53 protein-coding genes (1 of these 53 cut by a window edge) are annotated in these 55,801 nt (G+C 68.0%); 41 read left to right on the top strand and 12 right to left on the bottom strand.

The window, feature by feature from the left end; all coding sequences use genetic code 11:
* Both BUB20358_RS13245 and BUB20358_RS13240 read left to right on the top strand, forming a co-directional pair.
* Positions 1–868: the final stretch of a sensor histidine kinase gene (locus BUB20358_RS13245; protein ID WP_006763302.1), read on the top strand. 1,136 nt of this gene lie to the left of the window's left edge; only the last 868 of its 2,004 coding nucleotides appear in the window; the start codon falls outside the window, past its left edge; the stop codon is at positions 866–868.
* 97 nt (positions 869–965) lie between these two features.
* Positions 966–2,321 carry a sigma-54-dependent transcriptional regulator gene (locus BUB20358_RS13240; protein WP_035971655.1) on the top strand — a complete coding sequence of 452 codons (1,356 nt, stop codon included), beginning with the start codon at positions 966–968 and terminating at the stop codon, positions 2,319–2,321.
* A gap of 121 nt (positions 2,322–2,442) precedes the next feature.
* Here BUB20358_RS13240 and BUB20358_RS13235 read toward each other — a convergent pair whose 3' ends face one another.
* Positions 2,443–2,979 carry a TlpA disulfide reductase family protein gene (locus BUB20358_RS13235; RefSeq protein WP_006763304.1) on the bottom strand — a complete coding sequence of 179 codons (537 nt, stop codon included), beginning with the start codon at positions 2,977–2,979 and terminating at the stop codon, positions 2,443–2,445.
* 165 nt (positions 2,980–3,144) lie between these two features.
* Between BUB20358_RS13235 and BUB20358_RS13230 the strand changes: the two genes are divergently transcribed.
* Positions 3,145–3,717: a hypothetical protein gene (locus tag BUB20358_RS13230; RefSeq protein ID WP_035971656.1), complete on the top strand. Its 573-nt coding sequence runs from the start codon at positions 3,145–3,147 to the stop codon at positions 3,715–3,717.
* A 330-nt stretch (positions 3,718–4,047) separates the two neighbouring features.
* On the opposite strand, the gene BUB20358_RS13225 is transcribed toward BUB20358_RS13230, so the two are convergent.
* Together BUB20358_RS13225 and BUB20358_RS13220 are read right to left on the bottom strand one after the other, a co-directional pair.
* Complete coding sequence (locus BUB20358_RS13225) at positions 4,048–5,664, bottom strand: YifB family Mg chelatase-like AAA ATPase (protein WP_035971657.1); 1,617 nt, start codon at positions 5,662–5,664, stop codon at positions 4,048–4,050.
* Between the two features lie 246 nt (positions 5,665–5,910).
* A complete protein-coding gene (locus BUB20358_RS13220) occupies positions 5,911–6,162 on the bottom strand; it encodes an accessory factor UbiK family protein (protein ID WP_035971658.1) in 252 nt (83 codons plus the stop codon).
* 351 nt (positions 6,163–6,513) lie between these two features.
* On the opposite strand from BUB20358_RS13220, the gene BUB20358_RS13215 reads away from it, so the two are divergent.
* The 7 genes from BUB20358_RS13215 to ptsP (BUB20358_RS13185) all read left to right on the top strand — a co-directional run bounded on the left by BUB20358_RS13215 (position 6,514) and on the right by ptsP (BUB20358_RS13185) (position 13,913).
* Entirely contained in the window at positions 6,514–6,852 is a 339-nt protein-coding gene (locus tag BUB20358_RS13215; RefSeq protein ID WP_006398175.1) for a P-II family nitrogen regulator, read from the top strand.
* A gap of 32 nt (positions 6,853–6,884) precedes the next feature.
* Entirely contained in the window at positions 6,885–8,390 is a 1,506-nt protein-coding gene (locus BUB20358_RS13210; protein WP_035971659.1) for an ammonium transporter, read from the top strand.
* A gap of 239 nt (positions 8,391–8,629) precedes the next feature.
* Positions 8,630–9,919, top strand: a complete 1,290-nt coding sequence (gene gshA, locus BUB20358_RS13205; RefSeq protein WP_006763308.1) for a glutamate--cysteine ligase — start codon at positions 8,630–8,632, stop codon at positions 9,917–9,919.
* 27 nt (positions 9,920–9,946) lie between these two features.
* Positions 9,947–10,903: a glutathione synthase gene (gene gshB, locus BUB20358_RS13200; RefSeq protein ID WP_006763309.1), complete on the top strand. Its 957-nt coding sequence runs from the start codon at positions 9,947–9,949 to the stop codon at positions 10,901–10,903.
* 222 nt (positions 10,904–11,125) lie between these two features.
* Positions 11,126–11,596, top strand: a complete 471-nt coding sequence (locus BUB20358_RS13195) for a PTS sugar transporter subunit IIA (RefSeq protein WP_006763310.1) — start codon at positions 11,126–11,128, stop codon at positions 11,594–11,596.
* A gap of 73 nt (positions 11,597–11,669) precedes the next feature.
* Positions 11,670–11,939, top strand: a complete 270-nt coding sequence (locus BUB20358_RS13190) for an HPr family phosphocarrier protein (protein ID WP_006763311.1) — start codon at positions 11,670–11,672, stop codon at positions 11,937–11,939.
* A 201-nt stretch (positions 11,940–12,140) separates the two neighbouring features.
* Positions 12,141–13,913, top strand: coding sequence for a phosphoenolpyruvate--protein phosphotransferase (ptsP, locus tag BUB20358_RS13185; protein WP_035973262.1), 1,773 nt, complete (start codon positions 12,141–12,143; stop codon positions 13,911–13,913).
* 97 nt (positions 13,914–14,010) lie between these two features.
* Here ptsP (BUB20358_RS13185) and BUB20358_RS13180 read toward each other — a convergent pair whose 3' ends face one another.
* The 3 genes from BUB20358_RS13180 to gpmA form a co-directional block, all read right to left on the bottom strand.
* Positions 14,011–14,763 (bottom strand): HesA/MoeB/ThiF family protein, encoded by a 753-nt coding sequence (locus tag BUB20358_RS13180; RefSeq protein WP_006763313.1) that lies wholly within the window; start codon positions 14,761–14,763, stop codon positions 14,011–14,013.
* A gap of 120 nt (positions 14,764–14,883) precedes the next feature.
* A complete protein-coding gene (locus BUB20358_RS13175; RefSeq protein WP_006763314.1) occupies positions 14,884–16,434 on the bottom strand; it encodes a S41 family peptidase in 1,551 nt (516 codons plus the stop codon).
* A gap of 223 nt (positions 16,435–16,657) precedes the next feature.
* A complete protein-coding gene (gpmA, locus tag BUB20358_RS13170) occupies positions 16,658–17,404 on the bottom strand; it encodes a 2,3-diphosphoglycerate-dependent phosphoglycerate mutase (protein WP_035971662.1) in 747 nt (248 codons plus the stop codon).
* A gap of 135 nt (positions 17,405–17,539) precedes the next feature.
* Here gpmA and BUB20358_RS13165 point away from each other — a divergent pair, with 135 nt between their 5' ends.
* From BUB20358_RS13165 to BUB20358_RS13145, 5 genes are all read left to right on the top strand, one after another.
* Positions 17,540–17,962 carry a rhodanese-like domain-containing protein gene (locus BUB20358_RS13165; protein ID WP_006763316.1) on the top strand — a complete coding sequence of 141 codons (423 nt, stop codon included), beginning with the start codon at positions 17,540–17,542 and terminating at the stop codon, positions 17,960–17,962.
* Positions 17,959–18,219, top strand: a complete 261-nt coding sequence (grxC, locus tag BUB20358_RS13160) for a glutaredoxin 3 (protein ID WP_006763317.1) — start codon at positions 17,959–17,961, stop codon at positions 18,217–18,219. The genes BUB20358_RS13165 and grxC overlap by 4 nt, the downstream gene beginning before the upstream one ends.
* Positions 18,220–18,322: 103 nt before the next feature.
* A complete protein-coding gene (gene secB / locus BUB20358_RS13155) occupies positions 18,323–18,805 on the top strand; it encodes a protein-export chaperone SecB (RefSeq protein WP_006763318.1) in 483 nt (160 codons plus the stop codon).
* Between the two features lie 26 nt (positions 18,806–18,831).
* Positions 18,832–19,830, top strand: coding sequence for an NAD(P)H-dependent glycerol-3-phosphate dehydrogenase (locus BUB20358_RS13150; RefSeq protein ID WP_035971663.1), 999 nt, complete (start codon positions 18,832–18,834; stop codon positions 19,828–19,830).
* 97 nt (positions 19,831–19,927) lie between these two features.
* On the top strand, positions 19,928–20,452 hold the full coding sequence (locus BUB20358_RS13145) for an O-acetyl-ADP-ribose deacetylase (protein WP_006763320.1): 525 nt from the start codon (positions 19,928–19,930) through the stop codon (positions 20,450–20,452).
* Positions 20,453–20,490: 38 nt separating this feature from the next.
* On the opposite strand, the gene trmL is transcribed toward BUB20358_RS13145, so the two are convergent.
* Positions 20,491–20,961, bottom strand: coding sequence for a tRNA (uridine(34)/cytosine(34)/5-carboxymethylaminomethyluridine(34)-2'-O)-methyltransferase TrmL (trmL, locus tag BUB20358_RS13140; RefSeq protein ID WP_006763321.1), 471 nt, complete (start codon positions 20,959–20,961; stop codon positions 20,491–20,493).
* 100 nt (positions 20,962–21,061) lie between these two features.
* Positions 21,062–21,841 carry a ComF family protein gene (locus BUB20358_RS13135; protein WP_035971665.1) on the bottom strand — a complete coding sequence of 260 codons (780 nt, stop codon included), beginning with the start codon at positions 21,839–21,841 and terminating at the stop codon, positions 21,062–21,064.
* An 83-nt stretch (positions 21,842–21,924) separates the two neighbouring features.
* On the opposite strand from BUB20358_RS13135, the gene BUB20358_RS13130 reads away from it, so the two are divergent.
* The 8 genes from BUB20358_RS13130 to BUB20358_RS13095 all read left to right on the top strand — a co-directional run bounded on the left by BUB20358_RS13130 (position 21,925) and on the right by BUB20358_RS13095 (position 28,979).
* Positions 21,925–22,890 (top strand): methyltransferase domain-containing protein, encoded by a 966-nt coding sequence (locus BUB20358_RS13130; RefSeq protein ID WP_035971667.1) that lies wholly within the window; start codon positions 21,925–21,927, stop codon positions 22,888–22,890.
* Positions 22,891–23,085: 195 nt separating this feature from the next.
* Complete coding sequence (locus tag BUB20358_RS13125; RefSeq protein ID WP_045552408.1) at positions 23,086–23,610, top strand: DUF2244 domain-containing protein; 525 nt, start codon at positions 23,086–23,088, stop codon at positions 23,608–23,610.
* Positions 23,611–23,666: 56 nt separating this feature from the next.
* A complete protein-coding gene (gene coxB / locus BUB20358_RS13120) occupies positions 23,667–25,268 on the top strand; it encodes a cytochrome c oxidase subunit II (RefSeq protein ID WP_006763325.1) in 1,602 nt (533 codons plus the stop codon).
* Positions 25,269–25,311: 43 nt separating this feature from the next.
* A complete protein-coding gene (gene ctaD, locus BUB20358_RS13115; RefSeq protein ID WP_006763326.1) occupies positions 25,312–26,919 on the top strand; it encodes a cytochrome c oxidase subunit I in 1,608 nt (535 codons plus the stop codon).
* A gap of 70 nt (positions 26,920–26,989) precedes the next feature.
* On the top strand, positions 26,990–27,130 hold the full coding sequence (locus BUB20358_RS13110; RefSeq protein ID WP_035971672.1) for a cytochrome oxidase small assembly protein: 141 nt from the start codon (positions 26,990–26,992) through the stop codon (positions 27,128–27,130).
* Positions 27,131–27,165: 35 nt separating this feature from the next.
* A complete protein-coding gene (locus BUB20358_RS13105; RefSeq protein ID WP_006763327.1) occupies positions 27,166–27,774 on the top strand; it encodes a cytochrome c oxidase assembly protein in 609 nt (202 codons plus the stop codon).
* Between the two features lie 14 nt (positions 27,775–27,788).
* Positions 27,789–27,986 (top strand): DUF2970 domain-containing protein, encoded by a 198-nt coding sequence (locus tag BUB20358_RS13100; RefSeq protein WP_006763328.1) that lies wholly within the window; start codon positions 27,789–27,791, stop codon positions 27,984–27,986.
* Positions 27,987–28,121: 135 nt separating this feature from the next.
* On the top strand, positions 28,122–28,979 hold the full coding sequence (locus BUB20358_RS13095) for a cytochrome c oxidase subunit 3 (RefSeq protein ID WP_006763329.1): 858 nt from the start codon (positions 28,122–28,124) through the stop codon (positions 28,977–28,979).
* Between the two features lie 170 nt (positions 28,980–29,149).
* Here the strand turns inward: BUB20358_RS13095 and BUB20358_RS13090 are convergent, their stop codons facing one another.
* A complete protein-coding gene (locus BUB20358_RS13090; protein WP_006763330.1) occupies positions 29,150–29,359 on the bottom strand; it encodes a twin transmembrane helix small protein in 210 nt (69 codons plus the stop codon).
* Positions 29,360–29,443: 84 nt separating this feature from the next.
* Here BUB20358_RS13090 and BUB20358_RS13085 point away from each other — a divergent pair, with 84 nt between their 5' ends.
* The 5 genes from BUB20358_RS13085 to BUB20358_RS13065 are packed head-to-tail and all read left to right on the top strand — an operon-like array spanning position 29,444 to position 33,526.
* Positions 29,444–30,154: an SURF1 family protein gene (locus BUB20358_RS13085; RefSeq protein WP_006763331.1), complete on the top strand. Its 711-nt coding sequence runs from the start codon at positions 29,444–29,446 to the stop codon at positions 30,152–30,154.
* 60 nt (positions 30,155–30,214) lie between these two features.
* Positions 30,215–30,841 (top strand): SCO family protein, encoded by a 627-nt coding sequence (locus BUB20358_RS13080; protein ID WP_006763332.1) that lies wholly within the window; start codon positions 30,215–30,217, stop codon positions 30,839–30,841.
* A gap of 25 nt (positions 30,842–30,866) precedes the next feature.
* Positions 30,867–31,979, top strand: a complete 1,113-nt coding sequence (locus BUB20358_RS13075) for a COX15/CtaA family protein (RefSeq protein WP_006763333.1) — start codon at positions 30,867–30,869, stop codon at positions 31,977–31,979.
* Between the two features lie 8 nt (positions 31,980–31,987).
* Complete coding sequence (gene cyoE / locus BUB20358_RS13070) at positions 31,988–32,890, top strand: heme o synthase (protein ID WP_006763334.1); 903 nt, start codon at positions 31,988–31,990, stop codon at positions 32,888–32,890.
* Between the two features lie 18 nt (positions 32,891–32,908).
* On the top strand, positions 32,909–33,526 hold the full coding sequence (locus BUB20358_RS13065; protein WP_006763335.1) for an SCO family protein: 618 nt from the start codon (positions 32,909–32,911) through the stop codon (positions 33,524–33,526).
* Positions 33,527–33,674: 148 nt separating this feature from the next.
* On the opposite strand, the gene BUB20358_RS13060 is transcribed toward BUB20358_RS13065, so the two are convergent.
* Positions 33,675–33,965: a YciI family protein gene (locus tag BUB20358_RS13060; RefSeq protein WP_006763336.1), complete on the bottom strand. Its 291-nt coding sequence runs from the start codon at positions 33,963–33,965 to the stop codon at positions 33,675–33,677.
* A gap of 208 nt (positions 33,966–34,173) precedes the next feature.
* On the opposite strand from BUB20358_RS13060, the gene BUB20358_RS13055 reads away from it, so the two are divergent.
* The gene (locus BUB20358_RS13055) at positions 34,174–35,811 is read left to right on the top strand and encodes a methyl-accepting chemotaxis protein (RefSeq protein ID WP_035971674.1); all 1,638 of its coding nucleotides are present in this window, start codon (positions 34,174–34,176) and stop codon (positions 35,809–35,811) included.
* Positions 35,812–36,004: 193 nt separating this feature from the next.
* Entirely contained in the window at positions 36,005–36,820 is an 816-nt protein-coding gene (locus tag BUB20358_RS13050) for a MetQ/NlpA family ABC transporter substrate-binding protein (RefSeq protein ID WP_035971675.1), read from the top strand.
* A gap of 233 nt (positions 36,821–37,053) precedes the next feature.
* Here the strand turns inward: BUB20358_RS13050 and BUB20358_RS13045 are convergent, their stop codons facing one another.
* A complete protein-coding gene (locus BUB20358_RS13045; RefSeq protein ID WP_035973263.1) occupies positions 37,054–37,368 on the bottom strand; it encodes a VF_A0006 family four-cysteine protein in 315 nt (104 codons plus the stop codon).
* A 334-nt stretch (positions 37,369–37,702) separates the two neighbouring features.
* Between BUB20358_RS13045 and BUB20358_RS13040 the strand changes: the two genes are divergently transcribed.
* The 11 genes from BUB20358_RS13040 (at position 37,703) to nagE (ending at position 53,849) form a co-directional block, all read left to right on the top strand.
* Positions 37,703–38,668 carry an ABC transporter substrate-binding protein gene (locus BUB20358_RS13040; RefSeq protein WP_035971678.1) on the top strand — a complete coding sequence of 322 codons (966 nt, stop codon included), beginning with the start codon at positions 37,703–37,705 and terminating at the stop codon, positions 38,666–38,668.
* Positions 38,669–38,811: 143 nt separating this feature from the next.
* Positions 38,812–39,708 (top strand): ABC transporter permease, encoded by an 897-nt coding sequence (locus tag BUB20358_RS13035; RefSeq protein WP_006763341.1) that lies wholly within the window; start codon positions 38,812–38,814, stop codon positions 39,706–39,708.
* Position 39,709: 1 nt separating this feature from the next.
* Entirely contained in the window at positions 39,710–40,504 is a 795-nt protein-coding gene (locus BUB20358_RS13030; protein ID WP_035971680.1) for an ABC transporter ATP-binding protein, read from the top strand.
* Between the two features lie 301 nt (positions 40,505–40,805).
* On the top strand, positions 40,806–41,513 hold the full coding sequence (gene imuA / locus BUB20358_RS13025; RefSeq protein WP_035973265.1) for a translesion DNA synthesis-associated protein ImuA: 708 nt from the start codon (positions 40,806–40,808) through the stop codon (positions 41,511–41,513).
* Complete coding sequence (locus BUB20358_RS13020) at positions 41,446–42,927, top strand: Y-family DNA polymerase (RefSeq protein ID WP_035971682.1); 1,482 nt, start codon at positions 41,446–41,448, stop codon at positions 42,925–42,927. Before imuA ends, BUB20358_RS13020 begins: the two co-directional genes overlap by 68 nt.
* A gap of 6 nt (positions 42,928–42,933) precedes the next feature.
* Positions 42,934–46,149 (top strand): error-prone DNA polymerase, encoded by a 3,216-nt coding sequence (locus BUB20358_RS13015; protein ID WP_035971683.1) that lies wholly within the window; start codon positions 42,934–42,936, stop codon positions 46,147–46,149.
* A gap of 300 nt (positions 46,150–46,449) precedes the next feature.
* Entirely contained in the window at positions 46,450–47,184 is a 735-nt protein-coding gene (locus BUB20358_RS13010) for a GntR family transcriptional regulator (protein ID WP_006763344.1), read from the top strand.
* 95 nt (positions 47,185–47,279) lie between these two features.
* The gene (gene nagA / locus BUB20358_RS13005) at positions 47,280–48,383 is read left to right on the top strand and encodes an N-acetylglucosamine-6-phosphate deacetylase (RefSeq protein WP_035971685.1); all 1,104 of its coding nucleotides are present in this window, start codon (positions 47,280–47,282) and stop codon (positions 48,381–48,383) included.
* Complete coding sequence (locus BUB20358_RS13000; protein ID WP_035971687.1) at positions 48,376–49,392, top strand: SIS domain-containing protein; 1,017 nt, start codon at positions 48,376–48,378, stop codon at positions 49,390–49,392. Before nagA ends, BUB20358_RS13000 begins: the two co-directional genes overlap by 8 nt.
* A 15-nt stretch (positions 49,393–49,407) precedes the next feature.
* Complete coding sequence (gene ptsP / locus BUB20358_RS12995; protein ID WP_035971689.1) at positions 49,408–52,002, top strand: phosphoenolpyruvate--protein phosphotransferase; 2,595 nt, start codon at positions 49,408–49,410, stop codon at positions 52,000–52,002.
* Positions 52,003–52,079: 77 nt separating this feature from the next.
* Positions 52,080–53,849, top strand: coding sequence for an N-acetylglucosamine-specific PTS transporter subunit IIBC (gene nagE, locus BUB20358_RS12990; protein ID WP_035971690.1), 1,770 nt, complete (start codon positions 52,080–52,082; stop codon positions 53,847–53,849).
* A 260-nt stretch (positions 53,850–54,109) separates the two neighbouring features.
* Here nagE and BUB20358_RS12985 read toward each other — a convergent pair.
* Positions 54,110–55,801, bottom strand: a 1,692-nt coding sequence (locus BUB20358_RS12985; RefSeq protein ID WP_174905076.1) for a family 20 glycosylhydrolase, incomplete at its 5' end; no start/stop codon positions are given.

Genomic DNA, 55,801 nt, shown 5'->3' with positions numbered 1-55,801 from the left:
GGCCGACCTGTCCGAAGCGAACGAGCAGTTGCAGAAGGAAGTCGGCGACCGGATCCGCGCGGAGCAGGAGCTGCGCGCCGCGCACGACGAGCTGATCCAGGCGAGCAAGCTCGCGGCGCTCGGCCAGATGGCGGCCGGCATCACGCATGAACTGAACCAGCCGCTCGCCGCATTGCGCAGCTTCTCGGACAACACGCGCGTGCTGCTCGATCGCGGCGAGCAGGCGGCCGCGCGCGAGAACCTCGAAGCGATCGCCGCGCTGACCGAGCGGATGGGCAAGATCACGAATCAGCTGAAGCTGTTCGTCGGACGCGCGCGGCCGCGCAACGAGCAGGCGCTCGTCGTGCGCGCGCTGCGCAGCGTGCTGTCGCTGCTCGACGAGCGGCTGCGCGGCGTCGCGCTCACGCTGACGCTGCAGGACGCGACGGTGTCGCCCGCGCAACATACGCCGCTCGACCTCGCGCACGACTATCCGGAACTCGTCGCACGCTGCGAGGATCTGCGCCTCGAGCAGGTGCTGATCAATCTGCTCGGCAACGCGCTCGACGCGGTTGCCGGCGTCGCTGCGCCGGCGATCGAGGTGACGATCGCGGTGTCGGCCGCGACGCTTGCGGTCGAGGTGCGCGACAACGGTCCCGGCATCGCGCCCGACCTGCTGCCGCGGCTGTTCGAGCCGTTCTTCACGACGAAGGAAATGGGGCGCGGGCTCGGCCTCGGCCTCGCGATCTCGTCGTCGATCGCGAGCGACGCGGGCGGCGCGCTCACCGCGCGCAACGCGCCGACGGGCGGCGCGCTGTTCGTCTTGACGCTGCGGCGCGCGCGCACGCATCATCCGGACTCCGCGTCCGAGCCGGCGCAGTCGCATTGAGCGCGCGCCGGCGGCAATCCCGGTCGGCGACCGACCGGCATCAACGAACGGGCGGGCACGCGCGGGCCGCGCGGCCTGCGAGGAGCAAGTGAGTACGATGGCCAACCGGCTGCAAGTGATCTACATCGAAGACGATGCGCTCGTTCGCCGGGCGAGCGTGCAGAGCCTTCAGCTGGCGGGGTTCGACGTCGCCGGCTTCGAATCGGCCGAAGCGGCCGAGAAGGCGATCGTCGCGGAAACGGCCGGCGTGATCGTCAGCGACATCCGGCTGCCCGGCGCGAGCGGGCTCGACCTGCTCGCGCAGTGCCGCGAGCGCGTGCCCGACGTGCCGGTGATCCTCGTCACCGGGCACGGCGACATCTCGATGGCCGTGCAGGCGATGCGCGACGGCGCATACGACTTCATCGAAAAGCCGTTCGCCGCCGAGCGGCTGATCGAGACGGTGCGCCGCGCGCTCGAGCGGCGCGAGCTCGTGCTCGAGAACCACGCGCTGCGTCGCGAGCTGGCCGGCCAGAACGTCGTCGCGCCGCGCATCATCGGCCGCAGCCCGGCGATCGAGCAGGTGCGCAAGCTGATCGCGAACGTCGCGCCGACCGACGCGTCGGTGCTGATCAACGGCGATACGGGCGCCGGCAAGGAGCTGATCGCGCGCAGCCTGCACGAACTGTCGCCGCGCCGGGACAAGCCGTTCATCGCGGTCAACTGCGGCGCGCTGCCGGAGCCGATGTTCGAGTCAGAAATGTTCGGCTACGAGCCCGGCGCGTTTACCGGCGCCGCGAAGCGCCGCGTCGGCAAGCTCGAATACGCGTCCGGCGGCACGCTGTTCCTCGACGAAATCGAAAGCATGCCGCTCGCGCTGCAGGTGAAGCTGTTGCGCGTGCTGCAGGACGGCGTGCTCGAGCGGCTCGGCTCGAACCAGCCGATCCGCGTGAACTGCCGCGTGGTCGCGGCCGCGAAGGGCGACATGAGCGAGCTCGTCGCGGCCGGCACGTTCCGGCGCGACCTGCTGTACCGGCTCAACGTCGTGACGATCGCGCTGCCGCCGCTCGCCGAGCGCCGCGAAGACATCGTGCCGCTGTTCGAGCACTTCATGCTCGACGCGGCCGTGCGCTACGGCCGGCCCGCGCCGGTGCTGACCGATCGGCAGCGCGCGAGCCTGATGCAGCGCGACTGGCCCGGCAACGTGCGCGAGCTGCGCAACGCGGCCGATCGCTTCGTGCTCGGCGTCGCCGACATGCCGCCGCCGGCCGGCGCGGGTGCCGACGATCCGGCGAACGAACAGACGTTGAAGGAGCGCGTCGAGCAGTTCGAGCGCGCGGTGATCGCGGAGGCGCTGAACCAGACCGGCGGTGCGGTCGCCGCGACGGCCGACCGGCTGCATGTCGGCAAGGCGACGCTGTACGAGAAGATGAAGCGCTACGGGCTGTCCGCGAAAGGCGAAACCGAGCGCTGAAAAACGGACGGACCGCAGAACCGGGTGTCCGGTCGTGCGGTCCGTTTCGGGGAGAAGGCCGGGCGGCCTTCGTGCGTGCGGCGATCGCGTTTGCGTTTGCGGTTACCGTCGCCGGCGGCGCTCAGGCCGCGTTGTCGGCGAGCGCTTTCTTCAGCAGCGCGTCGAGCTCCGCGAATTGCGGTGCGCCCACATAGCGCTTGAGGATCTTGCCGTCCTTGTCGACGACGAAGGTCGTCGGCGTCAGCTGCACGTTGCCGAACTGCTTTGCCGCGCTGCCGTCGTCGAGCGCGACCTTGAACGGCAACTGGCGCGTCTGCGCGTAGTTCGCGACGTACATCGGCGGGTCGTAGTTCATCGCGACCGCGACGAATTCGAGCCCCTGGCCCTTGAAGCGGTTGTAGGTGTCGACCATCTGCGGCATTTCCTGCATGCAGGTCGCGCAGCTCGTCGCCCAGAAATTCACGAGGTAGACCTTGCCCTTCAGGTCGCCGGACGTGGACACCTTCTGGCCCGACAACAGCGTGAACGTGGCGTCCGGCACGCTCGACTTGGCGTTGAACGCGAAGAAGCCGGCGACGGCGATGGCTGCAACGACGACGGCCGCGACGATGTAGCGGACGGGGCCGGCACGGCGCGGGGCGGAAGGCGTGGAGTTCATCTGCAGTGCTCTCGAAGTGGGTCGATGACGCGAACCGGTGCTGGGAAAACGGCGAAATTCTGCGCGCATTCTAGCGCGAATGCGAGATGCGCATCGGCGCCGGCGTGCCATCCCGGCGTTCGCGTTCGGCGGATAATGTCCGTTTCTCCCGCCCCGATTCAAGCCATGCCGAAGCAAGCCATCGCCAAGCTGCGTCCCTTTTTTCGCCGGCTGCGACACTTCGCCGCGCTCGCGTGCGTCGGCGTCGCGCTGGGTGCGTGTTCGCCGTCGTACGACTGGCGCACGCTGCACAACGACGCCGGCTATACGATCGACTTGCCCGCGAAGCCGACCGTCGACGAGCGCGCGGTCGCGATCGGCGGTGCATCGATGCCGATGCGGATGCAGGCCGCGCACGTCGACGGCGCGGTGTTCGCGGTCGGCACGCTGACGTTGCCGGACGACCGCGACGACACGCGCCGTGCGGCGCTCGAGTTCCTCCGCGCGGGGCTGTCCCGCAATCTCGAAGGCGCGCCGCACACCACATCGGTGCCCGTGCCGCTTGCGAAGGGCGGAGCGGTGGACGGCGTCGAACTGCGCGTGGCCGGCGCGGCTGCCGGCGGCGACGGCGCACGCAAGACGATCGTCGCGCGGCTCGCCGCGCGCGGCCGTCACGCGTATCAGGCCGTCGTGATCGCCGACGGACCGCTCGCGCAGGAACAGTTCGACCAGTTTTTCGGATCGTTCAAGCTCGATTGACCGGCCGGCGAGGGCGCTCAGACACACTGTGACAATTGAAAGTTCCTTCGCAGCATTCGGCGCTAATCGCCGGATTTTGCGGGGGTTTTTCGGCTGTCCACAACGTATGTGGATAACTTTGTTGAAAAGTGGACCGGATGTGCCGCCGAGCCACGCGGGGCGGCCTTTTGGACCGATCGGGCATGTTCGTTGAATCGGCGAAAGTCAAGCAAAAACAACGGGATACGAATTTCGCCGGAGACGCGCCGCAGCGAGCGTCGGTTCAAGGCTGGATGCGCGGAATTGTGCATAAGTCAAGTCTTGACAGCCGGATTTTGTCCTAAGAGGGCATCACAGCGCCGTCAGCACACGCCGATAGCGGATCGCCTCGGCGATCTGCGCAGCCGTCGGCAGCCGATCGCCGGCGAGGTCCGCGATGGTGCGCGCGACCTTGAGCACGCGGAAATACGCGCGCGCCGACCAGCCGAAGCGCTCGCCCGCCTCGCGCAGCAGCCGCTCGCCTTCATCGGTCGGCCGGCACAGCTCGTCGGTCTCGCGCCCGGTCAGCATGTGATTCGTCTTGCCCTGCCGCTCGAGTTGCAGCGCGCGCGCCTGCGCGACGCGCGCGGCCACCGCGGCGCTCGGTTCGCCGGGCGCGGACGCGCGCGTCGCGAGTTCGGCCGGCGACAGCGCCGGCAGGTCGATCTGGATGTCGATGCGGTCGAGCAGCGGCCCCGACAGCTTGCGCAGATAGCGTGCGGCGACGTCGGGCGAGCATCGGCAGCGTCCGGACGGATCGCCGTGCCACCCGCACGGGCATGGGTTCATCGCGGCGATCAACTGGCATGCGGCCGGAAAATCGGCGTGCTGCGCGGCGCGCGAGATCGTGATGCGGCCTGCCTCGAGCGGCTCGCGCAGCATTTCCAGCACGTGCCGGTCGAATTCCGGCAGTTCGTCGAGAAACAGCACGCCGAGGTGCGCGAGCGTGATTTCGCCCGGTTGCGGCGGGTTGCGGCCGCCGACCAGCGCGGCGGCGCTCGACGAATGATGCGGCGCGCGAAACGGCCGCCGACGCCACTGCGCGGGCGAGAAACCGATGCGGCTCGCGGAGAGCAGCGCGGCCGAGGTCAGCGCCTCGTCGTCGGTCAGCGGCGGCAGCAATCCCGGTAGCCGCGCGGCCAGCATCGATTTGCCGGCGCCGGGCGGGCCGACCATCAGCATGTGATGGCCGCCCGCGGCCGCCACTTCGAGCGCGCGTCGGGCGCCGCGCTGACCGATCACGTCGGCGAGGTCGGGCGCGGCGGGCGCCGGCAGTTCGTCGACGCACGGCGCCGCGACCGGCGACAGCCGCCCGTCCGGCGCACCGGCGAGGTGCGCGCACAGCGCGGGCAGGTCGGGCGCGCCGAACACCGTGACGCCCGGCACCAGCGCGGCCTCGGCTGCGCTGTCGAGCGGCAGGTACAGCTCGGGAACGGCCGATTCCGCGCCGACACGGGAGCGGGAGCGCGCGTCGGCGTCCGAACCTGCATCGTTCTGCGGCGCCGAACCAACGTCGCCCCCGTGCTCGCGCCAGTCGCGCGCAGCGCCGCATGCCATCGCGAACGCGCCGCGCATCGGCCGCAGTGCGCCGGTCAGCGACAGCTCGCCCGCGAATTCGCGGCCGGCGAGCGCGTCGGCCGGAATCTGTCCGTTCGCCGCGAGGATGCCGAGCGCGATCGGCAGATCGAAACGGCCGGACTCCTTCGGCAGGTCGGCCGGCGCGAGATTGACGGTGATCCGCCGCACGGGGAATTCGAATCCGCAGTTCTGCAGCGCGGCGCGCACGCGCTCGCGGCTTTCGCGAACTTCGAGATCGGGCAGGCCGACGATCGAGAACGACGGCAGCCCGTTGGCGAGATGGACTTCGACGGTGACGTCCGGCGCGCGGCCGGCCGCCGGCGCGCGACTGCGCACCACGGCAAGCGACATGGCGAGGCTCCTGTAAGCAGATGGGCGGCGGTGGCCGTTCATGGCCGCGTGCCGCGGGAATCGGAGGAATCGGTGCGCGCTTGCCGGCGTGGCGCGGGGAAAGAACGATGGGTTGCGGAACGACGAACCAGGGAACGACGAACCGCGAACGGCGAAGGACCGCGAAGAACGGCTCAGCGGGCTTCGGTGGCAGGCGCGGGCCGCGCGATGCGGGCCGCGCCCGGACCTGTCGGTCGGGTGGGGGCGTCAGGCCTCCGGTGTCGCGAGCCGCTGCTCGAGCTCCGCGACGCGCTTTTCGAGTTCCTCGAGGCGCACGCGCGTGCGGGCGAGCACCTGCGCCTGCGTGTCGAACTCCTCGCGCGTGACGAGATCGAGTTTCGAGAAGCCTTGCGACAGCATGGCCTTCACGTTGCGCTCGACATCCTTGGCCGGCGAGTTTTTCAGCAGATCGCTGACGCGCGACTGCAGATCGTTGAAAACGTCGCTGGGTTGCTTCATGTGATTCCCCTTGCACAAAAAATGTGCATCTTCAGTTGCGTACGTGCCCATGATGCACGCATGACCGGAAATGGTGCGCGGCAAGCGCGAATTCCGGGCACGGCGCCCGCATGGGTGAATGGCCCGGCGAACCGGGACGTGCGTGCACTCTAGCAACGATCCTTTCGCGGCGCCAGCAAACCGGCCCACGTTGGCCATTCGGCCGGGCCTGCGCACCTTACATCGCGCGATGCGGCCCCGTTCGAGCGCCGTTCGACACGGCGTTTGCGCGTACATGGCATGCGAGTTGCTGGAGAGAGTTCGCTACAACATTCCAACCGATTCGACGGGACAACCCAGCGAGAGGACTTCATGAAACTCATTACCGCAATCATCAAGCCGTTCAAGCTCGATGAGACGCGCGAGGCGCTCTCCGCGCTCGGCGTCTCGGGCATCACGGTGACGGAGGTCAAAGGGTTCGGGCGCCAGAAGGGGCACACCGAGCTGTACCGCGGCGCCGAATACGTGGTCGATTTCCTGCCGAAGATGAAGATCGAGGCGGCCGTGTCCGACGATCTCGTCGACCAGGCGGTCGAAGCGATCGAGCGGGCCGCACGCACCGGCAAGATCGGCGACGGCAAGATCTTCGTCACGCCGATCGAGCAGGTGATCCGGATCCGGACCGGGGAGACAGGCGCGGACGCGCTGTAACGAACAAGACGAGCGACAAGAGGAAACCCAAGATGCGCAAACTTCTGATGTCCCTGCTGATGGCCGGCTCGCTGATCGCCGCCGGCGTCGGCTCCGCGCTTGCGGACGACGCGGCGTCCGCCGCGGCTGCATCCGCGCCCGCCGCAACCGCGTCCGACGCATCGGCCGCCGCCGCGCCGAGCGCTTCGGCGCCTGCTGCAACCGATGCATCGGCCGCGGCCGCCGCACCGGCTTCCGGCGCCGCCGACGCATCGGCTGCCGCCGCTTCGGCACCGGCCGCACCCGCCGCGCCGACCGCACCGTTCTCCGTCGATTCGTCGAAGATCAGCGCGGGCGACACCGCGTGGATGCTGACGTCGACCGCACTCGTGCTGTTCATGACGATCCCCGGCCTCGCGCTGTTCTATGCGGGGATGGTCCGCAAGAAGAACGTGCTCGCGACCGTGATGCAGAGCTTCGCGATCACCGCGCTGATCACGGTGCTGTGGACGGTGGTCGGCTACAGCCTCGCGTTCACGCCGGGCAACGGCTTCATCGGCGGCCTGTCGCGCGTGTTCCTGCACGGAATGAACTACATCAAGGGCGACAAGGCGACGACGCTGACCGTCAGCCACCTCGCGTCGACGATTCCGGAGTCGGTGTACTTCGTCTACCAGATGACGTTCGCGATCATCACGCCGGCGCTGATCTGCGGCGCGTTCGCTGACCGGATGAAGTTCTCGGCGATGCTCGTGTTCATGACGCTGTGGTCGCTGATCGTCTACGTGCCGATCGCGCACATGGTGTGGGAGCCGACCGGCTGGCTGTCGGCCGACGGCGTGCTCGACTTCGCGGGCGGCACCGTCGTGCACATCAACGCCGGTATCGCGGGCCTCGTGTCGTGCCTCGTGCTCGGCAAGCGCGTCGGCTACGGCCGCGAATCGATGGCGCCGCACAACCTCGTGCTGACGATGATCGGCGGCTCGATGCTGTGGGTCGGCTGGTTCGGCTTCAACGCGGGCTCGGCAGTGGCCGCCGACGGCCGTGCCGGCTTCGCGATGCTGACCACGCAGGTCGCCACCGCATGCGCGGCGCTCGGCTGGATGTTTGCCGAGTGGATCGCAAAGGGCAAGCCGTCGGTGCTCGGCATCGTGTCGGGCGCGGTCGCGGGCCTCGTCGCGATCACGCCGGCGGCGGGCTTCGTCGGCGTGGCCGGCGCGCTCGTGATTGGCATCGCGGCCGGCGTCGTGTGCTTCTGGTCGGCGACGTGGCTCAAGTCGAAGCTCGGCTACGACGATTCGCTCGACGCGTTCGGCGTGCACGGCGTGGGCGGGATTCTCGGCGCGCTGCTGACGGGCGTGTTCGCAGTGAAGGACATCGGCGGCTTCGACGGCAGCCTGCTGCTGCAGGCAAAGGGCGTGCTGATCACGCTGGTCTACAGCGGCGTGCTGAGCTTCGTGCTGCTGAAGCTGATCGACCTGACGATCGGCCTGCGCGTGACGGAAGAGGAAGAGCGGGAAGGTCTCGACGTGATCCTGCACGGCGAGCACGTCGAATAACCACGATGCACGGCGGGACGCCGCGACGACGGCGCCCGCGACGAATGAGCGCAGCGACTTCGGCCCGCCCTTCCGGCGGGCTTTTTTTCTTCGAATGCGCGATGCGGGAGCGCATAACCCTGCCCGCTATCGGGTCAATAGCCAGAAACTTCCTCCAAATCCTTGCGAAGCCGGGAACAATCCCCAAATGGGCAGGGCAATTGCTCTACAATCTTCATTCTCCCGCTCGCGAGTGATTCATGGTTCCCCACCTCGTTACCGCGTTGAACGGTCCGCTGCTCGAGCTCGAGCAGAAGATCCTCGACGCGACGCCTGCGATCGAACGCTGGTTCAGGCTCGAATGGCAGGAACACACGCCGCCGTTCTACTGTTCGGTGGACCTGCGCAATGCCGGCTTCAAGCTGGCGCCCGTCGACGCGAACCTGTTCCCCGGCGCGTTCAACAACCTGCCGGCCGAAGTGCTGCCGCTCGCCGTGCAGGCCGCGATGGCCGCGATCGAGAAGATCTGCCCGGACGCGAAGAACCTGCTCGTGATTCCCGAACTGCCGACCCGCAATGCGTTCTACCTGGAAAACGTCGCGCGCCTCGCGACGATCATGCGTCAGGCCGGCCTGAACGTGCGCTTCGGCTCGCTCGATCCGAGCATCACCGACATCACGCCGATCACGCTGGCCGACGGCCAGAAGATCGTGCTCGAGCCGCTCGAGCGCTCGCAGCGCCGCCTGGGCCTGAAGAATTTCGATCCGTGCTCGATCCTGCTGAACAACGACCTGTCGGCCGGCATTCCGGCCGTGCTGGAAAACCTGCACGAGCAGTACCTGCTGCCGCCGCTGCATGCGGGCTGGGCCGTGCGCCGCAAGTCGACGCACTTCTCGTGCTACGACGACGTCGCGAAGAAGTTCGCGAAGATGGTCGGCGTCGATCCGTGGATGGTGAATCCGTATTTCGCGCACGTCGAAGGCGTCGATTGGCAGGCGCATGAAGGCGAGCAGGCGCTCGCCGACGCGATCGACGGCGTGCTGAAGAAGATCGCGCGCAAGTATCGCGAATACGGAATCAGCGAGAAGCCGTACGTCGTCGTGAAAGCCGATGCGGGCACTGCCGGGCGCGGCGTGATGACCGTGCACGACGCGGCCGAGATCGGCCGGATGTCGAAGGCCGAGCGCGCGCGGATGGCCGAGTCGAAGGCCGGCCTCGCGGTGCGCGACGTGATCGTGCAGGAAGGCGTCTATACGTTCGAGCGCGTCGGCGACGAAGTCGCGGAGCCCGTCGTGTACATGATCGACCGCTACGTGGTCGGCGGCTTCTACCGCACGCACGGCGGCCGCGAGCGCGACCAGAACCTGAACGCGCCCGGCATGCATTACGTGCCGCTCGGGTTCGAGCACACCGCGCTGCCCGATGCCGGCGCGAAGCCGGGCGCCGCGCCGCCGAACCGCTTCTACATGTACGGCGTCGTCGCGCGGCTGTCGCTGATCGCATCGTCGATCGAACTCGAAAAGACCGATCCCGAAGCCATCCAGGTGTAACGGACCTTCGCTACGTACAGGACCCGCATGGACATTCTCTTTATCGCCGACCCGCTCGAGCGCTTCAAGATCTACAAGGATTCGACCTACGCGATGATGGCGGAGGCCGCGCGGCGCGGGCATGCGGTGTACGCGTGCGAGCCGCGCCATCTCGCGTGGACCGGTTCGGCGGTCGAGGCCGACGTGCGGCGCATCGCGTTCGTCGGCGATCTGGACGACCTGCATCGCGACACGTGGTTCGACGCAGGGCCGGTCGACGCGCGGCGCCTCGAGTCGTTCGGCGCGGTGCTGATGCGCAAGGATCCGCCGTTCGACATGGAGTACGTGACGTCGACGTGGCTGCTCGAGCTGGCCGAGCGCGCAGGCGCCCGCGTATTCAACAACGCGCAGTCGATTCGCGATCATTCGGAGAAGCTCGCGATCGGCGAGTTCGCGCAGTTCGTCGCGCCGACGCTCGTCACGCGCGATGCCGCGCGCCTGCGCGCGTTCCATGCGGAGCACGGCGACGTGATCCTGAAGCCGCTCGACGGAATGGGCGGGATGGGCGTGTTCCGCGTGAAGCCCGACGGGATGAATCTCGGCTCGATCATCGAGATGCTGAGTCACGACGGCACGCGCACCGTGATGGCGCAGAAGTTCATCCCGGAGATCAAGGACGGCGACAAGCGCATCCTGCTGATCGGCGGCGAGCCGGTGCCGTATTCGCTCGCGCGGATTCCTCAGGGCAGCGAGGTGCGCGGCAATCTGGCCGCGGGCGGCCTCGGCGTCGCACAGCCGCTGACGCCGCGCGATCGCGAGATCGCCGAGACGCTCGGGCCGGTGCTCGCGTCGCGCGGGCTGCTGCTGGTCGGCCTCGACGCGATCGGCGACTGGCTGACCGAGGTGAACGTGACGAGCCCGACGTGCTTTCGCGAGATCATGGAGCAGACGGGTTTCGACGTCGCCGCGATGTTCATCGACGCGCTGGAGCGCGCGGCCGCATAGCGTGCGGCGCGCCGTTTCCCGCGCAACCCCGGCGGCGGCCGCGCAGGTCCCCCGCCGCCGGAGTGGTTCGACCGGCCTGCTACAATGCCCGCTTGCCCGGTGCCGCATCGGCGCGCCGAAGGTCCGGCGCTCGGGCTGAAACTGTTGCAAGGCTGAACATGAAGCGTTTCCCACACTCGTTACGCTCGTTGCGCCGCCAGCGGCGGCCGGGAGCGATCTGACATGGCCGGGATCCTGATCATCGCGCACGCACCGCTCGCCACCGCGTTGCGCGACTGCATCGCGCACATCTACGGCGGCGTGCCCGCGCGGATCGGCTGCATCGACGTGCAGGCCGACAGCGATCCGACGCAGGTGATGGCGTTCGCGCACGCCGAACTGGCTCGGCTCAAGGAAGACAACGGCGCGATCGTGCTGACCGATATGTACGGTGCGACACCCGCGAACATCGCGGGGCAGCTCGCGAAGCTCGACAACGTGCGCGTGCTGGCCGGCGTGAATCTGCCGATGCTCGTGCGCGCCGTCTGCTATCGTACGATGCCGCTCGACAAGCTCGTCGACAAGGCGCTGAGCGGCGGCGCGAAGGGCGTCCACGAAGTCGCGGCCGGTACGCCGCCGCCGCCGACCGAACTCGGCTGCGGGCAGTGCGCGCCGATTCCGCCCGAGCCGCAGCCGCGCACCGAATCGCACTGACGCGCCGTTTTCCGCTTTAGACCCGACCGCCGACGCACGCCGCCGGCGGCCTCGACCGACCCGACCGACAACCATGCTTCAACAAGAAACCACGATCGTCAATAAATTGGGGCTGCATGCGCGCGCATCGGCCAAGCTCACGCAACTGGCCGGCAACTTCCAGTCGGAAGTCTGGATGACGCGCAACGGGCGCAAGATCAACGCGAAGAGCATCATGGGCGTGATGATGCTCGCGGCCGGCATCGGCAGCACCGTGACGATCGAGACCGACGGACCGGACGAGAAGGAAGCGATGGATGCGCTGCTGAAGCTGATTGCCGACAAGTTCGGCGAAGGCCAGTGATGGTCACGCCGAATCGTTGCCGTTTCCAGCCAGAATGCCGCGAATTCCGCGGCATTTTTTTCGTCGGCAGCATTGATGCGCAGCGCGCAATGCTGCGCTGCATGCAGCCAGCAGCGGCGCGCGGAATTTATAATCGCTAACCGGGGTCATAAGCGCATCGCAGCAGTGTGCCGCGGCTTTACATGTACAGAGGAGGTGCGCGTGTCCTTCACGCTGCATGGCATTCCCGTCTCACGAGGTATCGCGATCGGGCGAGCGTATCTGATCGCGCCGGCGGCGCTCGACGTCGCTCATTACCTGGTCGAGGCGAACCGGATCGACGCCGAGGTCGAGCGTTTCCGCGCGTCGCTCGAGGCCGTGCATCGTGAACTCGACGCGCTGCGCGCCGACCTGACCGACGACACGCCGTCGGAAGTGAGCGCGTTCATCGACGTGCACGCGATGATCCTGCGCGACGAGATGCTGGTGCAGGAAACCATCGATCTCATCCGCACGCGCCGCTACAACGTCGAATGGGCGCTGACCGAGCAGCTCGAACTGCTTACGCGTCACTTCGACGACATCGAGGACGAATACCTGCGCGAGCGCAAGGCCGACATCGAGCAGGTCGTCGAGCGCGTGCTGAAGGCGCTCGCCGGCGCGCCGTCCGCGTCGCAGGCGCTCGACGGCGCCGCTGCGAGCGGGACGAACGACATGATCGTCGTCGCGCACGACATCGCGCCGGCCGACATGATGCAGTTCAAGACGCAGTCGTTCCAGGCGTTCGTCACCGATCTCGGCGGCCGCACGTCGCACACCGCGATCGTCGCGCGCAGTCTCGGCATTCCGGCCGCGGTCGGCGTGCAGCACGCGAGTGCGCTGATTCGCCAGGACGATCTGATCATCGTCGACGGCGATCAGGGGATCGTGATCGTCGATCCGGCGCCGATCGTCCTCGAGGAGTATTCGTACCGTCAGTCGGAGAAGCTGCTCGAGCAGCGCAAGCTGCAGCGGCTGAAGTTCTCGCCGACGCAAACGCTGTGCGGCACGAAGATCGATCTTTACGCGAACATCGAGCTGCCTGACGACGCGAAGGCTGCCGTCGAGGCCGGCGCAGTCGGTGTCGGGCTGTTCCGCTCGGAATTCCTGTTCATGCATCAGAAGGAGATGCCGGAGGAGGAAGAGCAGTTCGCCGCATACAAGCGGGCGGTCGAGTGGATGAAAGGGATGCCGGTCACGATCCGCACGATCGACGTCGGCGCGGACAAGCCGCTCGAGGCGCTCGACGAAGGCTACGAGACGGCGCCGAACCCCGCGCTCGGGCTGCGCGCGATTCGCTGGAGCCTGTCCGAGCCGCAGATGTTCCTCACGCAGCTGCGCGCGATCCTGCGCGCATCGGCATTCGGGCAGGTGAAGATTCTGATCCCGATGCTCGCGCATGCGCAGGAGATCGACCAGACGCTCGACCTGCTACGCGAGGCGAAGCGCCAGCTCGACGACGCAGGGCTCGCATACGATCCGAACGTGCGCGTCGGCGCGATGATCGAGATTCCGGCCGCGGCGATCGCGTTGCCGCTGTTCCTGAAACGTTTCGATTTCCTGTCGATCGGCACGAACGACCTGATTCAGTACACGCTTGCGATCGATCGCGCGGACAACGCGGTCGCGCACCTGTACGACCCGCTGCATCCGGCGGTGCTGCATCTGATCTCGTACACGCTGCGCGAAGCACGGCGTGCGGGCGTGCCGGTGTCGGTGTGCGGGGAAATGGCCGGCGACCCGGCGCTCACGCGTCTGTTGCTCGGGATGGGACTCACCGAGTTCTCGATGCATCCGAGCCAGCTGCTGGTCGTGAAGCAGGAGATCCTGCGTGCGCATCTGAAGGCGCTCGAGAAGCCGACGGCCGACGTGCTCGCCGCATTCGAGCCCGAAGAAGTGCAGGCGGCGCTCAAGCGGCTCGCAGTTGCCGAGCCGCGCGCGGATGCCGCCGCGTAGGCGCGTAACCGAATCGATTGCTATGTGACGCCGCTGCAGCGTGCCGCGCCTGCGTCGATCGGCGCACGCGCATCGCTTGCATGACGCGCGATGTGCGTCAGTGCCGATTGCCGCACACCGGGCAGTCGGCCTGACGTGCGATCTTCATCGTCGTCCATTCCATCCGCAGCGAATCCAGCATCATCAGCCGCCCGTTGAGCGTCGTGCCGATCCCGCCGATCACACGCAATGCCTCGGCAGCCTGCATCGTGCCGATGATTCCGACCGTCGGCGCGAACACGCCCATCGTCGCGCACGCGACTTCCTCGAACGGCTGATCCTCCGGAAATACGCACGCGTAGCACGGCGCGGCCGGATCGCGGAAGTCGAACGTGCTGATCTGCCCGTCGAAGCGCAGCGCGGCACCCGATACGAGCGGCACGCCGTGCGCGACGCACGCGCGATTGATCGCATGGCGCGTCGCGAAGTTGTCCGTGCAGTCGAGCACGACCGTCGCGTGCGGCACGTGCGCATTCAGCCATCCGTCGTCGACGCGTTCCGCGATCGCGTGCACGGTAATCTCGGGATTGAGCCGCGCGAGTGCGTCGCGCCCCGATTCGACCTTGCTGCGGCCGACCGAAGCCGTTTCATGCAGGATCTGCCGCTGCAGGTTCGTCAGGTCGACCGTGTCCGCGTCGACGAGCGTGATCGTCCCGACGCCGGATGCCGCGAGGTACATCGCCGCCGGCGAGCCAAGCCCGCCGGCGCCGACGACGATCGCGTGCGCATCGAGGAAGCGCTGCTGCGCTTCGATGCCGATTTCGTCGACGAGGATGTGGCGGGAGTAGCGAAGGAGTTGGTCGTCGTTCATGGGGACTGTCGGGCGAAGCGCGCGGCACGCGCGGCGGGACGGATGTTCGTATTCTAGACGGGCATGAAAAACGGGCCATCGCGGTGTTCCCGCGATGGCCCGTCGGATGCCGGCCGGCGCTTAGTGAGCGGCCGACGCAGGCTTCGGTGCGGACGCCGGCTTCGCGCCGGAGCCCTTCGCCGCGGCCGCGGCAGCCGCCTTGCCGGCCGGGCTCTTCGTCGTGCTCTCCGCGAGCAGCGACTTCGATTCCTGGACCGGCTTGCCTTCGAGCTTGTTCAGCGCCTGCTGCATCATGAAGTCGTCGGCGCTGCCGAACTCGATCGGCTTGCGATCGCGATCCTTCTGGCGCTGCTCCGGCGTCTTCTTGTCGTTCTGCTCTTCGAGGATGCGCAACTGGTCCATCCGGCGCTGCTCGCGCTCTTCCTGTTCCTTCTTCTCGTTCGGATCCTGCGTGTTCGCGAGGTGATTCGTGTAGTCGACCTCGCGCGTCACGAGCACGTCGTCCGGATCGCCGTCCGCGTACTGATCGACCGGCAGATCGGGCGTGATCCCCTTGTTCTGGATCGAGCGGCCGCTCGGCGTGTAGTAGTACGCGGTCGTCAGACGCAGCGCGGTGTCGGCCGTCATCGGACGGACCGTCTGCACGGAGCCCTTGCCGAACGTCGTCTTGCCCATGATCAGCGCGCGCTTCGAATCCTGCAGCGCGCCGGCGACGATTTCCGACGCGGACGCCGAGTAGGCGTTCGTCAGCACGACCATCGGCACGGTCTTGAAGATCGGCGGCAGGTTCTTCAGCGGATCGCCGTCGAAGGTCGGCAGCCGATAGTTGTCGTAGGTGTCGCGGTAGACCTGCTTCGAATCGGGGATCTGGCCGTTGGTCGACACGACGACCGAGTCCGGCGGCAGGAACGCGCCGGCCACGCCGACCGCGCTTTGCAGCAGGCCGCCGCCGTTGTTGCGCAGGTCGAGGATCAGGCCCTTCAGGTTCGGCTGCTGACGCGCGATGTCCTGCAGCTTCGCGGCGAGATCGGGTACCGTCCGCTCCTGGAAGCTCGTGATGCGGATGTAGGTGTAGCCGGGGTCGAGCATCTTCATCTTGACGCTCTGGACCTTGATGATCGCGCGCGTGACCGTGACCGGGAACGTGCGGTCGTCGCTCTTGCGGAAGATCGTCAGCGTGACCTTGGTGCCCGGCTCGCCGCGCATCTGCTTGACGGCCTTGTCGAGCGTCATGCCGCGCACCGGCTTGTCGTTGATGCGCGTGATCAGGTCGCCCGGACGGATGCCGGCGCGGAACGCGGGCGTGTCTTCGATCGGCGAGATCACCTTGACGAGGCCGTCTTCCTGCGAGATCTCGATGCCGAGGCCCGCGAAGCGGCCCTTCGTCTGCTCCTGCAGTTCGTCGTAGTCGGTCTTGTCGAGGAACGACGAATGCGGGTCGAGGCTCGACACCATGCCCTTGATCGCCGCCGTCAGCAGCTTCTTGTCGTCGACCGGTTCGACGTACTCGCGCTTGATCTGGCCGAACACTTCCGCGAACAGGCGGAGCTGGTCGAGGGGAAGCGGTGCCGTGACGGTCTGCTCGGCCGACGCCGAAATCTGCAGCGTGGCGAACACGCCCGTGGCGAGGCCCGCGGCAATCAGGCCGATGTTCTTCAATTTCATTCGCATAGAGAGTCTGGTGCGGTCGGGAAGCGCGTGGCGGTAGCGGGGATGTAGCGGACAAGTATAACTGTTCGCCCGAAACGTCAGTGCAACGGTGCGAAAGGCGCCGGCCGACTGCCGCGACAGGGCCGTGCCGGAATTCGCAAGCCCGTTCGACAGTGCCCGGGCCGCGAAGGTTCGCGCGGCGCGCCCGGGTTTCGCGCCGGACCGGCCGGCGCGACGGCGGGCGTCAGCCCGCCTTGCCCTGCTTCGCGACCGCGGCCTGCGCCTGCGCGATCGCTTCCTGGTCGCCGAGGTAGTAGTGCTTGATCGGCTTCAGGTTCTCGTCGAGCTCGTACACGAGCGGCACGCCGTTCGGGATGTTCAGGCCGACGATGTCGCTGTCGGAGATGCCGTCGAGATACTTGATCAGCGCGCGCAGCGAGTTGCCGTGCGCGGCGATCAGCACCTGCTTGCCGGCGCGGATGGCCGGCGCGATCGACTCGTTCCAGAGCGGCAGCACGCGCGCGACGGTGTCCTTCAGGCATTCGGTGAGCGGCAGCTGCTCGCGCGGCACCTTCGCATAGCGCGGATCGCCGTACGGCGCGCGCTCGTCGGTCGGTTCGAGCGCCGGCGGCGGCGTGTCGTAGCTGCGGCGCCAGACGAGCACCTGTTCGTCGCCGAACTTCGCGGCGGTTTCCGCCTTGTTCAGCCCCGACAGCGCGCCGTAGTGGCGCTCGTTCAGCCGCCACGAGTGGACGATGGGCAGGTACATCAGATCCATCCGGTCCTGCACGTGCCACAGCGTGCGGATCGCGCGCTTGAGCACCGACGTGTACGCGATGTCGAACGTGTAGCCGGCGTCGCGGAGCAATTCGCCGGCCTGATAGGCTTCGTTGCGGCCCTGTTCGGTGAGGTCGACGTCGACCCAGCCCGTGAAGCGGTTTTCCTTGTTCCACGTCGATTCGCCGTGGCGGATGAGAACGAGTTTGTACATGGATCTTGCGGTCGGTAGTGAAGGAAGCGGTGCGCGCCGCGCGGCGCCCCGAGCCGGGCCCGCCATCGCGCAAGACGGTTATTTTATAATGGCGGGATTGTCCTTTTCCGATTTCTCTTTTTCCGGCGGAATTCCGTGAAGTTCTTTACCGATTACACGAACCTGGCCCTCATCGCGATCCTGCTGGTGTCGGGCGGCCTGCTGGCGTGGCCGGCGCTGCGCCGCGGTCGCGGCGGCCTGTCGGCGGCCGAGGCGACGCAGCTCATCAACCGCCGCAACGCGGTCGTGATCGACGTGCGCCCCGCATCCGAATTCGCGGCGGGTCACTTGCCGTCGGCGCGTCAGCTCGCGGCCGGCGAGATCGGCGCAAAAATTGCGCAGATCGCGAAGAACAAGAGCACGCCGGTGCTGCTCGTCTGCCAGAACGGCCAGCAGTCGCAGAAGGCGGCGCGCGAGGTTCAGGCGGCGGGTTACGCCGAAGTGCACGTGCTCGACGGCGGCGTGGCCGCCTGGCAGCAGGCCGGAATGCCGGTCGTCAAACAAGGAGTGGCGAAGTGAACAAGGTTCTGATGTACAGCACGCAGGTGTGTCCGTATTGCATGCAGGCCGAGCGCCTGCTGAAGCTGCGCGGCGTCGAGCAGATCGAGAAGGTGCTGATCGACCGCGATCCCGCGCGCCGCGAGGAAATGATGTCGCGCACCGGCCGCCGCACGGTGCCGCAGATCTACATCGGCGACACGCACGTCGGCGGCTACGACGATCTGTCGAAGCTCGATCGCGAGGGCGGCCTGTTGCCGCTTCTGCAAGCGGCCTGATTAGGGCAGAATGGCCGCCGGCCGCGAGCGGTCCGCGCGCAGGATTCATCCGAGGCGGTCGGCGAACAGTCCGGCCGCCCGTCACCACTTTTAGGGAAACACCATGTCCGACGTCGAAAACCAACCGTTCTTCAACATCCAGCGCGTCTACCTGAAGGATATGTCGCTCGAGCAGCCGAATTCGCCGGCGATCTTCCTCGAGCAGGACATGCCGTCGGTTGAAGTCGAAGTCGACGTCAAGGCCGAGCGCCTGGCCGAGAGCGTGTTCGAGGTCGTCGTGTCGGGCACCGTCACCGCGAAAGTGAAGGACAAGGTCGCGTTCCTGATCGAAGCGAAGCAGGCCGGGATTTTCGACATTCGCAACATTCCCGACGAGCAGCTCGATCCGCTGGTCGGCATCGCATGCCCGACGATCCTGTTCCCGTATCTGCGCTCGAACATCGCCGACGCGATCACGCGCGCCGGCTTCCCGCCGATCCACCTCGCGGAAATCAACTTCCAGGCGCTGTACGAGCAGCGTCTCGCGCAGCTTCAGCAGCAGGCCGGCGCCGCAGCGGGCGCACCGAACGGCACGACGCTGAACTGACGTTTCACTCCGGACCGGTGCTGGGTATGAAAGTAGCCGTTCTCGGCGCCGGTGCCTGGGGCACCGCGCTCGCCGGTCATCTGGCCGCGCGGCACGACACGCTTCTGTGGGCGCGCGACGCCGCGCTCATCGCCGGGCTGCAGGCCCGCCACGAAAATTCCCGCTATCTGGACGGCATCGCGCTGCCCGATGCGCTGCGCTACGACGCCGACCTCGGCGTCGCGCTCGCGCACGGCGCGGCCGGCGACGCGCTGTGCGTGATCGCCGCGCCCGTGGCCGGGCTGCGCACGCTGTGCCGCGCGATGCGCGACGCGGGCTGCGTGCCCGCGCACATCGTGTGGGTGTGCAAGGGATTCGAAGCCGATACGCATCTGCTGCCGCATCAGGTGATCGCGGCCGAATTGCCCGAACAGCACAGCAACGGCGTGCTGTCTGGGCCGAGTTTCGCGCGCGAAGTCGGGCGCGCGTTGCCGGTCGCGCTGACGGTCGCGAGCACGTCGGCCGAATGCCGTGACCGCACGCTCGCGGCGTTTCATCACGGTGCGATGCGGATCTACACGGGCGACGACGTGGTCGGCGTCGAAGTCGGCGGCGCGGTGAAGAACGTGCTCGCGATCGCGACCGGCATCGCCGACGGTCTCGGCCTCGGGCTGAACGCGCGCGCCGCGCTGATCACGCGCGGCCTCGCCGAAATGTCGCGGCTCGGCGTCGCGCTCGGCGGCCGCGCGGAAACCTTCACGGGCCTCACCGGCCTCGGCGACCTGATCCTGACCGCGACCGGCGACCTGTCGCGCAATCGCACGGTCGGCCTGCAATTGGCGGCCGGCCGCTCGCTGAACGACATCCTCGGTGCGCTCGGCCACGTCGCCGAAGGCGTGCGCTGCGCGCAGGCGGTGCTCGCGCTCGCGCGCGCGCAGTCGATCGAAATGCCGATCACCGAAGCCGTGTGCGGCGTGCTGTTCGACGGCATTGCGCCGCGCGACGCGGTCAGCGGTCTGCTGCGGCGCGACGCGCGCGCCGAATAGTCGGCCGATCGACGTCTCTTCTGACGGCCTCGTGCCGAGCACGCCGCGCGAAAGCGCACTACGCTTGAACCGTCTTCCGGCTTAGCGCGAGGTTGTCATGCTGAAGATCGGTTCCACCACGCTCGACGCGCAACTCGTCGACATCACGACTCTCGACGTCGACGCGATCGTCAACGCGGCGAACGGCTCGCTGCTCGGCGGCGGCGGTGTCGACGGCGCGATTCATCGCGTGGCAGGCCCCGGCCTGCTCGACGAATGCCGCACGCTCGGCGGCTGCGACACGGGCGACGCGAAGCTTACCCGCGGCCACCGGCTGCCGGCGCGCTACGTGATTCATGCGGTCGGCCCCGTCTGGCACGGCGGCGACCGTGGCGAGCCCGACCTGCTCGCATCGTGCTACCGGCGTGCGATCGAACTGGCCGACGAAGTCGGTGCGACGTCGATCGCATTTCCGGCGATCAGCTGCGGGATTTACCGCTATCCGGCTGACCGGGCGGTCGACATCGCGGTCGGCACCGTCATCGAAACGCTGCCGCAGGCGCCGGGCATCGCACGCGTGATATTCGCGTGCTTTTCTTCCGACATCCACGACTTGTATCGCGCGCGGCTCGCGCGCATTTAGCCGCGGCCCGCCGGCCGCGCTGCGCTTCGCTTCGACGATTACGCGCCGCCTTCGAAGCCTGCCTGACGCCACGCTTCGAACACGACGACGGCGACCGTATTCGACAGGTTCAGGCTGCGGTTGCCCGGGCGCATCGGCAGGCGCACGCGCTGTTCGCCCGGAAACCGCTCGAGCAGCTCGGCCGGCAGCCCGCGCGTCTCCGAGCCGAACACGAACCAGTCGCCGGGCAAAAACGCGCGGTCGTGGAAGCGGCCCGAGCCGCGGGTCGTGAACGCGAACATCCGCGCCGGGTCCGGCGCTTCGGCCGCGACGAACGCGTCCCAGTCGCCGTGCACGCGCATTTGCGCGTATTCGTGATAGTCGAGGCCGGCGCGCCGCATCTTCGCGTCGTCGAGCGGGAAGCCGAGCGGTTCGATCAGGTGCAGACGGGCGCCCGTGTTCGCGCACAGGCGGATCACGTTGCCGGTGTTCGGCGGAATTTCGGGGGCGACGAGGACGACGTTGAACATGTTCCGGTTTCGCTGGGCCAGCCCGGACGTGCGCTGCGCCGTCCCGACAAGCCGGTTCGTGATGGCCGCGGCCGCATTCCTGCAGCCGGCCTCTATCTAATTAATCTCTGGCGGTGCGCAGCGCAACCAGATTCGTCACGCGTGCAGCGCCCGCCGCCTTCAGCGCCTGAGCGGCGGCCGCGAGCGTCGCGCCGGACGTCATCACGTCGTCGACGAGCGCAACGTGGCGACCGGCGACGTCGCCGGCGACCGCGAACGCGGCCGTCACGTTGCCGCGGCGCGCGCGGCGATCGAGCCGCGACTGCGGCGCCGTTTCGATCACGCGTGCGAGCAGCGCCGCTTCGGCGCGCACGCCGAGCCGGCGCGCGAGCGGACGCGCGATCGCCCACGCCTGGTTGTAGCCGCGCGCGACGAGCCGTTTGTGCGACAGCGGCACCGGCGCGACGACGTCGAAGCCGCCGGTGCCCGGCGTATCGTCGATCAGCCGGGCGAGCCGCGCGGCGAACTCCGCGCCGAGCGCGAGTCGCGCATGAAACTTCAGCCCGCGCGCGAGCCCGTCGAGCGGCGCGCGGTAATCGGCGAGCGCGAGCGTCGCATCGAACGGCGGAGCCGTGGCGCGACAAGCATCGCACCGATACGCCGCTGCACCCGCGGCAGGCGATCGCCGCCGATTGCTGCCCAACGGCACCGCGCACGCGTCGCAGCGCAGCCGCGCTTCGTTCCAGTACGCGGCGTCGCAAGCCGCACAGATCGCCGCGTGTGACAAATTGCCGCACAGCGCGCACCGATTAGGCAGCGCGATCGTGACGGCGCGCGCGGCGAGCATGCGTGCATGCGACAAAACGACGCGCATCGTGCGCGGGACGGAACGACGATTCATCTCGGACACTCCACGCCGCCCCGCTTCGCTGAAGCCTGCTGGGCGAGCGAGTATACTTCGGGCTCTTCGCCAGTGTGCCCGACATGTCCCCAGCTTCGACTTCATCCAGCCGTCCGGCCAATGACGCCCGGCGCCTGCGGCGTATCTTCGATCGCCGCGCCGCCGCGTTCGACGCGGTCGCGTTCCTGCCGCGCGAGATCGCGCAGCGGATGTGCGAGCGTCTCGAATACATCAAGGTGACTCCGGCGGCCGTGCTCGATGCGGGCTGCGGCGCCGGCGACGACCTGCCCGCGCTGCGCGCGCGGTTCCCCGAAGCGCCGGTGTTCGGCGTCGATCTGTCCGGCGCGATGCTCGCGCGGGCCGGTCAGCGCGAGACCGAGCAGACGAGCTGGCGCCGCTGGCTGCCCGCGTCGCTCGGCCGTGCGCTGGGTCCGCGTGGCCCGCGCGTCGCGCAGGCCGATTTCTCCGCGCTGCCGTTTGCGGCCGGCACGTTCGATCTGATCTGGTCGAATCTCGCGCTTCACTGGCATTCGCGTCCCGACGCCGTGCTGCCCGAATGGCAGCGCGTGTTGCGCGTGAACGGCCTGCTGATGTTCAGCACGCTCGGCCCCGACACGCTGCGCGAGCTGCGCGCCGCCTGCGCGGACGCGGAAGCGGCGCTCGGGATCGCGCCGCCCGCCGCGCGCGTGATCGATTTCGTCGACATGCACGACCTCGGCGACATGCTCGTCGAGAGCGGCTTCGAGATCCCGGTGATGGACCAGGAAGTGCTCACCGTCACGTACAAATCGCCCGATTCGCTGCTGGCCGACGTGCGTCGCTGGGGCGCGTATCCGTTTGCGCGCACCGCGCCGCAGCACGCGTCGCGGCGTTTCCGCGCGGCGCTCGGCGACGCGCTGCACGCGCGCCGGCGCGCGGACGGCACGATCCCGCTGACGTTCGAAGTGATCTACGGCCACGCATGGAAAGCCGCGCCGCGCACGACCGCCGAAGGGCACGGGATCGTGCGCATCGAGGACATCGGAAAGGGGCGTCCGAAGAATCGGTAAAGCGGTAAAGAGGGGTTTTGTTATGTCCGAAATTAGCGGCGCGAAGCGCGATGGAATTGACGCGAAAAATGGCCGGAAAGCTTGTCGCGCTTGGCTTGCGGGCCGATCGGCGCTTGCTTGTGGATGCCATTGAACCCGCCTATAATGCGTCAGCTTGTCGTCCCGGGGTCCCCGCAATACGGGGCGGCGAGTCCGATGCAGGCATGCATCGCATGCCATTCGCGTGAGGCGGCGATGGAAGCAGCGACGGTGTTGGCGGAGACGGCGGACGGCGAACCGGTCCTCGCAGACTGGCTGATGAAACGCAACTGTTCGGTGTCGCCGCGTCAATTCGTGCTGTTTTACGCGTCGCTCGCAGGCTTCTCGCTGGTGATCGCGGCGTTGCTGATGTGGCGGGGGGCCTGGCTCGTCATGCCCTTCACCGGAATCGAGTTGCTGGCGGTCGGTGTCGCGTTCGCGATCTATGCACGCCACGCGGTCGACTACGAGCGCATCAGGCTGTTTCCGCACCGGCTCGTGATCGAGCGAATGGAGGCGGAGCGGCTCACGCAGATCGAATTCAACCCGCGCTGGGTGCGGGTCGAGCCGGGCGCGACGCCACGCGATCCGATTCGGCTGGTATCGCGCGGGCAGACCGTCGTAATCGGGCAGCATCTCGCGCAGTACAAGCGTGCGCAGTTCGCCGACGAACTGCGCGTGTCGCTCCGGCGCTGCGGCTGACGCGCCGGGCACCGGCCTGCAGCAGGGCCGCGGGCTCGCGACGGGGGAGGGTTTGAATGGAAATTTTGGGTAAGGATGCTATGAAAACAATCAAGCGAGCCCTCATGGGCGTGCTGGCATGCAGCGGATTGCTCTTTGCCGGCGCCGCTCTGGCGGTCGGTGACAGCCCGGGCGGCCCCCGCGTCAACGAGATCAACCTGCAGCCGCCCGTCACGAAGATCGCCGAGGAGCTCTACGATCTCCACACGATGATGCTGATCCTGTGTACGGTGATCTTCGTCGGCGTGTTCGGCGTGATGTTCTATTCGATCTTCGCGCACCGCAAATCCAAGGGCCACAAGGCCGCCAATTTCCATGAAAGCACGACCGTCGAAATCATCTGGACGATCGTGCCGTTCGTCATCGTCGTGCTGATGGCGCTCCCGGCGACGAAGGCCGTCGTCGCGATGAAGGACACGACGAATGCCGATCTCACGATCAAGGTCACCGGCTACCAGTGGAAGTGGGGCTACGACTACGTGAAGGGCCCGGGCGAGGGCATCTCGTTCCTGTCGACGCTCACGACGCCGCGCGACGAAGTGATGGGCAAGAAGCCGATCACCGAAACCTATCTGCAGGAAGTCGACAACCCGCTCGTCGTGCCGGTCAACAAGAAGATCCGCATCATCACGACCGCGAACGACGTCGTTCACTCGTGGTACGTGCCCGCGTTCGGCGTGAAGCAGGACGCGATTCCGGGCTTCGTGCGCGATACGTGGTTCAAGGCCGACAAGGTCGGCACGTACCGCGGTTTCTGTACCGAGCTGTGCGGCAAGGAGCATGCATACATGCCGGTCGTCGTCGAAGTGCTGTCGGACGACGACTACGCGAAGTGGGTCGGCGCGCAGAAGGCGAAGCTCGCCGGCGCGGCAGTCGATCCGAACAAGGTGTACACGATGGCCGAACTCGTCGCGCACGGCGAGGAAGTCTACAAGGCGAACTGCGCGGCCTGCCACCAGGTGAACGGCAAGGGCCTCGGCGCATTCCCGGCGATGGACGGCAGCCCGATCGTCAACGGTCCGATCGCCGCGCACCTCGAGCGCGTGCTGCACGGCAAGGGCGCGATGCCGTCGTGGGCGTCGCTGTCCGATCTCGATATCGCATCGGTCGTCACGTACGAGCGCAATTCGTGGGGCAACCACAAGAACGATCTGCTGCAGCCGAAGCAGGTGGCCGACGCGCGTAACGGCAAGATGCCGGAAGACACCGCAGGCGCAGCGGCATCGGCCGAAGCGGCTTCGGCGCCGGCGCAAGCCGCGTCGGGCGCAGCCGAGCAGCCGGCCGCAGCATCGGCGTCGGCCGCGGCTGCGGTGTCGACCATCTACTTCGAGACGGGCAAGAGCACGCTGCCGGCCGACGCGAAAGCGGCGATCGCCGCAGCGGCCGACTATGCGAACGCGCATCCGGACGCGAAGCTCGCGCTGTCGGGCTTCACCGACAAGACCGGCTCGGCCGACGCGAACGCCGAACTCGCGAAGCAGCGCGCACAGGCCGTGCGCGACGCGCTGAAGGCGGCAGGCGTGGCGGAAGACCACATCGTTCTGAAAAAGCCGGAAACGATCACGGGCGGGGCCGACGCAAAGGCAGCGCGACGGGTCGAGATCGGCCCGGCGGCTTGACGTGTCGCAGTGTTTGTCGACGTATTCGCATTAGGAGATTCTCATGTCTAGCATCGGGCACGACGTAGCCGCGGGCCACGCGCACGACGACCACGCGCACGAAGCACCGCACGGCTGGCGACGCTGGCTGTTCGCCACCAACCACAAGGACATCGGTACGCTGTACCTGCTGTTCTCGTTCATCATGTTCCTGTCGGGCGGCGTGATGGCGCTCGGCATCCGCGCCGAGCTGTTCGAGCCGGGCCTGCAGATCATGCGTCCGGAGTTCTTCAACGAACTCACGACGATGCACGGGCTGATCATGGTGTTCGGCGCGATCATGCCGGCGTTCGTCGGCTTCGCGAACTGGATGATTCCGCTGCAGATCGGCGCATCCGACATGGCGTTCGCGCGGATGAACAACTTCAGCTTCTGGCTGCTGCCGGTCGCGGCGGTGCTGCTGGTCGGTTCGTTCTTCGCGCCGGGCGGCGCGACGGCCGCCGGCTGGACGCTGTACGCGCCGCTGTCGACTCAGATGGGCCCGGGCATGGACTTCGCGATCTTCGCGGTCCACATCATGGGCGCGTCGTCGATCATGGGCGGGATCAACATCGTCGTGACGATCCTGAACATGCGCGCGCCCGGCATGACGTTGATGAAGATGCCGATGTTCGCGTGGACATGGCTGATCACCGCGTACCTGCTGATCGCCGTGATGCCGGTTCTGGCGGGCGCGATCACGATGGTGCTGTTCGATCGTCACTTCGGTACGTCGTTCTTCAACGCGGCAGGCGGCGGCGACCCGGTGATGTACCAGCACATCTTCTGGTTCTTCGGCCACCCCGAGGTGTACATCATGATTCTGCCGGCGTTCGGGATCGTGTCGCAGGTGATCCCGGCGTTCTCGCGCAAGACGCTGTTCGGCTACAGCTCGATGGTGTACGCGACGGCTTCGATCGCGATCCTGTCGTTCATGGTGTGGGCGCACCACATGTTCGCGACCGGCATGCCGGTCACCGGTCAGCTGTTCTTCATGTACGCGACGATGCTGATCGCGGTGCCGACGGGCGTGAAGGTGTTCAACTGGCTCGCGACGATGTGGCGCGGCTCGATGACGTTCGAAACGCCGATGCTGTTCGCGATCGGCTTCCTGTTCGTGTTCACGTTCGGCGGCCTGACGGGCCTGATGCTCGCGATGGCGCCGCTCGACATCCAGTATCACGGCACCTACTTCGTGGTCGCGCACTTCCACTACGTGCTGGTGGCCGGCTCGCTGTTCGCGCTGTTCTCGGGCTGGTACTACTGGGCGCCGAAGTGGACGGGCTGGATGTACAACGAGACGCGCGGCAAGATCCACTTCTGGGCGTCGATGATCTTCTTCAACCTGACGTTCTTCCCGATGCACTTCGTCGGTCTCGCGGGCATGCCGCGCCGCTATGCGGACTACCCGGCGCAGTTCACGGACTTCAACCAGGTCGCGACGATCGGCGCATTCGGCTTCGGCCTCGCGCAGGTGTACTTCCTGTTCGCGGTCGCGCTGCCGGCCTACCGTGGCGGCGGCGAGCTGGAGAAGGCGGCGGACAAGCCGTGGGACGGCGCGACCGGCCTCGAGTGGACGGTGCCGAGCCCGGCTCCGTTCCATACGTTCGAGCAGCCGCCGCACGTCGAATAAGTTTCACCGCGCGTTCCGCCGCGGCCTGCCGTGCAGGCAGGCGCGGCGGGGCGCCGAACCGAAGTTTCAGATGAACCGGAATCCACAGCAAAGACGAACGCCCGAGCAGATTCGCGCGGGCAACAAGCGGCTCGGCCTGATCCTGCTCGTGATCGTCGCCGTCTTTTTTGTGGGTGTCGTGATCAAGCAGTGGTGGCTGTCCACTCACTGACGCAGCAACTGACGCAGTAGCGAGGAAGTCGTCGTATGTCGAAGCCGGAAGGGGGCGCCGCCGATCGCGCGTTCAATCGTTCGATGCTGGTGAAGCTCTTCGTCGTCGCCGGGCTGATGTTCGGCTTCGGCTTCGCGTTGATCCCGATGTATCGCGCGATCTGTCAGATCACGGGCATCAACAACCTGCTGCAGCGCGACGTCAGCGAGCGCGAGGCGAAGAACACGCAGGTCGATTACAGCCGCACCGTATCGATCGAGTTCGACGCGAACGCGCGCGGCCCGCTCGGTTTCAAGCCGGAGCACAACAGTCTGGACGTGCATCCGGGCGAGCTGACGACGATCGTGTACGACGTGACGAACGGGCAGGGCCGGCCGGTCGTCGCGCAGGCGATTCCGAGCTACGCGCCGAAGCAGGCGACGGAGTTCTTCAAGAAGATCGAGTGTTTTTGCTTCACGCAGCAGACATTGGCCGCGAACGAGTCGCGCAAGATGCCGGTGGTGTTCGTGATCGATCCGAAACTGCCGAAGGACGTGAAGACGATCACGCTGTCGTACACGTTCTTCGAGCTGAACACGCCGGCCACGCCGGCGCCCGCGACGCGTACCACCGCGGCGCAGGGCGCGACGGCGCCGGGTGCATGACGACGGAGGCGGCGATGACGGAGGTGAAGGGCGGCGGATTCGGTCAGGCGCTGCGCGCGGTGTTGTGGTCGTTCTTCGGCGTGCGCAAGCGGCGCGACCTGGAAGCCGACGCGACGCAGCTCAATCCGCTGCACGTGCTGATCGTCGCGCTGATCGCGGCCGGTGTGTTCATCGGTGTGCTGATCCTGATCGTGCGGGCCGTCGTCGGCTGACGCGGTCGCGAAACAATGCAGTGCGCAGCGCCGCGGCGCTGCGTGCAGGAAAAGAGCGGCGGCCGTCGCGTCGCGCAAGAAATATGGCCGGAGCGTTTTCCGGTACACAAATTGGACTGAAGTGGAGAATCAAGCATGAGCGGTCAAAACCAGACCCCGTACTATTTCGTGCCGCATCCGTCGCAGCATCCGATCAGCGCGGCCGTCGGCCTGCTGGTCATGCTCGGATCGTTCGCACTCTGGCTCAACGGTCACGACTGGGCACCGTACACGTCGCTGGTCGGCCTGCTGTGGCTGCTCTTTACGCTGTACCACTGGTTCGGCGATTCGATCGCCGAATCGGAAGGCGGTCATTACGGCAAGAACGTCGACCGCTCGTACCGCTGGAGCATGAGCTGGTTCATCTTCTCGGAAGTCATGTTCTTCGGCGCGTTCTTCGGTGCGCTGTTCTATGCGCGCGAAATCGCGCTGCACCAGCTCGGCAGCCTCGACTACAAGCTGATCTGGCCGGATTTCTCCGCCGTGTGGCCGAACGAAGGGCCGGCCGAGCTCGCCGGCCACTTCAAGACGATGGGTCCGTGGCCGATCCCGACGCTGAACACCGCGCTGCTGCTGTCGTCGGGCGCGACGCTGACGGTGTCGCACCACGCGCTGCGCGACGATCACCGCAAGAAGGCGATCGCATGGCTCGCGGCGACGCTCGTGCTCGGCGTCTGCTTCCTGTTCCTGCAGGGCTTCGAATACTTCCACGCGTACAACGAACTGAACCTGACGCTTGGCTCGGGCATCTACGGGTCGACGTTCTTCCTGCTGACCGGCTTCCACGGCTTCCACGTGTTCCTCGGCGGCACGATGCTCGCGGTGGTGCTGGTGCGGATGATCCGCGGCCACTTCAAGCCCGATCATCACTTCGCGTTCGAAGGCGCTGCGTGGTACTGGCACTTCGTCGACGTCGTCTGGCTCGGGCTGTACGTCGTCGTCTACTGGCTGTAAATGGAAAAACGGCCCGCGCAGCGATGCGCGGGCCGTTTTCATTCGCGGGGCACGGCGCGAACGCTGCCGGCAACCGCACCCCGGCGCCGCCGCGACTCAGTCAGGCGGCGCTTTTGCTTGGTCGCGCATCCGTGCGGCGATATGTCACATCGGCCGCGACGGCGAGCGGATCAACGCCCGATCGGCAAGCCGGTCGAATGGATCCAGCCCATCCAGTTCGCGAACAGGATGAACAGGAACAGCGAGATCGACAGCCCGACACGGGTGGCGAGCGACCAGACCATGCGCTTCGTATGGCCGCGGTCGTGCATCATGAAATAGAGCGCCGACCCCATGCTGGCGATGATGAGGACGAAGGCGATGGGAACGAGTATGTGCATGACACGAACCGGACGACGGCAATTCGAAAGGAAGAGGATAATTATCGCACTTCGCTTTTGCGAGTGCGCCCCGCGGGCGGCCCGATGAAGATCCGCTGGCTTCCGGCGCTGCTGATTCTCGTCGTGGTCGCGTCCGCGATCCGTCTCGGTTTCTGGCAGCGCGACCGCGCGCATCAGAAGGAAGCGCTGCACGCGAGCATCGTCCGCTACGAGCACGCGCCGCCGGTCGACATCGGTGCGCAGCCGATTCCGCTCGCGTCGATCGAGTTCCATCGGGTGCGTGCGAAGGGCCGCTTCATCCCCGAGCAAGCGGTGTTCCTCGACAATCGGCCGTATAACGACCAGCCGGGTTTTTACGTCGTGATGCCGTTTAAACTCGCGGGCGGCGGCTATGTGCTCGTCAATCGCGGCTGGCTGCCGCGCAACATCGCCGACCGCACCGCGATCGAGCCGTTTCCGACGCCGGAAGGCGAGATCGAGATCGAGGGTATCGCGCGCGCGGACGCGTCGCGCGCGTTCGAGCTCGGCGAAGGCGGTTCGGCGGCGCACCAGAAGATCCGGCAGAACCTGGACGTCGCTGCATACGCGAAGGAAACCGGGCTGCCGCTGCAGCCGTTCGTGATCCAGCAGACGAGCGACGACGGCGACAAGCTCGTGCGCGACTGGCCGGCGGCGACGACCGGCGTCGAGCGCAATTACGGTTACATGTTTCAGTGGTGGGGCATTGCGGCTGCCGCGCTCGGCTTCGGGCTGTACGCGGCAAGGCGTGCGGCGAAGAAGTCGGCCGGCGCATGAGCGCGATGCCCGGACGCGGCCGCCAGGCCGCGGGTTCGTTTCGAGAGGTCTGAATTGTCCATGGAATCTTCCCGTCAGGGTCCGGCCGCGAAGCCGATCTCGCCGGCGGCCCGCAAGCGCGGCCGCTGGATGCTGGTGCTGCTGGGGCTCGTGTGCGCGGCGCCGATGCTCGCGTCGTATTTCACCTATTACGTGATCAAGCCGAAGGGCGGATCGACGAACTACGGCACGCTGATCGAGCCGCAACGCCCGATTCCGGCCGGGCTCACGGTAACCGACGAAACCGGCAAGACGGTGCCGCTGTCGTCGTTGCGCGGCGTGTGGCTGTTCGTGATGACCGACCGCAGCGCATGCGACGACGCGTGCGCGAAGAAGCTCTATTTCATGCGGCAGATCCGCGTCACGCAGGCCGGCGAGCGGCACCGGATCACGATGGTGTGGCTGCGCAGCGATGCGGGCGCGATTCCGCAGAAGGTGCTCGACGCGTATCCGGACACGCGGCGCCTCGTCGCCGATCCCGCCGCGGTCGCCGCATGGCTGCCCGCCGACGCCGGCACGCAGAACAGCGACCATCTGTACCTGGTCGATCCGAACGGCAACCTGATGATGCGCTTCCCGAAGGACCCGAACCCCAGCAAGATCAAGACGGACGTCACGAAGCTGCTGAAGTGGTCGAGCATCGGCTAAGGCAATCCAACGAGGCACCATTCCGATGTCGTATCTACTGCAACTCGGCCTGATCGGCTTGTGCATCGCGCTGCTGCCGCTGTCGTACGTGTGGGTGAAGGCCGACGACGACAAGTTCCGCAAGCTCGTGTGGGTCACCACGTTCCTGACGCTCGACCTCGTGATGTTCGGCGGCTTCACGCGGCTGACCGATTCGGGGCTCGGCTGCCCGGACTGGCCGGGCTGCTACGGCACGTCGTCGCCGTTCATCGCGCACGCCGCGATCACGGCCGCGCATCAGGCGATGCCGACCGGTCCCGTCAGCATGACGAAGGCGTGGATCGAGATGATCCACCGCTATTTCGCGATGGCGATCGGCGTGCTGATCATCGCGCAGGTCGTGATCGCGTGGTCGGCGCGGTGGCGCCGCCGTCCGCTGCACGTGTCGCCGTGGTGGCCGACGAGCCTGCTGCTGCTGATCGTCGTGCAGGGCGTGTTCGGTGCGTGGACGGTCACGATGAAGCTGCAGCCGGTGATCGTCACGACCCATCTGCTGCTCGGTCTCACGCTGCTCGGCACGCTCGGCTGGCTCGCGGCGCGGCAGACGCCGCTGCCGTCGTACGACCCGGAGGCCGGCCGCTATCGCGCGGCCGCGCTCGCGGCGCTCGTGCTGCTCGTCGTGCAGATCGCGCTCGGCGGCTGGGTGAGCACGAACTACGCGGTGCTCGCGTGCACCGACTTCCCGACCTGCAACGGCCAGTGGATTCCGCCGATGAACTTCGAGCAGGGCTTCCATTTGTGGCGCGCGCTCGGGATGACGAAGGACGGCGACGCGATCACGCAGGACGCGCTGGTCGCGATCCACTGGACACACCGCACGTTCGCGTTCGTGGTGGTCGCCTATCTGGTTGCGTTCGCACTGAGGATGCGCCGTTTCGCGTCGCTGCGGCGGCCCGCGAACGGCGTGCTGCTGGTCGTGCTGCTGCAGTTCGCGACGGGCCTGACGAACATCGTGCTGCAGTGGCCGCTGCCGGTCGCGGTCGCGCACAACGGCGGTGCCGCGATCCTGCTGCTGCTCGTCGTCATGTTAAACTTTCGCATCCTTTCAAGCCGCCCCGGCCGTGTCGTGCAGCCTGCGCGCGACGCCGCCCCGGCGTGACCGTCCCCATGCAAAGCACCCTGTCCCATTCGCCCGGTAGCCGGTTCTCCCAGTACATGGCGCTGACGAAGCCGCGTGTCACGCAGCTCGCGGTGTTCTGTGCGGTGATCGGCATGTTCCTCGCGACGCCCGGCATGGTGCCGTGGCACGTGCTGATCGGCGGCACGGTCGGCATCTGGCTGCTCGCCGGCGCGGCGTTCGCGATCAACTGTCTGGTCGAGCAGAAGGTCGACGCGATGATGCGGCGCACCGCGTGGCGCCCGTCCGCGCGCGGCGAGATCACGACGCCGCAGATCCTGCTGTTCTCCGCGGTGCTCGGCAGTCTGGGCGCCTGGACGCTCTATACGTTCACGAACCCGCTGACGATGTGGCTGACGATCGCGACCTTCGTCGGCTATGCGGTGATCTACACGCTGCTGCTCAAGCCGATGACGCCGCAGAACATCGTGATCGGCGGCGCGTCGGGCGCGATGCCGCCGGCGCTCGGCTGGGCGGCGGTCACCGGCGCGGTGCCCGGCGACGCGTGGATCCTCGTGCTGATCATCTTCGTGTGGACGCCGCCGCATTTCTGGGTGCTCGCGCTCTATCGCCGCAAGGATTACGAGAACGCGGGGCTGCCGATGCTGCCCGTCACGCACGGCGAGAAGTTCACGCGGCTGCACATCCTGCTGTATACGGTGATCCTGTTCGCGGTCACGATGATGCCGTTCATCTCCGGGATGAGCGGGGCCGTCTATCTGACGAGCGCGGTGCTGCTTGGCGCGGTGTTCCTCGCGTATGCGTGGAAAATCTACCGCGACTATTCGGACGCGCTCGCCCGCAAGGCCTTCCGTTACTCGATCGTCTATCTGTCGCTGCTGTTCGCCGCGCTGCTCGTCGATCACTATGCGCGCCCGCTGCTCGGCGTGTAACCGCACGGTTTGAACGCAATGCTCCATTCACGGTTCGGGCGCCGCGTGCGCCAACGCTGGATGCTCGCGTGCGCATTCGCGGCAGCGCTGCTGCTCGCCGGATGCGACAACGCGCCGAAGTTCCAGAATCTCGACATCACCGGCAACACGCAGTTCGGCACCAATTTCGCGCTGCCCGACACGACCGGCAAGGTGCGTACGCTCGCCGACTTCAAGGGCAAGGCCGTCGTGATGTTCTTCGGCTATACGCACTGCCCGGACGTGTGCCCGACGACGATGGCCGAACTGTCCGAGGCGCTGAAGCAGCTCGGCCCCGATGCGGCGAAGCGCGTGCAGGTACTGTTCGTCACCGTCGATCCGGAGCGCGACACGCCCGCGCTGCTCGCGCAGTACGTGTCCGCGTTCGATCCGTCGTTCATCGGCCTGCGGCCGGCCGACGAAGCGGCGCTGAAGAAGGTCACGAAGGATTTCCGCGTGTATTACGCGAAGGTGCCCGGCAAGACGCCGGGCAGCTACACGATGGATCACACGGCCGCGAGCTACGTGTTCGATCCGGACGGCAAGCTGCGGCTGTTCGTGCGCGATGGGCAGGGCCCCGGCCCGTGGGTTCACGATCTGAAGCTGTTGATCGGCTGAGCCGCTTCCGGGCCGTCGAGCAGCGCTGCCGCGCGTCGGATGCGCCGCGCGGCTCACGGCGGCGCGCCCGCGCTCGCGCGACGTGCGGCCCCGCACCGTCGCGCATTTCCTTTCTTTCCCCGATCGATACCGCTTTCGCCGCCGCGCGTTACGGCAACGCAGGCACGTTGAATCCCTGTGCGGCGCGCGTGATCCTGAATTCGGTCACGCGATACGTCGCGAGCCCGTCGGTGACGAACGGATCGGTCTTCAGGATCGCTTCGAGCTCGTCGCGGTCGATGCGTGCGGCGAGGATCATGCCGCCGTCGCGCGGCACCTTCGGTCCGGCGGCGATGAACACGCCGCGGTCGAGCAGCGGCTGCAGATAGGCGCGGTGGCGTTCGAGCGCATCGTCGATACGATCGAGCGACGCGGTGTAGTGAATGTCGATGACGTACATGGAAAGTCCCGGAATATCGCCCGTGCTTCGCGCGCGGGCCAGCCGATCTTGTAGCACACCGTGCGTCATGTGTCGTGCAGTGCGGGCCGCATCGCGCGGCACAGTATTCAAGTTGTAAGTCGCAGTGCCGTAAATACGGGGGCAACCGTTTGCGCGCGGCAGGCGACTCGCGCGCATCGCGAGCATCGATTTCGACTGAGGCACGCAGATGAGCAGAATGAGTTTGAACCGCAAGCTGTGGCTCGCGCTTGCGCTGGTATGGATCGGCCTTCTCGGCGTCGGCGCGTGGAGCGCGTACGAGACCCGCGCGACGATGCTCGCCGAACGCAAGGAAGGCATCGCGAATCTCGTCGAATCGGCGGCCGGCATCGTGAACGCGTACCAGGCGCTCGCACAGGCCGGCACGCTGTCGGAAGCCGACGCGAAGCGCGACGCGCTGGCGGCGCTGTCCGCGATGCGCTACGGCGATTCCGGCTACGTATTCGTGATGGATTCGAAGCCCGTCGTGCTGATGCATCCGACGCTGCCCAAGCTCGTCGGCACGCAGGTCGGCGACTATCTCGATCCGGACGGCAAGCCGCTGTTCGTGACGATCCTGAACGCGGCGAAGGCGACCGGCAGCGGCTTCGCCGAATATCGCGGGCGGCTGCCGCACAGCGAGACCGCGGTGCCGAAGATCAGCTACGTCACGCGCTTCGCGCCGTGGGACTGGAACATCTCGAGCGGCGTGTTCCTGAAGGACATCGATACCGTCTATTACCGGACGCTGTTCGGCCATCTCGCGGTCGTGCTCGTGATCGGCTTCGTGATCAGCGCTGCGATGCTCGTGATCATCCGCAACGTACGCGGCAGCCTCGGCGGCGAACCGGACGAAGCGGCGGCGCTCGCGCTGCGTATCGCGCACGGCGACCTCACGCAGCCGGTGCCGGTGCGCGCCGGCGATCGCACCAGCATGATGGCGGCGATGCGCGACATGCAGGCGCGCCTGCAGGCGACGCTCGGCGGGATCCGGCAGTCCGCCGAAGCGATCGCGTCGGCGAGCCGCGAGATCGCGTCCGGCAACGACGACCTGTCGCAGCGTACCGAGGAGCAGGCCGCGTCGCTCGAGGAAACGGCCGCGAGCATGGAGCAGCTGACCGCGACGGTGAAGCAGAACGCGGACAACGCGCGTCAGGCGAGCGGGCTCGCGAACAACGCATCGGAGATCGCGCGCGCCGGCCACGACGTCGTGAACCGCGTGATCGGCACGATGGGCGAGATCGACGACAGTTCGCGCAGGATCGCCGACATCATCGGCGTGATCGAAGGGATCGCGTTCCAGACCAACATCCTCGCGCTGAACGCGGCGGTCGAGGCTGCGCGTGCGGGCGAGCAGGGGCGCGGCTTCGCGGTGGTCGCCGGCGAGGTGCGCTCGCTCGCGCAGCGCAGCGCGACGGCCGCGAAGGAGATCCGCGAGCTGATCGTCGACTCGGTCGAACGCGTGCGCAACGGCTCGACGCTCGTCGGCCAGGCCGGCACGACGATGGGCGAGATCCTGCAGGCCGTCGCGCGCGTGACCGACATCATGGGCGAGATCGCGGCGGCATCCGAGGAGCAGGCGAGCGGCATTACGCAGGTCGGGCGCGCGGTCACGCAAATGGACCAGGTCACGCAGCAGAATGCGGCGCTGGTCGAGGAAGCCGCGGCGGCGGCCGCGTCGCTGCAGGAACAGGCCGCGCGGCTGCGCGACGCGGTCGGCGCGTTCCGGCTCGCCGACGCGGACGGCGCGCCGCCGCGCAAGCCAGCGCGACGGTCGGCCGAGCCGGCGTTCGACACGCGGGCGGCCGGCGAAGCGGCGGTCGCATGAGGCGCAGCTGCAGATGACGCGGCCGGTGCGCGGGCGCCCGGCCGCGCTACGCCGGCACCGTCGCGGTGCATACCCATATGAGCGGGATGTATTTCACTTCCCGCCGATCCTGTGACACCATTTGCCCCTTCCTGCGAGTCGGGGCATACCCGTATCGCGCCCCTTTTCCAGTTAGCAAGAAAGCGAGAAACAGATGAAGCGTCGCAGTCTCCTGAAAGTATTTTCCGTGCTGGCCGCCGGTGCCGCGCTGACGCTGTCGGCGGGCGCGCACGCCGACGACAAGGTGATCAAGGTCGGTACGGTCGCCGGCCCGGATGCGGAAGTGTGGCACGTCGTGCAGAAGGTTGCGAAGGAGAAGGAAGGCCTGGACGTGAAGGTCGTCGAGTTCAACGACTACGTGCAGCCGAACGCGGCGCTCGACGCGGGCGACCTCGACGCGAACAGCTTCCAGCACCAGCCGTACCTCGACAGCCAGGTCAAGCAGCGCGGCTACAAGATCGTCAGCGCGGGCCTGACCTACATTTCGCCGATCGGCGTGTATTCGAAGAAGTTCAAGTCGCTGAAGGATCTGCCGCAAGGTGCGAAGGTCGCGGTGCCGAACGATCCGTCGAACGAGAACCGCGCGCTGCTGCTCCTGCAGACGCAAGGCGTGATCAAGCTGAAGGCGGGCGCCGGCACGGGCGGCAACAACGCGACGGTGCTCGACATCGCCGAGAACCCGAAGAAGCTGAAGATCTCCGAACTCGATGCCGCGCAGCTGCCGCGCGTGCTGCCGGACGTCGACGCAGCGGTGATCAACACGAACTACGCGCTCGCCGCGAACCTGCAGCCGACGAAGGATGCGATCGCACTCGAATCGCTGACGAGCCCGTACGCGAACCTGATCGCCGTGCGTACGAAGGACAAGGACCAGCCGTGGGTGAAGAAGCTGGTGAAGGCGTATCAGTCGCCGGAAGTGAAGGAATTCATCAAGAAGCAGTTCAAAGGCTCGATGGTCGCGTCGTTCTGAACGCGGTCCGTCGACCGAACGAAGGCCTGCATGCGTGCAGGCCTTTTTTTCGTGCGGTTGCAGGCTGGCACGTCGCCGGATGCGCCAACGGCCCGACGCCCGACTGCTGCACGGCGCTTCGCCGAAACGCCACTGAAACGCCGCTGAAACGCCGCCGAAACGAAAGGGCCTGCATCGCGCAGGCCCGTTTCACGAGCGAAACCGCCGAGCGGCCGGCGGCGTTGGTATCACGCTCACATCTCGCCGCGCCTCGAGCAGATCGCCATGATCTGCTGAATCGCGTAGTTGTCGCGCACGCCGGGCAACGACTGCACGACGCACTCGTGGTAGCGCCGCTCGCGCGGCAGCAGCATCGCGTTGTTGCGGTACAGCGCGTCGCACGAACGCTGGATCAGTTGTGCCGCTGCGCCGTTGCGGCTTTCGCGCAGTGCCTGCAGCATGCACTGGTCGTATTGCGCATCGCCGTCGGTCAGCGCGAACGCCGCACGCGGCGACGTCAGCGCCAGCGCGACGCCCGCGAATGCAGCCGCACGGATCGCCCGTTTCATGTGCCCTCCGGTCGCGTGGTATGAGCCGGCCGACAGCATAGCGTAAAGCGGCGCGCGCGGCCGGCGCGTTGCGGCCGAAGCCGGCGCGAGCGCCGCGGGTCGGGCGTTGCAGGCGCGCCGGCGCGCATGTCCGGCACGGCCGCCGGCGCGGTGCGCGAAAGCGCGCAGTCAGGCGGTGGTCTGCGGAAATGGTATCCTCGTGCGTTCGCCGCAGCGCACCTCCCCGGGGCGCGCACGCGAGCCGGTTGCGCAGTGACGCATGCGCGCCGACGCTCGCGCGACGGCGGCGGGAATCCATCATCCAGAACCGACACAATACGGGGGAGACTCACCCATGAAGCGTTTCAAGACTCTCGCAATCCGTTCGATCACGACCGGCGTGGCCGCACTCGCGCTGGCCGCCGCCGCGCATGCGCAGACGGTCAAGGTACTGTCGATCGTCGACCATCCGGCGCTCGACGCGATCCGCGACGGCGTGCGCGCCGAGCTGAAGGCGCAAGGCTATGGCGACGACAAGCTCAAGTGGGAATACCAGAGCGCGCAGGGCAACACCGGCACGGCCGCGCAGATCGCACGCAAGTTCGTCGGCGACCGGCCCGACGTGATCGTCGCGATCGCGACGCCGGCCGCACAGGCGGTGGTCGCGGCGACGAAGAGCGTGCCGGTCGTCTATTCGGGCGTGACCGATCCGGTCGCCGCGCAGCTCGTGAAGGGCTGGGGCCCGTCGGGCACGAACGTGACCGGCGTGTCGGACAAGCTGCCGCTCGATCGGCAAGTCGCGCTGATCAAGCGCGTCGTCCCGAACGCGAAGACGGTCGGCATGGTCTACAACCCGGGCGAAGCGAATTCGGTCGTCGTCGTGAAGGAGCTGAAGGAACTGCTCGCGAAGCAGGGAATGACGCTCAAGGAAGCGGCCGCGCCGCGCACGGTCGACATCGGTCCGGCCGCGAAGAGCCTGATCGGCAAGGTCGACGTGATCTACACGAATACCGACAACAACGTCGTGTCCGCGTACGAGGCGCTCGTGAAGGTCGCGAACGAGGCGAAGATCCCGCTCGTCGCCGGCGACACCGACAGCGTGAAGCGCGGCGGCATCGCGGCGCTCGGCATCAACTACGGCGACCTCGGCCGGCAGACCGGCAAGATCGTCGCGCGAATCCTGAAGGGCGAGAAGCCGGGCGCGATCGCGTCGGAGACGAGCAGCAACCTCGAACTGTTCGTGAACACCGGCGCGGCCGCGAAGCAGGGCGTCACGCTGGCGCCGGATCTCGTGAAGGAAGCGAAGACGGTCATCAAGTAAGCCGCGGCACGCTCGTCGCCGCGCCGGCAGGCCCGATCCGGGCCCGATCGAAACCGCCGGACGGGCGCGCCTACCCGGCGACGCCCGTTCGTTTTCGCCCTGGCCGTACACGTCCGGCCGGGAGGCAACAGGATTTCCCCATCATGTCTCTGTTCTCGTTTCTGGGTGCGCTGGAGATCGGGCTGATCTTCAGTCTCGTCGCCCTCGGGGTGCTGATTTCGTTTCGCATCCTCAACTTCCCCGATCTGACCGTCGACGGCAGCTTTCCGCTCGGCGGCGCCGTCGCCGCGACGCTGATCTCCGCCGGTTACGACCCGTTCTCCGCGACCGCGCTCGCGATCGTCGCGGGCGCCGTCGCGGGCTTCGTCACCGGCTGGCTGAACGTGCGCCTGAAGATCATGGATCTGCTCGCGAGCATCCTGATGATGATCGCGCTCTATTCGGTGAACCTGCGGATCATGGGGCGGCCGAACGTGCCGCTGATCACCGAGCCGACGCTGTTCACCGTGCTGCAGCCCGACTGGCTGCCCGACTACGTGCTGCGTCCGGCGCTGCTCGCGATCGTCGTCGTGGTCGCGAAGCTCGGGCTCGACTGGTTCTTCTCGTCGCAGCTCGGCCTCGCGATGCGCGCGACCGGCGCGAATCCGCGGATGGCGCGCGCGCAGGGCATCGCGACGGGCCGGGCGACGCTCGCCGGGATGGCGCTGTCGAACGCGCTCGTCGCGCTCGCCGGCGCGCTGTTCGCGCAGACGCAAGGCGGCGCCGACATCTCGATGGGGATCGGCACGATCGTGATCGGGCTGGCGGCGGTGATCATCGGCGAAACGCTGCTGCCCGCGCGCCGGCTCGTGCTGACGACGCTCGCGGTCGTGCTCGGCGCGATCGTCTACCGCTTCTTCATCGCGCTCGCGCTGAACAGCGAATTCATCGGCCTGAAGGCGCAGGATCTGAACCTCGTGACGGCCGCGCTCGTCACGATCGCGCTGGTGCTGCCGGCGACGCGCAAGAAGCTGTTCGCGCGCAAGAACGGAGGGGCCTGACATGTTGTCCGCACAAGACCTGAAGCTCACGTTCAACCCCGGCACGCCGATCGAGACGCGCGCGCTGCGCGGGCTGTCGCTCGAGATTCCCGACGGCCAGTTCGTCGCGGTGATCGGCTCGAACGGCGCCGGCAAGTCGACGTTCCTGAACGCGATCAGTGGCGACCAGCGCGTCGATGCGGGGCGCATCGCGATCGACGGCACCGACGTCACGCGCCAGCCGGCGTGGGATCGCGCGCATCTCGTCGCGCGCGTGTTCCAGGATCCGATGGCCGGCACCTGCGAAGCGCTGACGATCGAGGAGAACATGGCGCTCGCGATGGCGCGCGGCGTGCGGCGCGGGTTTCGCGCGGCGCTCGATCGTCCGTCGCGCGAACTGTTCCGCGACAAGCTGCGCCTGCTGAACCTCGGCCTCGAGAACCGGCTGACCGACCGGATCGGACTGCTGTCCGGCGGCCAGCGGCAGGCGGTGAGCCTGCTGATGGCATCGCTGCGGCCGTCGCGGATCCTGCTGCTCGACGAGCACACGGCCGCGCTCGACCCGAAGACGGCCGCGTTCGTGCTGGAGCTGACCGCGCGCATCGTCGCCGACAGCAAGCTGACGACGATGATGGTCACGCACAGCATGCGGCAGGCGCTCGATTACGGCGACCGCACGGTGATGCTGCATCAGGGGCAGGTCGTGCTCGACGTGTCGGGCGACGCGCGCCGCGGGCTCGACGTGCCGGACCTGCTGCAGATGTTCGAGAAGGTGCGGCACGAGCAGCTCGACGACGACGCGCTGCTGCTGGGCTGAGTCGCCGGCCGCGTGAGCGGGCCGTCCGTGCGGCGCGGATCGTCGTTCCGCGTCGATCGGGCGGCCCGTTTCGTATCGGCGGGGAGAAGGCGGCGGCCGGAATCGGGCACGCGCGACGTCACGTCCGGGAGCGGCCAGCCGTCGCCGACGCGTTGGGCGACGGGCGGCCGAGCGCTCGCCGCTCCGTGTGCGGTCGCCTGCGGGCCTCCCGAACCTCCGTCTTCATGTCCCTTTTTGTTGGGCCTGACAGCGCCCGCTGCGCTCCTCTATACTGTATATCCATACAGCATTGAGCCGCATGATGTCCGCTTCATCCCTGTCTCCCGAAACCCTTCATCCGTCGCTGTGGCGCGGCTCGCAGCTCGCGCGCGGCGGTCCGCGCACGATCGACACGGGCTTCGCGCCGCTGTCCGCCGAACTGCCGGGCGGCGGCTGGCCGGTCGGCGGGCTCGTCGAGCTGCTCGCCGCACAGCCGGGCTGCGGCGAGATGCGGCTGCTCGCACCCGCGCTCGCACGCACCGTCAGCGCGCGGCGGCCGCTCGCACTCGTCGCGCCGCCGCAGGTGCCGCATGCGAACGCGCTGGCCGGTCTCGGCGTGCCGACCGATGCGCTGCTGTGGCTGCGCGCCGGCAGCCGGGCCGACGCGTTGTGGGCCGCCGAGCAGGCGCTGAAGGCCGGCTGCTGCGGCGCGCTACTGCTGTGGCAGGACGCGCGGCCCGATGCGCTGCGGCGCCTGCATCTCGCGGCCGCACGCACCGGCGACACGCTGTTCGTGATGCTGCGTCCGCTGCAGGTTGCGCGGCAGCCGTCGCCGGCCGTGCTGCGCATTGCGCTGTATCCGGTGCCGGGCGGCGTGTCGCTCGACATCGTCAAGCGCCGCGGGCCCGCGCGCAGCGAGCCGCTCGAACTCGATTTGCCGTCACCCATCGTGGAGAGCCGCTATGCGCGTCTTGCTCGGCATCCATCTGCCGCGCCTGCCGCTCGACGTGTGCGCCGCGCCGCCGTCTGACGCGGGCGGCGCCGGCTGTGCGGTGCTCGAGCAGGGCGTCGTGCTGATCGCCGATGCGGCCGCGCGCCGGCAGGGCGTATGCGCGGGCATGAAGCGCGGCGGCGTGCTGACGCTCGCGCCCGACACGCATCTCGTCGAACGCGATCCGGCGCGCGAGGCCGATGCGCTGCGCGCAGTCGCGCTCGCGCTGCTGCGCTTCTCGCCGTGCGTTGCGCTCGACGACGAAGCGACGCTCATCGTCGACGTCGGCCCGAGCCTGCGCCTGTTCGGCGGCTTGCCGTCGCTGTGCCGCCAGGTGCGCGCGACGCTCGCGGCACTCGGCTATGCGGCGCGCGTGTCGGCCGCGCCCACCGCGGGCGGCGCGTGGCTGCTCGCGCGCGTGTCGGCGCGCGCACGCGTTCGTCGGCGCGTCATCGGTCATGCGTCGTTCGTTCGCGCGCTCGACGGGCTGCCTTGCGGGCTGCTGCGCGATGCGCGCGCGCATGCGGGCTGGTTCGACGGCCTCGGCTGCCGCACGCTTGCCGATCTGCGCAGGCTGCCGCGCGCGGGGCTGCAGCGCCGCTGCGGTCCCGCGCTGCTCGCCGCGCTCGATCGTGCGTACGGCGATGCGGTCGAGCCGATCGCGTGGATGCCGGTGCCGCCGGTGTTCGACGTGCGGCTCGAATTGCCGGAGCGTGTCGAATATGCAGAAGCCGTGCTGTTCGCCGCGCGGCGGCTCGTGGTGCAGTTGTGCGGCTGGCTCGCTGCGCGACAGCTGTCGCTGGCCGCGATGACGTTCGGGCTCGAGCACGAGCGCGGCCGTCAGGCCGTGCCGCCGACGCCGCTCGAACTCGCGTTCGCGACGCCCGTGCGCGACGAAGCGCATTTCATGCGGCTGCTCGGCGAACGGCTTGCGCGCGTGGAGTTGCCGGCCGCGGTGATCGCGGTGACGCTGAAGGCCACGCGCGTCGAATCGGTCGCGCCGCCGCCCGACGATCTTTTCCCCGAGCCGGGCGGCACGAAAGAGACGCGTGCGCGGCTGTGCGAACTGCTGATCGCGCGGCTCGGCGCGGAGAACGTGCTGCGCGCGGTGCCGGCAGCCGATCATCGGCCCGAGGCGGCGAACCGCTGGCTGCCGCTCGATGCCCAGGCCGGCAAGCCGCCGGGCGTGCCGCCGGCGGTGTCGCCGCGTCCCGCGTGGCTGCTGGCGGAGCCGTTGCCGCTGCTGGTGCGCGAGAACCGGCCGGTGTTCCATACGCAGCTGCGGATGATGTCGTCGCCGGAGCGAATCGAGGCCGGGTGGTTCGACGGCCAGACGGTTGCGCGCGATTACCAGGTTGCGCAGGACGAAGCCGGTGCGTGCTACTGGGTATTCAAGGAGCGGATGAGCAGTCAGGCGAATCCGCACTGGTTTCTGCACGGCCTGTTCGGGTGAGCAGCGATGGTTGCGGAATCCAGGTCGCTGCCCGATTACGCGGAACTGTTCTGCCGTTCGAACTTCTCGTTCCTGCACGGCGCGTCGCATGCGGAGGAACTGGTCGAGCGCGCGGTCGACCTCGGTTATCGCGGGATGGCGATCACCGACGAATGCTCGCTCGCGGGCGCGCCGCGCATGCATGTCGCGGCCAAGGCGAAAGGGCTGCCGCTGATCATCGGTTCGTACTTCGAGGTCACGCCGGACGAAGTCGCACCCGGTTACGATCCGGGCCCCGGCGCGTTCGGGCTCGTACTGCTCGCACAGAACCGCGAAGGCTACGGCAACCTGTCCGAACTGATCTCATGGCTGCGGATGAACGCGCCGAAGGGCACGTACAAGCTGACGCCGCGCATGCTGTCGAGGCCGCCCGAAGCAGTCGCACATCTGCGCGGCATGCGCGACTGCTTCGCGATTCTCGTGCCGACGTATCCGGTCCGCGCCGATGTGCTCGACGCGCAGGTCGCGTGGTTTCGCGCGACGTTCGGCGAGCGCGCGCGGCTCGGGCTCGTGCAGTTGCAGCGCGCGCTCGACGGCGTGCAAGCCGACGAGATTCGCGCGGCCGGCAAGCGGCGCGGCGTGCAGGTCGTCGCGCTCGGCGACGTGACGATGCACAAGCGCTCGTGCAAGCCGCTGCAGGACGTGATGACGGCGATCCGGCTCGGGATGCCGGTGCCGGAATGCGGGTATGCGCTCGCGTCGAATGCGGAGCAGCATCTGCGCGGGCGCAACCGGATCGCCAAGCTGTTTTCGCCGGAGGAGATTGCGCAGACGTGTGCGATTCTCGACGACTGCGACTTTTCACTTGAAGATCTGAAGTATGAATACCCGCACGAGATCATTCCGCGCGGACACACGCCGACCAGTTATCTGCGACAAGAGACGTGGGCAGGTGTATTCAGACGCTATCGAAATGGTGTGCCGGAGAAAGTGGCGAAGCAGATCCGGTATGAACTCGCGCTGATCGCGAAGCTGGAATACGAACCGTTCTTCCTGACCGTCTACGACATCGTCAAATACGCGCGCAGCCAGAACATCCTGTGCCAGGGGCGCGGTTCGGCGGCGAATTCGGTCGTCTGCTATTGCCTCGGCATCACCGAAGTGAATCCCGACCAGAGCACGATGCTGTTCGAGCGGTTCATCAGCGAGAAGCGCGGCGAGCCGCCCGACATCGACGTCGACTTCGAGCATCAGCGCCGCGAAGAAGTGATCCAGCACATCTACAAAAAATACGGGAAGGAACGCGCCGCAATCGCCGCTGCCGTATCGACGTACCGCCCGCGCGGCGTGCTGCGCGAAGTCGGCAAGGCGCTCGGCGTCGATCCGATGCTGGTCGATCGTGTCGCGAAGGGACATCGCTGGTTCGACGGCAGCCGCGATCTGCTGCAGCAGTTCGCGATGGTCGGGCTCGACCCGTCTACGCCGCTGATCAACGCATGGGCCGAACTCGCCGCGCGGCTGCTCAACTTTCCGCGCCATCTGTCGCAGCATTCGGGCGGCTTCGTGATCAGCCGCGGCAAGCTCACGCGGCTCGTGCCGGTGGAGAACGCGGCGATGGACGGGCGGCGCGTGATCCAGTGGGACAAGGACGATCTCGAAGCGCTCGGGCTGATGAAGGTCGACGTGCTCGCGCTCGGGATGCTGTCGGCGCTGCATCGTGCGTTCGACATGGTGACGGAATGGCGCGGACCTCGGCCGGATGGAAAGCCGTTCGGCTTCCAGCACATCCCGCAGGAAGACAACAACACGTACGACATGATCTGCCGCGCGGACACGGTCGGCGTGTTCCAGATCGAATCGCGTGCGCAGATGTCGATGCTGCCGCGATTGAAGCCGCGCGAATACTACGATCTGGTGATCCAGGTGTCGATCGTGCGGCCGGGGCCGATCCAGGGCGGAGCCGTGCATCCGTATCTGAAGCGGCGCAGGATCATGGCCGGCGAAGAAGAGGGCGAGGTCACGTATCCGAACGAGGCGCTCAGGAAGGTGCTCGAACGTACGCTCGGCGTGCCGATCTTCCAGGAGCAGGTGATGCAGATCGCGATCGTCGCCGCGGGTTTCACGCCGGACGAGGCCGATGCACTGCGTCGCGCGATGGCCGCATGGAAGCGCAAGGGCGATCTCGGCAAGTATCACGACAAGATCGTCGACGGGATGCTCGAGCGCGGCTACACGCGCGAATTCGCCGAGCAGATCTTCGAGCAGATCAAAGGCTTCGGCGAATACGGCTTTCCCGAAAGCCACGCGGCGAGCTTCGCGAAGCTCGCGTATGCGAGCAGCTGGCTCAAATGCCACGAACCGGCGATCTTCCTCGCCGCGCTGCTGAACAGCCAGCCGATGGGTTTCTATGCGCCCGCGCAACTCGTGCAGGACGCGCGGCGTCACGGCGTGCAGGTCTTGCCGGTCGATGTCACGAAAAGCAATTGGGAGACGTCGCTCGAAGCGCTGCCGGGCCAGCCGCCGCCGCACGGCCAGCCCGCGGTGCGGCTCGGCCTGTCGCTCGTGCGCGGCTTCGGCGAGGCGGCCGCGCGACGCATCGAAGCCGCCCGCGCGACGCGGCCGTTCGAGAACGTCGACACGCTGGGGCGCCGCGCGCAGCTCGAGCGCCGCGATCTCGAAGCGCTCGCGGCCGCGAACGCGCTCGAGACGCTCGCCGGTCATCGCCGCGACGCACTGTGGCAGGCCGTCGCCGCGGTGCCGGAGCGCGATCTGCTCGCGGTCGCGCCGATCGACGAAGCGGAGCAACCGGCGCTCGACGCACCGTCCGAAGCCGACGACATCCTCGCCGACTATCACACGACGGGCCTGACGCTGAATCGCCACCCGGTCGCGCTGCTGCGGCCCGCGCTGCGCGCGCAGCGGCTGTCGTCGGCGGCCGAGCTGCGCGATCGTCCCAACGGCCGGCTTGCGCGCGCGTGCGGGATCGTGATCGCGCGGCAAATGCCGGGCACCGCGAAAGGCGTGCTGTTCATGACGCTCGAGGACGAAACGGGCTGCGTGAACGTGATCGTGCGGCCCGAGCTGCTGGCCCGGCAGCGCCGCGAAACGCTCGATTCGCGGCTGCTCGCGGCGTCGGGCGTGTGGCAGGTCGTCAGCAACGTGCGCCACCTCGTCGCGCAGCATTTCGAGGATCTGACGCCGATGCTCGGCGGTCTGCATACGTGGAGCCGCGAATTTCAGTGACGGCCGCCGCCGGCCGATGCATACCAGTCGGCCGAATTGGTTCTATTCTGGTCTCATTTTCGGCGCCGAACGCGCGGCAAAGCCGATGCACGACCCGTCCCGTCTGCATACCACCTCGGGTAAATCCCTATCCGGCACTGCTTTGTAAACAAAGGCTTTGCCGCGACTAAAACGCTTGCCCGGCAAGGCTTCCAGCGGGTTCGGTGCAGTCTAATACCAGTTCGTTGACTGGTATTATTGTGGTTATATAATGCGTTCACTTTCGACGGCTCGACGTCGTCGTCCGACACCCGGAGGCACATGGAAATCGGCTGGTCCGAACTCGCGCCCGATCCGCTCGCCGACACGCCGCTCTATCTGCAGCTCGCGCGCAATCTCGCGAGCGCGATTCACGGCGGCGCATGGCAGGCCGGCGAGGCGCTGCCGTCGGAGCGGCTGCTGTCGGTGTCGGTCGGCGTGTCGCGGATCACGGCCCGCCGCGCGCTCGCGCTGCTCGTCGAGCAGGGATTGATCAAGCGCGCACGCGGTGCGGGCAGCTTCATCACGCCGCGCGTCGCCGATCCGCTGTCGCATCTCGTCGGCTTCACCGCGAAGATGCAGCAGCGCGGCTTCACGCCCGATTCCGTGTGGCTGTCGCGCACGCTGCGCGCGGCGAGCCGCGACGAGATCACGCATCTCGGCCTCGCGCCGGGCGCGACGGTCGCGCGGCTCGAACGATTGCGCCGCGCGGACGGCATCGTGATGGCCGTCGAGCATTCGACGCTGCCGGCCGCGGTGGTGCCCGATCCGCATACGCTCGGCGCGTCGCTGTACGACTATCTCGACGCGCGCGGCATGAACGTCGTGCGCGCGCTGCAGCACTTTCGCGCGGTGAACGCGACGCGCGAGATCGCGAAATGGATGGCGGTGAAGCCCGGCGCGGCGCTCCTCGTGATCACGCGGATCGGCTACGGCGCCGACCAGCGCGCGATCGAAGTAACCGAAACGTATTGCCGCGACGACTATTACGACTTCGTCGCCGAACTGAAACGCTGACGCGCGAGATTGCCCGCGCGACGCGCGCACCGAAACGCAACGCACTGGAACCCACGACGCGGCTGCCCGCGTCACCGGATCATCAAGAGAACGTCATGCTGACTGGAAACATCCTGACCCCCGACGGCTGGATTCACGGCTCGCTCGCCACCGAGAACGGCCGCATCACCGTGCTCGACGGCACGCCCGTCGATCCGGCTCGAAACGACGCGCCGTACGTGCTGCCCGGCTTCATCGACCTGCACGTGCACGGCGGCGGCGGCGCCGACGTGATGGAAGGCGGCGACGCGATCGAGACGATCGCGCGCACGCACGCGCAGTTCGGCACGACGAGCCTGCTCGCGACGACGATGACCGCGCCGCGCGACGAGCTGATGGACGTCGTCGCGAACCTCGGCACCGCCGCGCGCGAACGCACGCCGGGCGGCGCGCGCGTGCTCGGCGTGCATCTCGAAGGGCCGTACATCAACCCCGGCAAGCTCGGCGCGCAGCCCGACGCGGCCGTGTCGGCCGTACTCGACGAAGTGCTGAAGTACCTGTCGATCGCGCCGATCCGCGTCGTCACGCTCGCGCCGGAAATCGCCGGCCACATCGAGATTATCGGCGAGATGGCCGCGCGCGGCGTACGCGTGCAGCTCGGCCACTCGCTCGCGACCTACGACGACGCCGTGTCGGCGCTCAAGCACGGCGCGTGCGGCTTCACGCACCTGTTCAACGCGATGTCGCCGCTGCATCACCGCAATCCGGGCCTTGTCGGCGCAGCGCTCGCGCATGCCGAATACGCGGAAATCATTCCCGATCTGCTGCACGTGCATCCGGGCGCGATTCGGGCGGCGCTGCGCGCGATTCCGCGCCTGTACGTCGTGACCGACAGCACGTCGGCCACCGGGATGCCCGACGGCGAATACCGGCTCGGCAGCCAGCACGTGACGAAATGTCTCGGCGGCGTACGCCTCGCCGACGGCACGCTCGCCGGCAGCACGCTGACGATGGATCAGGCGCTGCGCAATCTCGTGTCGCTCGGGCTGCCGATCGCCGACGTGTCGAACCGGATGTCGCGCTATGCGGCCGACTATCTCGGCCTCGCCGATCGCGGCCGCATCGAGCGCGGCGCGTGGGCCGACCTCGTGGTGTTCGACCGCGACCTGAACCTCACCGCGACCTACGTCGAAGGAGAATCGATTGTCGAATATGCTTAACGAAGCGCGCGAGTCGGCCCACGTGGTCGCCGCGCAGCTCGCCGATACGGCGCGCGTCGAAGCGCTCGCCGGTCAACTGATGGACCATCCGCCGGCCGTCGCGCTGACGGTCGCGCGCGGCAGCTCGGATCACGCCGCGAGCTATTTCGCGAGCCTGACGATGAGCCGCCTCGGCGTGCCGGTCGCGTCGCTGCCGATGTCGGTCGCGACGCTGCAGCAGGCGCCGCTGAAGGTGCAGGATCAGCTCGCGATCGCGTTCTCGCAGTCCGGCAAGAGTCCCGATCTCGTCAATACGATCGCCGCGCTGCGCGAAGCGGGCGCGCGCACCGTCGCCGCGGTGAACGTGCTGCCGTCGCCGCTCGCCGACGCGTGCGAACACCAGCTGCCGCTGCTGGCCGGCCCCGAGCTGTCGGTCGCCGCGACGAAGAGTTACGTCGCGATGCTGTCGCTGTCCGCGCAGATCGTCGCGTTCTGGCAGCGCGACGCGGCGCTGATGACCGCGCTGCGCGGGCTGCCCGACGTGCTCGCGCAAGCGAGCCGGCTCGACTGGTCGCCGGCCGTCGCCGCGTTGTCGGGCGTCGAGCGGATGATCGTGATCGGCCGCGGCCTCGGCCTCGCGATCGCGCAGGAAGCCGCGCTGAAGCTGAAGGAGACGTCGGGCATCCAGGCCGAGGCGTTCTCGAGCGCCGAAGTCCGTCACGGCCCGATGGAGCTGATCGATCGCGACTATCCGCTGCTCGTGTTCGCGCCGCCGGGCCCCGAGCAGGCCGGGCTGCTGCAGCTCGCCGACGACATGCGCGCACGCGGCGCCGCCGTGCTGGTCGCCGCACCCGCGGGCACGCCGCGCGTGCCCGGCACCGCGCTGCCGCTCGCGCAGTCCCAACATCCGGCGCTCGACCCGATCGCCGCCATTCTTTCGTTCTACGTGATGGCAGCCGATCTCGCCGTCGCGCGCGGCCGCAATCCCGACACGCCGCGCCACCTGAACAAAGTCACCGAAACGCACTGATAGCCGAGACAGCCGATGAGACGCGCCGAGGAGTCCCAGTTGAAGAGCCCCACCCACGACCAGATCGTTCTGCTTGCTCCGCTGACGGGGCCGATCGTTGCGCTGGCCGACGTCCCCGATCCGGTGTTCTCCGGCGGGATGTTCGGCGACGGCATCGGCATCGACCCGCTTGCGGGCACGCTCGTCGCGCCGTGTGCGGGCATCGTGTCGCATCTCGCACGCACGGGGCACGCGGTGACGATCACGACGCCGCACGGTGCGGAAGTGCTGCTGCACATCGGCATCGATACGGTCGAGCTGAACGGGCAGGGCTTCACCGCGCATGTCGAGCCCGGCGCGCGCGTCGACGCGGGCGATCTGCTGATCGAATTCGACCAGGACGCGGTCGCGCGCAGCGCACATTCGCTCGTATCGGTGATCGCGATCGCGAATTCCGATGCGTTCGATGTCGTCGAGCGCGCGAGCGGCTTCGCGACCGCCGGCGAGACGCCGCTGCTCACGCTGCGCGGCAAGGGCGAAGCGGCGGCGCACGCGGCGCAGGCCGGCGCCGCGGCGATGAACGAAGTGCGCCGCGAGATCGTGCTGACGCAGCCGGGCGGCCTGCATGCGCGGCCGGCCGCGCGTGCGCGCGAAGCCGCGCGCGGGCTCGATGCGCACGTCGAAGTGCATTTCGACGGCCGCAAGGCGCCGATCGAAAGCGTGGTGGGCCTGCTCGGCCTCGGCGCCGGCGAGCGCGCGACCGTCGCGCTGGTCGCGCGCGGCGCACACGCGCAGCAGGCCGTCGACGCGGTCGCGAACGAGCTGCTGCGCGAAGCGCACGGCGAGGCCGACGAAAAGCCGGCCCGGCTGCGTTCGCCGGCGCCGCGCGCGTGCGTGCGCAGCGACGCGTCGCGCGACGGCGCGGCGCTCGATCCGAACACGCTCGCCGGCGTATGCGCGGCGCCCGGCATCGCGGTCGGCACGCTGGTGCGGCTCGACGACGCGCCGATCGTCCCGCCCGAGCAGGCGGCCGGCACGCCCGCGGTCGAAAGCCGCCGGCTCGACCACGCGCTGAAGGCGGTCGATGCGGAGCTCGACGAAACGGTGCGCAATGCGTCGGCGCGCGGCGCGGTCGGCGAAGCCGGCATCTTCGCGGTGCATCGCGTGCTGCTCGAGGATCCGACGCTGGTCGACGCGGCACGCGATCTGATCAGCCTCGGCAAGAGCGCCGGCTACGCGTGGCACGAGACGATCCGCGCGCAGATCGACACGCTGTCGAAGCTCGACGACGCGCTGCTTGCCGAGCGTGCGGCCGACTTGCGCGACATCGACAAGCGCGTGCTGCGCGCGCTCGGCCACACGAGCGGCGCGGCTCGCGCGTTGCCGGGCGAGGCGGTGCTCGCGGCCGAGGAATTCACGCCGTCCGATCTGTCGTCGCTCGATCGGCAACGCGTGACCGCGCTCGTGATGGCGCGCGGCGGCGCCACGTCGCACGCGGCAATCATCGCGCGGCAGCTCGGCATCCCGGCGCTCGTCGCGGTCGGCGATGCGCTGTACGCGATTCCGGACGGCACGCAGGTCGTCGTCGATGCGAGCGCGGGGCGCCTCGAGCACGCGCCGACCGCGCTCGACGTCGAGCGCGCGCGCCAGGAGCGCGAGCGGCTGGCCGGCGTGCGCGACGCGAACCGGCAGCGGGCCGGCGAAGCCGCGACTACGGTCGACGGCCGCGCGATCGAAGTCGCCGCGAACATCGCGACGCTCGACGATGCGAACACCGCGGTCGACAACGGCGCGGACGCGGTCGGCCTGCTGCGCACCGAACTGATGTTCATCCATCGCCAGACCGCACCGACCGTCGCCGAGCACCGGCAGAGCTACCAGTCGATCGTCGACGCGCTGCAGGGCCGCACCGCGATCATCCGCACGCTCGACGTCGGCGCCGACAAGGAAGTCGACTATCTGACGCTGCCGCCCGAGCCGAACCCGGCGCTCGGCCTGCGCGGGATCCGCGTCGCGCAGGTGCGCCCGGATCTGCTCGACGACCAGTTGCAGGGCCTGCTCGCGGTGAAGCCGTTCGGCGCGGTGCGCATCCTGCTGCCGATGGTCACCGACGCGGGCGAACTCGTGCGGATCAGGAAGCGCATCGACGAATTCGCGCGCGCGCAGGGCCGCACCGAGCCGGCCGAGGTCGGCGTGATGGTCGAGGTGCCGTCCGCGGCGCTGCTCGCCGATCAGCTCGCGCAGCATGCGGATTTCCTGTCGATCGGCACCAACGATCTCACGCAGTACACGCTCGCGATGGACCGCTGCCAGGCCGATCTCGCCGCGCAGGCCGACGGCCTGCATCCGGCCGTGCTGCGCCTGATCGACATCGCGGTGCGCGGCGCGCAGCGGCACGGCAAGTGGGTCGGCGTGTGCGGCGCGCTCGGCGGCGATCCGCTCGCGGTGCCGATCCTCGTCGGCCTCGGCGTGACCGAGCTGTCGGTCGATCCCGTATCGGTGCCGGGCATCAAGGCGCGCGTGCGCCGTCTCGATTACCAGCTGTGTCGCCAGCGCGCGCAGGATCTGCTCGCACTCGACTCGGCGCAGGCGGTAAGGGCAGCAAGCCGCGAGGTCTGGCCGCTCGACTGAGCGTCGACGACGGGTTCGCGGCCCGTTTTACTACGAGAGCAATTAGGTCAACGACGAGACATGGATTGGAGGACTGAATGGACGGGAATCCGTTTCTGAAGATACAGAGCCTGGGCCGGGCGCTGATGCTGCCGATCGCGGTGCTGCCGGTTGCCGGCATCCTGCTGCGGCTCGGGCAACCGGACGTCTTCAACATCAAGATGATCGCCGACGCCGGCGGCGCGATCTTCGACAACCTGCCGCTGCTGTTCGCGATCGGCGTCGCGGTCGGCTTCGCGAAGGACAACAACGGCGTCGCGGCGCTCGCGGGCGCGATCGGCTATCTGATCGAAACCGCGATCATGAAGGACATCGACCCGAAGCTGAACATGGGCGTGCTGTCCGGGATCATCGCGGGCGTCGTGGCCGGTCTGCTGTACAACCGCTACAAGGACATCAAGCTGCCCGACTACCTCGCGTTCTTCGGCGGCAAGCGGTTCGTGCCGATCATCACTGGCCTCGCATGCGTGGTGCTCGGCATCGTGTTCGGATACGTATGGCAGCCGATCCAGCACGCGATCGATGCGGCCGGGCAGTGGCTGACGACGGCGGGCGCGATCGGGGCGTTCGTGTTCGGCTTCCTGAACCGGCTGCTGCTCGTCACCGGCCTGCACCACATCATCAACTCGCTCGCATGGTTCGTGTTCGGCAACTTCACGCCGCCCGCCGGCGGCGAGATCGTGCACGGCGACCTGCATCGCTTCTTCGCGGGCGACCCGACCGCAGGCACGTTCATGGCCGGCTTCTTCCCGATCATGATGTTCGGTCTGCCGGCCGCGTGTCTCGCGATGCTGCACGAAGCGCCGAAGGAGCGCCGCGCGATGGTCGGCGGCCTGCTGTTCTCGATGGCGCTCACGTCGTTCCTGACCGGCGTGACCGAGCCGATCGAATTCAGCTTCATGTTCCTCGCGCCGGTGCTGTACGTGATCCACGCGGTGCTCACCGGGCTGTCGCTCGCGATCTGCCAGATTCTCGGCGTGAAGCTCGGCTTCACGTTTTCGGCCGGCGCGATCGACTACGTGCTGAACTACGGGCTGTCGACGAAGGGCTGGATCGCGATTCCGCTCGGCATCGCGTACGGCATCGCGTACTACGCGCTGTTCCGCTTCTTCATCCGCAAGTTCAACATGGCGACGCCGGGCCGCGAGCCGGCAACCGCCGATGCGGCAGCGCAGTCGTACGCAGCGGGCGGCTTCGTGGCGCCGCCGGCAGGCGCGGCGGCCGGTGCTGCCGCGCCGCGCGCGCAGCGCTACATCGCGGCGCTCGGCGGCGCGGGCAATCTGACCGTCGTCGACGCGTGCACGACGCGCCTGCGCCTGACCGTCGTCGATCCGGAGAAGGTGTCGGAGCCGGAACTGAAGTCGATCGGCGCGCGCGGCGTGCTCAAGCGCGGCGGCAACAGCGTGCAGGTGATCATCGGGCCCGAGGCCGACATCATCGCCGACGAGATGCGCTCCGCGATCGGCAGCGGCGCGGCGGGCGCAGCCGCAACGTCGCCGGCCGCCGCCGCGCAGCCGGTCACAGGCGCGGACGCCGGCCCGCTCGATCCCGAGCCGACGCGCTGGCTCGCGGTGTTCGGCGGCGCGACCAACGTCGCGTCGCTGGATGCGGTCGCGGCCACGCGTCTGCGCGTCGTGGTGCTCGACCCGTCGGCCGTCGATCGCGAGCGGCTCGGCACGCTGGACGTCGCGTGGGTGTCGGCCGACACGTTCCACATCGTGTGCGGCAACGCGGCCGCGCGCTACGCGCAGCAGCTTGGTGCGCGTCTGCCGTCGGCGGGCGGCGGCACCGCCGCACAGCCGGCCTGACGCGACGAAGCGGCGCCGTCCGCGACGCGGATCGGCGCGGCCCGCAACACGACAACGGCTTGCGATGCGTCGCAAGCCGTTTTTTTATCGTCCGTTCCGCGCCGACGTGCGATCGCCAAAGACAGAAAGAGCGCCGTTCGAGCGAGCGCTCCGATCCGACGCGAAAACGACGAAGCGCTTCGCGACAATCTCGCGCCGCCGCGGCGCCGACGCCGAAAGACGGCCGGGCGGCCGCGCGCGACGCGCCGCCCGGCATCCGTTCATTCGCCCGTCACCGTGAACGTCGGCTTCCGGTAGCCGATCCCCGCACGGTCGAGCTTCGGCAGTTCGCGCTGCTTGAGCAGCGTCGCGAAGCCGGCCCAGTCGCGCTGCAGCGCGGCCGTATCGACATGGTGCGTGTCGCCGCGCTTGTAGCGCACGCCGGCCGTGTACGGCAGCTCCCAGTCGGCGCGATGCCACGCGCGCTCGGCAAGCGCGAGCAGCCGCGGATACACCATGTATTCGAGGAACGTATCGTTGCGCATCACTTCGCCCCACGCCTGCGCCTGGATCCCTTCGATGCGCGGCGCGGCGCCGGTGCCCGTCACTTCGAATGCGTTGCCGTCGCGGTCGCCGATCACTTCGGCGTTCTGCGGCAGATTCTCGGGCGCGAGCGAGAACACCTTGTATTCGTCCGTCGCCTGCGAACCCCAGTAATAGCCGCGTTCGCGCGGGTTCAGCGTGTACGGGAAGTCGAAGTACAGGTAGTCGGGCAGCGCGAGCACCGTCAGATAGCCGCGGTTGCCGAGATCGCGCGCGCTGTCCGACGCGCCCCAGAAGATCGTGTCCCACAGCGACACCATCACGCGGCGCGTGCTGAAGTCCTGCGGTCCGTTCGCGTGCTTGATGCCGTCCTGCCACGCGGCCATCGTGCCGATCCCGTTCGCGGCAACGATCGCGCTCACCTGCTTCGCGAAACGCGTCGGCAGCTCGTCGATCGACTTGATCTCGCCGCGCTGAAGCAGCGCCGTGCACGCGGGCGAACGCGCCCACGGCTTGTCCTGTGCGGCGAGATCGATGCGCCCCTTGTTCGGGTCGGTGCCGTTCAACGGCTGGAAGCCGCCGCCGAGCAGGATGTTCTTCGCCTCGTCGCCGCCGAAATGCCAGATGCGCAGCGGCACTTGCGCGTCCGCGTGCATCGACGCGATCTCGCGAATCACCTTCGTCGCGAAGTTGAGCGCGCCCGGCACGCACGGATTCAGATCGCTGCGGCGATCGTAGAACTGCACAGTGAGCAGGTTCGACGTGTCCTGCGGATCGAGCAGCCGGTACGCGTTCGCTTCCTGCTCGCGGCCCGCCGCGTGCAGGCGCCGATAGCGCGCTTCCATCGACACGACGGCCGCGCGCGCGTGCGCGGGCATGTCGATCTCCGGGATCACTTCGACGAAACGGTCGGCTGCGTAGCGGACGAGCGCGACGTAGTCGTCGCGCGTCAGATAGCCGCCGCCGGAACGGTTGTCCGGGCCGGAGCCGAGCTGCGGCAGCAGGCAGCGCGTCTCGCTCGGATCGTGGCAGCGCCGTGCGCCGACGTCGGTCAGCTCGGGCAGGCCCGGAATCTCGATGCGCCAGCCTTCGTCGTCGGACAGATGCAGGTGCAGGCGATTGAGCTTGTACGCGCTCATCTGATCGATCAGGCGCCGCAGCGTCGCCGGGTGCTTGAAGTTGCGCGCGAGGTCGACGTGCATCCCGCGATGCACGAAGCGCGGCGCGTCGTCGATCAGCATCGCCGGAATCGTGCCGCCGCCGGCCGGCACCAGCGAGAACAGCGTCTGGACGCCGTAATAGAGGCCTGCGCGGTCGTAGCCTTCGATCAGCGCGCCGCGCGGCCCGATCGCGAGCCGGTAGCCGCCGGGCGTCGCGATGTCGGCCGGCAGCCGGCGCGGCTCGACGGCGCCGCGCACCGGCACGCGCGT

The organism is Burkholderia dolosa, assembly GCF_902499135.1.
Taxonomy (GTDB): Bacteria; Pseudomonadota; Gammaproteobacteria; order Burkholderiales; family Burkholderiaceae; genus Burkholderia; species Burkholderia dolosa.
This window is presented reverse-complemented; position numbering and strand designations above follow the sequence as displayed.

What these genes read in the sequence shown, in the direction of transcription:
- BUB20358_RS13180 (WP_006763313.1), bottom strand. Translation starts at nt 14,763, where the DNA reads ATGAACGACGACCAACTCCTTCGCTACTCCCGCCACATCCTCGTCGAC.
- BUB20358_RS13080 (WP_006763332.1), top strand. Translation starts at nt 30,215, where the DNA reads ATGGAATCTTCCCGTCAGGGTCCGGCCGCGAAGCCGATCTCGCCGGCG.
- BUB20358_RS13055 (WP_035971674.1), top strand. Translation starts at nt 34,174, where the DNA reads ATGAGCAGAATGAGTTTGAACCGCAAGCTGTGGCTCGCGCTTGCGCTG.
- BUB20358_RS13015 (WP_035971683.1), top strand. Translation starts at nt 42,934, where the DNA reads ATGGTTGCGGAATCCAGGTCGCTGCCCGATTACGCGGAACTGTTCTGC.
- BUB20358_RS13065 (WP_006763335.1), top strand. Translation starts at nt 32,909, where the DNA reads ATGCTCCATTCACGGTTCGGGCGCCGCGTGCGCCAACGCTGGATGCTC.
- BUB20358_RS13010 (WP_006763344.1), top strand. Translation starts at nt 46,450, where the DNA reads ATGGAAATCGGCTGGTCCGAACTCGCGCCCGATCCGCTCGCCGACACG.
- BUB20358_RS13000 (WP_035971687.1), top strand. Translation starts at nt 48,376, where the DNA reads ATGCTTAACGAAGCGCGCGAGTCGGCCCACGTGGTCGCCGCGCAGCTC.
- BUB20358_RS13150 (WP_035971663.1), top strand. Translation starts at nt 18,832, where the DNA reads ATGAAAGTAGCCGTTCTCGGCGCCGGTGCCTGGGGCACCGCGCTCGCC.
- BUB20358_RS13040 (WP_035971678.1), top strand. Translation starts at nt 37,703, where the DNA reads ATGAAGCGTTTCAAGACTCTCGCAATCCGTTCGATCACGACCGGCGTG.
- BUB20358_RS13210 (WP_035971659.1), top strand. Translation starts at nt 6,885, where the DNA reads ATGCGCAAACTTCTGATGTCCCTGCTGATGGCCGGCTCGCTGATCGCC.
- secB (WP_006763318.1), top strand. Translation starts at nt 18,323, where the DNA reads ATGTCCGACGTCGAAAACCAACCGTTCTTCAACATCCAGCGCGTCTAC.
- BUB20358_RS13050 (WP_035971675.1), top strand. Translation starts at nt 36,005, where the DNA reads ATGAAGCGTCGCAGTCTCCTGAAAGTATTTTCCGTGCTGGCCGCCGGT.
- BUB20358_RS13240 (WP_035971655.1), top strand. Translation starts at nt 966, where the DNA reads ATGGCCAACCGGCTGCAAGTGATCTACATCGAAGACGATGCGCTCGTT.
- imuA (WP_035973265.1), top strand. Translation starts at nt 40,806, where the DNA reads ATGTCCGCTTCATCCCTGTCTCCCGAAACCCTTCATCCGTCGCTGTGG.
- BUB20358_RS13020 (WP_035971682.1), top strand. Translation starts at nt 41,446, where the DNA reads ATGCGCGTCTTGCTCGGCATCCATCTGCCGCGCCTGCCGCTCGACGTG.
- gshB (WP_006763309.1), top strand. Translation starts at nt 9,947, where the DNA reads ATGGACATTCTCTTTATCGCCGACCCGCTCGAGCGCTTCAAGATCTAC.
- BUB20358_RS13110 (WP_035971672.1), top strand. Translation starts at nt 26,990, where the DNA reads ATGAACCGGAATCCACAGCAAAGACGAACGCCCGAGCAGATTCGCGCG.
- BUB20358_RS13100 (WP_006763328.1), top strand. Translation starts at nt 27,789, where the DNA reads ATGACGGAGGTGAAGGGCGGCGGATTCGGTCAGGCGCTGCGCGCGGTG.
- BUB20358_RS13095 (WP_006763329.1), top strand. Translation starts at nt 28,122, where the DNA reads ATGAGCGGTCAAAACCAGACCCCGTACTATTTCGTGCCGCATCCGTCG.
- BUB20358_RS13190 (WP_006763311.1), top strand. Translation starts at nt 11,670, where the DNA reads ATGCTTCAACAAGAAACCACGATCGTCAATAAATTGGGGCTGCATGCG.
- BUB20358_RS13230 (WP_035971656.1), top strand. Translation starts at nt 3,145, where the DNA reads ATGCCGAAGCAAGCCATCGCCAAGCTGCGTCCCTTTTTTCGCCGGCTG.
- BUB20358_RS13235 (WP_006763304.1), bottom strand. Translation starts at nt 2,979, where the DNA reads ATGAACTCCACGCCTTCCGCCCCGCGCCGTGCCGGCCCCGTCCGCTAC.
- BUB20358_RS13060 (WP_006763336.1), bottom strand. Translation starts at nt 33,965, where the DNA reads ATGTACGTCATCGACATTCACTACACCGCGTCGCTCGATCGTATCGAC.
- cyoE (WP_006763334.1), top strand. Translation starts at nt 31,988, where the DNA reads ATGCAAAGCACCCTGTCCCATTCGCCCGGTAGCCGGTTCTCCCAGTAC.
- BUB20358_RS13045 (WP_035973263.1), bottom strand. Translation starts at nt 37,368, where the DNA reads ATGAAACGGGCGATCCGTGCGGCTGCATTCGCGGGCGTCGCGCTGGCG.
- BUB20358_RS13030 (WP_035971680.1), top strand. Translation starts at nt 39,710, where the DNA reads ATGTTGTCCGCACAAGACCTGAAGCTCACGTTCAACCCCGGCACGCCG.
- ptsP (WP_035971689.1), top strand. Translation starts at nt 49,408, where the DNA reads ATGAGACGCGCCGAGGAGTCCCAGTTGAAGAGCCCCACCCACGACCAG.
- BUB20358_RS13125 (WP_045552408.1), top strand. Translation starts at nt 23,086, where the DNA reads ATGCAGGCATGCATCGCATGCCATTCGCGTGAGGCGGCGATGGAAGCA.
- coxB (WP_006763325.1), top strand. Translation starts at nt 23,667, where the DNA reads ATGGAAATTTTGGGTAAGGATGCTATGAAAACAATCAAGCGAGCCCTC.
- BUB20358_RS13195 (WP_006763310.1), top strand. Translation starts at nt 11,126, where the DNA reads ATGGCCGGGATCCTGATCATCGCGCACGCACCGCTCGCCACCGCGTTG.
- BUB20358_RS13105 (WP_006763327.1), top strand. Translation starts at nt 27,166, where the DNA reads ATGTCGAAGCCGGAAGGGGGCGCCGCCGATCGCGCGTTCAATCGTTCG.
- nagE (WP_035971690.1), top strand. Translation starts at nt 52,080, where the DNA reads ATGGACGGGAATCCGTTTCTGAAGATACAGAGCCTGGGCCGGGCGCTG.
- BUB20358_RS13225 (WP_035971657.1), bottom strand. Translation starts at nt 5,664, where the DNA reads ATGTCGCTTGCCGTGGTGCGCAGTCGCGCGCCGGCGGCCGGCCGCGCG.
- nagA (WP_035971685.1), top strand. Translation starts at nt 47,280, where the DNA reads ATGCTGACTGGAAACATCCTGACCCCCGACGGCTGGATTCACGGCTCG.
- ctaD (WP_006763326.1), top strand. Translation starts at nt 25,312, where the DNA reads ATGTCTAGCATCGGGCACGACGTAGCCGCGGGCCACGCGCACGACGAC.
- BUB20358_RS13175 (WP_006763314.1), bottom strand. Translation starts at nt 16,434, where the DNA reads ATGCGAATGAAATTGAAGAACATCGGCCTGATTGCCGCGGGCCTCGCC.
- BUB20358_RS13145 (WP_006763320.1), top strand. Translation starts at nt 19,928, where the DNA reads ATGCTGAAGATCGGTTCCACCACGCTCGACGCGCAACTCGTCGACATC.
- BUB20358_RS13085 (WP_006763331.1), top strand. Translation starts at nt 29,444, where the DNA reads ATGAAGATCCGCTGGCTTCCGGCGCTGCTGATTCTCGTCGTGGTCGCG.
- BUB20358_RS13130 (WP_035971667.1), top strand. Translation starts at nt 21,925, where the DNA reads ATGTCCCCAGCTTCGACTTCATCCAGCCGTCCGGCCAATGACGCCCGG.
- BUB20358_RS13135 (WP_035971665.1), bottom strand. Translation starts at nt 21,841, where the DNA reads ATGAATCGTCGTTCCGTCCCGCGCACGATGCGCGTCGTTTTGTCGCAT.
- BUB20358_RS13215 (WP_006398175.1), top strand. Translation starts at nt 6,514, where the DNA reads ATGAAACTCATTACCGCAATCATCAAGCCGTTCAAGCTCGATGAGACG.
- gpmA (WP_035971662.1), bottom strand. Translation starts at nt 17,404, where the DNA reads ATGTACAAACTCGTTCTCATCCGCCACGGCGAATCGACGTGGAACAAG.
- BUB20358_RS13090 (WP_006763330.1), bottom strand. Translation starts at nt 29,359, where the DNA reads ATGCACATACTCGTTCCCATCGCCTTCGTCCTCATCATCGCCAGCATG.
- BUB20358_RS13075 (WP_006763333.1), top strand. Translation starts at nt 30,867, where the DNA reads ATGTCGTATCTACTGCAACTCGGCCTGATCGGCTTGTGCATCGCGCTG.
- gshA (WP_006763308.1), top strand. Translation starts at nt 8,630, where the DNA reads ATGGTTCCCCACCTCGTTACCGCGTTGAACGGTCCGCTGCTCGAGCTC.
- BUB20358_RS13035 (WP_006763341.1), top strand. Translation starts at nt 38,812, where the DNA reads ATGTCTCTGTTCTCGTTTCTGGGTGCGCTGGAGATCGGGCTGATCTTC.
- trmL (WP_006763321.1), bottom strand. Translation starts at nt 20,961, where the DNA reads ATGTTCAACGTCGTCCTCGTCGCCCCCGAAATTCCGCCGAACACCGGC.
- BUB20358_RS13220 (WP_035971658.1), bottom strand. Translation starts at nt 6,162, where the DNA reads ATGAAGCAACCCAGCGACGTTTTCAACGATCTGCAGTCGCGCGTCAGC.